The following is a 55293-nucleotide window of genomic DNA, read 5'->3' as shown; positions in this document are numbered from 1 at the left end:
GTCAGCTCGGCCAGGACGGCGGCAAGCTCCACCCGCCCGTCCCGCCCGGCGGGCACCAGGTGGACCTCGACCCCCGCCGCCTCGAGGGCCTCGCGCCGGTGGTCCGGCGCCCGCCCCGCCGCCCCGAACACCAGGGTGGGCGCGGGCGAGGCCACATGGAAGATCCGCCGATCGGGGGACAGGGCCAACGTGCTGTCCAGGACGACCCGAACCGGGTCGCGCCCGCCGCGGGCGAGGCGGCAGGTGAGCTGCGGGTCGTCGGCCGCCACGGTCCCCCGGCCCACCAGGATGGCGTCGGCCGCGTTCCGGAGGCCGTGGCCGTAGCGGCGGGCCCGTTCGTTGGTGATCCAGCGGGCATCACCCGTTCGGGTGGCGATCCGGCCGTCGAGGCTGCAGGCCGCCTTGGCCAGCACCCAGGGCAGCCCCGTGTGGAGCTGCTTGGCGAAGGGCGCCACCAGGCGGCGGCACTCCGCCTCGAGGCAGCCCACCCGGACCTCCACCCCCCGGGAGGCGAGAAAGGCCGCCCCGCCGCCCGGGACCCGGGGGTTCGGATCCCGCGTCCCGGCCACCACGCGGCGCACGCCGGCCGCGAGGACCGCCCGGGTGCAGGGCGGGGTCCGGCCCTCGTGGTGGCAGGGTTCGAGGGTCACGTAGAGTTCGGCCCCCCGGGCCCGCTCCCCCGCCGCCCGCAGGGCATGGACCTCGGCATGGGGGGTCCCCGCCCGGCGGTGCCAGCCCTCGCCGACGATCTCACCGCCCCGGACCACCACGGCCCCCACGGGCGGATTCGGCGCGGTCCGCCCGAGGCCCTTCCGGGCCAGCCGCAACGCCCGCCGCATGAAGCGGGCGTCGCGGTCCTCACTCCCCATGGGCCTCCCCCTCCACCGGCTCCCCCCGCTCCTCGTCCCGCCGGAGGAGTTCCTGCAGCTGGTCCATGAACTCCCCGAGGTCCTTGAATTGCTTGTAGACCGAGGCAAACCGGACGTAGGCCACGTCGTCCCACTCCCGGAGCCGGGCCATGATGCGTTCGCCCAGGAACCGGCTCGGGACCTCCCGGTCCCCCCGGTCCTGGATCTCCTTCTCCAGCTCGCTGACGAAGGCCTCCACCTGGTCCACGCTGATGGGCCGCTTCTCGCAGGCCTTGAGGATGCCCTCCACCATCTTCCGCCGGTCCAGTTCCTCCCGGCGCCCATCCTTCTTCACCACCATGGGACGGAACTCCTCCACCCGCTCGTAGGTGGTGAAACGCTCGCGGCAGGCGAGGCACTCCCGGCGGCGACGGATGGCCCGCCCGTCACGGCTCGTCCGGGAATCCACGACCCGGCTCTCCGGTGCATTACAGAAGGGACATCTCATGGGACACCCGCCAGGGGCCCGCGGCAGGAACGGCCGCCGCAGCGCGGAACTCTCTCCAACGCCGTCGTCATCTTGTTGCCGTCGGCCGGGGCGGGCGGCCCCCCGGCAGGGGCTCAGCCCGCCCCGGGACCGGCCCGGGTCACCGGGATGCCGGCCTCTTTCAACATATCACGGGAGAGGGCGTCCGCGTAGCCGTCGGCGTAGACCACGGCGCGGACCCCGGCGTTGATCAGCATCTTCGTGCAGATGAGGCAGGGGAGATTGGTGCAGTAGAGGGTGGCGCCGGCCACGGAGACCCCGTGGCAGGCGGCCTGGATGAGAACGTTCTGCTCGGCGTGGAGGCCGCGGCACAACTCGTGGCGCTCCCCGGAGGGGATCCCCATCTGTTCCCGGAGGCAGCCCACCTCGAGGCAGTGCCGGAGTCCGCTGGGGGCCCCGTTGTAGCCGGTGGCGAGGATCCGGTGGTCCTTGACCAGGAGCGCCCCCACCTTCCGCCGGAGACACGTGCTGCGCTGCGCCACGAGGTGGACGATGTCCATGAAGTAGGCGTCCCACGAGGGCCGCGCGTTCGCTTCCGGGTGGCCGCCCCGCTTCCGGCTCACGCGGCCTCCGAGGCCTCGTAGGCCGCCAGCCGGTCGCGGTAGAGGGGGAAGCGCCCGCAGAGGGCCTGGACCCGCGGCCGTATCTCGTCCGCCAGGGCCGCCTCCGGTCGGGTGAGGAGATCCACGATGTAGCCGCCGATCTCCTCCATCTCCGCCTCCTTCATGCCCCGGGTGGTCACCGCCGGGGTCCCGATGCGGATGCCGCTGGTGACCCTGGGCGGCTGGGGGTCGAAGGGGATGGCGTTCTTGTTCACCGTGATGCCGGCGCGCTCCAGGACGGCCTCGGCCTCGCGGCCGGTGAGGCCGCGGTTGCCGAGGTCCACCAGGAGGAGATGGTTGTCGGTGCCGCCGGAGACCAGGCGGAAGCCGCCCGCCTGGAGGACCTCCGCCAGCTTGGCGGCGTTGCGGACCACCTGCTGCTGGTAGGCCTTGAAGCCGGGAGCCAAGGCCTCCTTGAAGGCCACCGCCTTGGCGGCGATCACCTGCATGAGGGGCCCGCCCTGGATCCCGGGGAAGATCTGGCTGTCCACCAGCCGGCCGTGGGCCTCGGAGGTGAGGATGAACCCGCCCCGGGGCCCGCGGAGGGTCTTGTGGGTGGTGGAGGTCACGAAGTGGGCGAAGGGCACCGGGGAGGGGTGGATCCCCGCCGCCACCAGGCCGGCGATGTGGGCCATGTCCACCATGAGGTAGGCCCCCACCTCGTCGGCGATGGCCCGGAAGGCCGCGAAGTCGATGACGCGCGGGTAGGCGCTGGCCCCGGCCACGATCATCCGGGGCCGGTGTCGGCGGGCCAGCTCCGCCACCTGGTCGTAGTCGATGGTCTCGGTCTCGCGGCTCACCCCGTAGAAGACGGGATTGAAGAGCCGGCCGGAGAAGCTCACCGGGGCCCCGTGGGTGAGGTGTCCCCCGTGGGCGAGGTCCATGGAGAGGATGGTGTCGCCGGGCCGGAGGACGGCGAAGTAGACGGCCATGTTGGCCTGGCTGCCCGAGTGGGGCTGGACGTTGGCGTACTCGGAGCCGAAGAGCGTGTTCAGCCGCTCCACGGCGAGCCGCTCCACCACGTCCATGTTCTGGCAGCCCCCGTAGTAACGGCCGCCGGGGTACCCCTCGGCGTACTTGTTCATGAAGACGCTGCCCTCGGCCTCCATGACCGCCTCGCTGGCGAAGTTCTCCGAGGCGATCATCTCGAGCTGCCCGGTCTGGCGGAGGATCTCGGCCTTGAGAGCCCGGAAGACCTCCAGGTCGGTCTGGTAGAGGTGGTCCATGTTCGATACCCGCGTGGGGCCGCACGAACGGCGGCGGATTCGCGCCCCTCGGGCGGGGCACGCCACCCTTTTTATCCCATATGGGAAATAATGCAAACCGCCCGGGAGAGGGGACGGCGGGCCGCGGCTAGCCGGCCTCGATGAGCGCCACGCGGCGGGCGTGGCGCCCCCCGCTGAAGGGCGTCTCCAGCCAGAGGCGGACCATCTCCTCGGCCAGCCCCAGGCCGATGACCCGCTGGCCCAGGCAGAGGACGTTGGCGTCGTTGTGCTCCCGGCTCATCCGCGCGGTGAAGAGTTCGTGGCAGAGGGCGGCCCGGACCCCGGGAACGCGGTTGGCCGTCATGGACATCCCGATGCCGGTGCCGCAGATGAGGATCCCGCGCTCGCACTCGCCGCCGGCCACGAGGCGGGCCACCTCGCGGCCCTGGAGGGGATAGTCGGTGGAATCGCAGGAATGGCACCCGACGTCCACCACCTCGTGGCCCAGATCGGCCACCACGGCCTTCAGCCGTTCCTTGTAGTCGAAGCCGCCGTGGTCGGAGCCGATGGCAACCTTCATGGTGCGCCCCTCCGGCCGCTAGGCCTCCCGGTACCGGCGGAAGACCAGCACGGCGTTGGTCCCCCCGAACCCGAAGGAATTGGACATGGCCACCTCGACGTCGGCCTTCCGGGCCGTGTTGGGGACGTAGTCCAGGTCGCACTCGGGGTCCGGGGTCTCGTAGTTGATGGTGGGCGGGATGACGCCGGTCTCGATGGCCTTCACGGTGAAGACCGCCTCCACGCCGCCGGCGCCCCCGAGCAGGTGCCCCGTCATGGACTTGGTGGAACTGACGGGGACCTTGTCGGCATATTCCCCGAAGACGGTCTTGATGGCCCGGGTCTCGCAGAGGTCGTTGAGGGCGGTGCTCGTCCCGTGGGCGTTGATGTAGTCCACGTCCTCGGGGGCGAGGCCGGCATCGTCCAGGGCCATCTGCATGCACCTGGCCCCGCCCTCCCCGTCGTCGGGCGGGGCGGTCATGTGGTAGGCGTCCCCCGTGAGCCCGTAGCCCGCCACCTCGGCGTAGATCCGGGCCCCCCGCTCCAGGGCGTGGCCGAGTTCCTCGAGGACGAGGATGCCGGCCCCCTCCCCGATGACGAACCCGTCGCGGTCCTTCTCGAAGGGGCGCGAGGCCCTCTCGGGTTCATCGTTTCTGAGGGAAAGCGCCTTCAGGGAGGCAAAGCCCGAAAGCGCCAGCGGGACGATCACCGACTCGGTGCCCCCGGAGATCATCACGTCGGCCGCCCCGCACTGGATGGCGCGGCAGGCGTCGCCGATGGCGTGGGTCCCCGCCGCGCAGGCGGTGCAGACCACGGTGTTGGGCCCCTTGGCCCCGAAGAGGATGGAGATCTGACCGGAGGCCATGTTGGGGATGGCCATGGGGATGAAGAAGGGGCTGACCCGGGACGGGCCCTTCTGGACGAGGACGTCCCGGTAGTGCTCGATGGTGCCGAGCCCCCCGAGCCCGCAGCCGGTGATGACCCCGACCCGCGGCGCCTCCTCGGCCGTGATGCGGAGGCCGGCGTCCTCGAGGGCCATGGCCGCGGCGGCCACCCCGTAACGGACGAAGAGGTCCACCCGCTTGGCCAGCTTCTCCGGCATGAAGTCGGTGGGGTCGAACCCCTTCACCTCGCCGGCGATCCGGCAGGCGTAGCCTTCCGTGTCGAAGCGCGTGACGGGCCCGATCCCGGACCGGCCGGCGGTGACGGCGGCCCAGCTTTCCTCGACGCCGATGCCCACCGGGCAGAGCACCCCCAGCCCGGTGACCACCACCCGCCTCCGAGGCGGTCGTTCCAACGTCATCGGTCCTCCGTCGTCAGGATCCCTGTCGCTCGTTGATGAAGTTGATGGCGTCCTGGACGGTCTGCATCTTCTCGGCGTCCTCGTCGGCGATCTCGACGCCGAACTCCTCCTCCATGGCCATCACCAACTCCACCAGGTCGAGGGAATCCGCCCCGAGGTCGTCCACGAAGGACGCCGAGGGGACCACCTTCTCCTTGTCCACGCTCAGCTGGCTGGCAATGATCTCGATCATCTTCTCCTGCGTGCTCATCTTGGAATCCTCCCGTTGCTTCGCCGAGCGGCCCCGGCGGGGCCCGCCGCGGCCTCTGCGTGTATTGGTACGGCCCCTTGACCGGCCGTCAGGGCATCCACAGCCCGCCGTTCACGTGCAGCACGTGCCCGGTGATGTAACCCGCTTCCTCTCCCGCCAGGAAGGCCACCGCCGCCGCCACGTCCTCCGGCCGGCCCATGCGGCCGAGGGGGATCTGGGTGAGGATCCGGTCCCTGGCCTTCTCCGGCAGGGCGGCGGTCATGTCCGTCTCGATGAACCCCGGGGCCACCACGTTGGCCGTGACCCCCCGGGAGGCCACCTCCCGGGCGAAGGACTTGGTGAAGCCCTCGAGCCCGGCCTTGGCCGCGGCGTAGTTGGTCTGGCCGGGGTTGCCCATGGCGCCCACCACCGAACCGATATTGACCACCCGCCCCCAGCGCTGCTTCAGCATGGCCATGGCGGCCGCCCGGCAACAGTTGAAGACCCCCTTCAGGTTGACCGCCAGCACCCGGTCCCAGTCCGCCTCCTTCATGCGGGCGAGGAGGGAATCGCGGGTGATGCCGGCGTTGTTCACCAGGACGTGGACCCCCCCGTGGCGCTCCACCACCTCGGCGAAGAAGGCGTCCACCGCGGAGGTGTCGGCCACGTCGAACTGCGCCGTCCACGCCGTGCCGCCGGCGGCGGCCACCGCCTCGCGGACCTCCTCGGCGGCCCGGGCGTTGCCGGCGTAGTTCACGTACACGGCCGCCCCCTCGGCGGCCAGCCGGAGGGCGACGGCCCGCCCGATGCCCCTGGAGGCGCCGGTGACCACCGCGACCTTGCCATCGAGTCCTTGGCCCATTCTTCGGTCGGCTCCTTCCGTTCCTTGAAACGGCCTCAGGCCGAATCCTTGCGCCCGCGCAGCCGCTCGACGAGCACGGGCAGGATCTCGTGCACGTCCCCCACGATGCCGTAGGTGGCGAGATCGAAGATGGGGGCCTTGGGATCCTTGTTGACGGCCACCACGATCTCGGCGCCCTGCATGCCCACCACGTGGGGCATGGCCCCGGAGACCCCGAACCCCATGTAGAGGCGCGGGGCCACCGTCTCGCCGGTCTGCCCGATCATGCACCGGTGGGGGAGCCAGCCGGCGTCGGTGACCGCCCGGGTGGCGGCGAGCTCCCCGCCCACGAGCTCACAGAGCCGACGAAGGAGCTCGAGCCCCTCGCCCGGGCCGACCCCCCGCCCCGCCGTGACGACGATCTCCGCCTCGCGGAGGCCGCCGGACGCCTCCGTCTCGACGTGCTCCAGGACCTCGATCCCCCGCCGGAGCTGGGCCTCGTCCACCGCCACCGGGACCACCTCGGCCCGCCGGCCGGGCTCCGGCTTCGCCGCCCGGAAGACGTTGGGCCGGACCGTGGCCATCTGCGGCCGGCGGTCGGGGCAGACGATGGTGGCCATGAGGTTGCCGCCCCAGGCGGGCCGGGTCTGGCGGAGTATCCGGTCCGCGGGGTCGACGTCGAGGTCCACGCAGTCGGCGGTGAGCCCGGTCTCGAGGAGGGTGGCGACCCGGGGGATGAACCCGCGCCCCGTGGCGGTGGCGCCCGCCAGGATGACCTCGGGCCGCTCGCGGGCGGCGAGATCGGCCAGGATCCGGGCGTAGGGCTCGTCGGCGAAATCGGCGAGTTCCGGGTGGTCGGCCACGTAGACACGGTCGGCCCCGTGGGCGCCGAGCCCCTCGGCAAGCGCCCCCACCCCGTGCCCGATGAGGACCACGGAGAGGTCTGTCCCCAGCTTGTCGGCGAGCAGCCGCCCCTTGGACATGAGCTCCAGGGTCACCGGCGCCACGCCGCCCGGGGCCGTCTCGCCGACCACCCAGATTCCCTGCCACTGTTCCATCAACCCGTCCTCACCCGATGAGACCCCGCGGGCACGTGGCCGCGCAGGCGCCGCAAAGGTAGCACACTTCCCGCCGGATTGTCACCACTCCACCCCGGATCTCGATGGCCCCGGCGCCGCAGACCTCGGCGCACTCGCCGCAGCCATCGCACCGGGCGGCGTCCACCCGGGGAGCCCTCACCGCGCCAGGACCCCGGCCGCCCGGAGGCGCTCCAAGAGGGCCTCCACCTGGGCCTCCGGCGACCCCTCGAGCATCTCCCGCCGGGCGTCGAAGGAGGGGACGAAGGTCTCCACCACGCGGGTGGGCGACCCCGCCATCCCCAACCGGCCCGGATCGGCGCCGAGGTCGGCGCCTGTCCAGACGGGGATCTCCGCCTTCTTGGCCGCCATCTTGCCCTTGAGCGAGGGCACCCTCGGCGAGTTGAGCTCGGCGGCCACCGTGAGCACGCACGGCAGCCGGACCTGCACCACGTCGTAGCCCCCCTCGCGGGGGCGATGCACCCGCAGGGCCGCGCCCCCGTCCACCGGCTCCACCCGGGTGACACCGGCCACGCAGGGGACGTCCATCCGAGCGGCCAGGCCCGGCCCCACCTGGGCCGTGTCCCCGTCGCTGGTCTGGCGCCCGCAGAGGACCACGTCCACCGGCCCCAGGCGGCCGACGGCGAGGTGAAGGGCGTAGGTGGTGGCCAGGGTGTCCGCCCCGGCGAAGGCCCGGTCGGAGAGGAGGACCCCCCGGTCGGCGCCGCGGGAGATGGCCTCCCGGAGGGCCTCCTCCGCCTGGGGTGGGCCCATGGATACGGCGATCACCTCCCCCCCCACGGCCTCGCGGAGCTGGACCCCGGCCTCCAGGGCGTGAAGGTCCAGGGGGTTGATCACCGCCGCCGTGCCCTCCCGGATCAGGGTGCCCTTTTCGGGGTCGAAGCGGACGGTCTTCTCGTCGGGGACCTGTTTGATGCAGACGACGATCTTCATGGGTGGAGGCCCTTTCTCTGCGGCCGGGCGCCGGTCCGCCGCCGGCCTCAGACCGCCTTGTATTCCTTGTTGAGGGCCTGGGCGATGACGTTGCGCTGGATCTGGTTGGTCCCCTCGTAGATCTGGAGGACCTTGGCGTCCCGCATCATCTTCTCCACCGGGTAGTCCTTCATGTACCCGTAGCCGCCGAGCACCTGGACCGCGTCGGTGGTGACGCGCATGGCCATGTCGGTGGGAAAGACCTTGGCCATGGCCGAGAGCTTGGCGAAGTCCTTGGCGCCGGCGTCGATGGTGCGGGCCACGGCGTAGACCAGGGCCCGGGCGGCCTCGATCTCGGTGGCCATGTCGGCCAGCATGTGCTGGACGGCCTGGAACGACATGATGGGTTGGCCGAACTGGATGCGGGTCTGGGCGTGGCGCACGGCGGCGTCGAGCGCCGCCTGGGCCAGCCCCACGGCGATGGCGCCGATGCCCGGGCGGGCGAGATCCAGCGTCCGCAGCGCCACGATGTAGCCTTGCCCGCGGCGCCCGACGAGCCGGTCCTTGGGGATGCGGCAGTCGGTGAGGACGAGGGAACGGGTGGAGGAGGCGCGAAGCCCCATCTTGTGTTCCTTCTCGCCCACGGCGAACCCGGGGTCGCCCTTCTCCACGATGAAGGCCGAGGCCCCCCGGGCCCCCTTCTGGGGATCGGTCATGGCGATGACCGTGTAGATCTCCGCCTCGCCGGCGTTGGTGATCCACTGCTTGGTCCCGTTGAGGACCCAGTGGTCGCCGCGGTCCTCGGCGGTGGTCTGGATGCCGGCCGCGTCGCTGCCGGCCGTGGTCTCGGTGAGCCCGAAGGCCGCCAGGCGCTTGCCGCCGGCGATGTCCGGGAGATACCGCCGTTTCTGCTCCTCGGTCCCGAAGAGGATGACCGGCGTGATGCCCAGGAAGCTGGCCGCGTAGGTGGTGGTCACCGCGATGCACCCCCAGGCCAGCTGTTCCACGGCCAGGCACTGCTCGAAGCACCCGCCCCCGAGCCCGCCGTAGGCCTCGGGGATGCAGATGCCGAAGAGATCCGCCTGGGCGAGATCCTTCATGAGGTCCCAGGGAAAGGCCTCTTTCTCGTCGAGTTCCGCGCGGACCGGCACGATCTTCTCCTCGGCGATCTGCCGGGCCAGGTCCACGATCATCTGCTGCTCTTCCGTGAGAAAATAGTTGACCCGCGCCATCCGGTGTCCTTTCGTCACCACTTCAGGGCGGCCGCGCCCCAGGTGAACCCGCCGCCGAAGGCCAGTATGAGGACCCTCGTCCCGGGCGCCAATCGGCCCGCCCGGTTCGCCTCGTCCAGTGCGATGGGAATACTCGCCGCGGAGGTATTACCATACTTGTCAATGTTGATAAAGACCTGGTCCCTCGAGAGCCCGAGCCGATCCCGCAGGAAATCGAGGATCCGGACGTTGGCCTGGTGGGCGACGAGGAGGTCCACGTCGTCCCCTCTCCAGCCGTTGGCCTCGAGGGCCTCCCAGGCCACGCCCTCCAGGGAGCGCACGGCGTGCTTGAAGACCTCGCTTCCCTGCATCTCGATGTATTGCCAGCCCTTTTCGAGGAGCTCGGGCGTCACGGGATGGGCGGTTCCAAGGCCCCGGATGGTGAGGAGGTCGCCGAGGGACCCGTCGGCGTGGAGGTGGGTGGAGAGGATGCCCCGGTCCTCCCGGGTTCCCGTGAGCACGGCGGCGCCGGCACCGTCGCCGAAGAGGACGCAGGTGTTCCGGTCTTGCCAGTTGGTCCGCCGGGACAGCACTTCGCTGCCGATCACCAGGACCTTCAGGCGCCGGTTGTCGCGGATGAACTTGTCCGCCACGCTGAGGCCGTAGAGGAAGCCGGAACAGGCGGCCCCGAGGTCGAAGGCCCCGGCGTTCTTGGCGCCGAGGGCGTGCTGGACCAGGCAGGCCGTGGTGGGCATCGGGGTGTCCGGGGTCATGGTGCCCACGATGACGAGGTCGAGTTCCCGGGGGTGGACCCCCGCCATGTCCAGCGCCCGGCGGGCGGCCTCGGTGGCGAGGCGGGAGTTGGGCTCGTCGTCCCCGGCGATGCGGCGCTGACGGATCCCCGTCCGGGTGGTGATCCACTCGTCGGAGGTGTCCACCATCTTTTCGAGATCGAAGTTGGTGAGGACCTTCCGGGGCAGGCAGGCGCCCGTCCCGAGGATGATGGATCGTGTCGGCATGGTGGATGTAACCCGCGTCGCCTCGCCCCCGGACCGGGCCTAGGGCGCCGCCCGGAGGCCCTCCCCGCCGGCATCCAGGGAGGCGGCCAGCTTCTGGGCCAGACGGACCTCTACCAGATTGTGGGCCGCCCGGACGGCGTTCTTGATGGCCTTGGCCCCGGAACGGCCGTGGCAGATGAGCCCCACGCCGTTGATGCCGAGCAGCGGCGCCCCCCCGTACTCGGCGTAATCCACCCGGCGGCGGAAACGGCGGAAGGCGGACCGGGCCATCAGGTACCCCAGGCGGCCGAGGACGCTGCTCCCGATCTCGGTCCGGAGCATCTGAAGGATGGACTCGGCCAGTCCCTCGCTGAGCTTGAGGCAGATGTTGCCGACGAAGCCGTCGCAGACCACCACGTCCACGTCACCGCCGAAGACGTCGCGCCCCTCCACGTTGCCGACGAAATTCAAGGAACTCGCGGCAAGGAGGTCGTAGGCTTTCTTGACCTGCTGGTTGCCCTTGGTGTCCTCCTCCCCGATGCTCAGGAGGCCCACCCGCGGATCGGGCTTCTTCAGGATCTCGCGGGAGAAGACCGCGCCCATCACCCCGAACTGGAAGAGGTGCGGGGGCTTGCAGTCCACGTTGGCCCCGACGTCGATCAGGACGGAGGGAGTCTTCAGTGTGGGGATGAGGGTCGCGATGGCCGGGCGCACCCCGCTGATCCGCCCGAGGGCCACCATGGCGGTGGCCAGGGTCGCCCCGCTGTTGCCGGCGCTCACCACGGCATCGGCCTCGCCGGCGCGGACCAGGTCGAAGGCGACCCGGATGGACGAATCCTTCTTGCGCCGCAGAGAATCGGCGGGGGACTCGTCCATCCCCACCACCTGGGTGGCATTGTGGATCCGGACCGGCAGCCCCCCGGCGCCGTGGCGCCGGACCTCGGCCGCCAGCACGTCCTCCGCGCCCACCAGGACCACGGGGATGCCGAATTCCCGGGCCGCCGCGACGGCGCCCTCGACGAGGACGGAGGGTCCCCGGTCCCCCCCCATGGCGTCGACGGCAACCGCCACGTCAGGAAACGGACTCCTGCTCGGTGAAGATCTTGCCCCGGTACGCACCGCAATGCGGGCACACCCGGTGCGGGGGCCTCGGCTCGGTGCACTGGGGACACGGGGAGAGGCTACGGACGCGCAGCCTGTCGTGGGAACGGCGGTTGCCCCGCCGCGACCGGGATATCTTCCGCTTGGGTACGGCCATGATCTTCCTCCATGGGTTCCGGCGCCGGCGGCGGCTCCATTCCGCCCGGCGCGGCTAGTTCCCTTCTTCGGACTCGGAGCGCAACCCCTTGAGCACCGCGAAGGGGGATTCCGGCTCGCGCGGGGCACACCGGCACGGCTCCCGGTTGAGGTCGGCGCCGCAACCGGCGCACAGCCCCCGGCAGTCCTCCCGGCAGAGCCGCCGCATGGGCAACTGGAGCAGGACCTGCTCCCGGAAGAGCCCGGCCGCGTCCACGCTTACCCCGTCGAACTCGGAAAATTCCATGTCGTCGCTCACCAGCTCCACGTCCCGGGCCCGCCCGCCGGCGACCGGCCCGCCCGCCGGGGCGAGCAGGCAGGAAAAGGCCGCCTCCACCTGGAAGGGATAAGGCGCCAGGCACCGGCCGCAGACCAGCTCGAGCACCGCCCGAACCCGGCCCGTCACCGCCACGTCCCCGTCCACGAGGTCGAGGTCCATCTCGCCGGCGATGGGCCCGCGTACCGCGACCCGCTCCTCCCCGTGGAGAAGGCCCGGCATGTCGTCCCAGGCGAGATGGAGACCCTCTTCCGGGATGTCGTCCACCGCCACCAGGGCGTGAAATCTGGGAACGTCGGCCATGGAGGCTCTCCCGGGCAAGGCCCTGCCTGTCCGTGCCGCGAACCGACCCGGCACAAGGGGACGTACTATATAGAAGAAGCGCCCCTTGTCAAGCCGATCGGGGCCCCGTCAGCCGGGCCACCAACACGCCCACCTCGTAGAGCAGGTAGAGCGGCACCCCCATGAGCGCCATGTTGAAGACGTCCGGGGTGGGGGTGAGGACGGCCGCGAGGACGGCGATGGCCAGGACGGCGAAACGCCGGTAGCGCCGGAAGGTCTCCACCCCGCAGATCCGCAGCCGGCACAGCAGCGTCATCACCAGCGGCAGCTCGAAGACGATCCCGAAGGCGAGGAGGAAGAGCCCCACGAAGTTGACGAACTTCCCCACGGAGATCACCGGCCGGAGGTGGGGCGACTGGTAGCCGAGGAGGAAATCGACGCCGAAGGGCAGGGTCACGAAGAAGCAGAAGGCCGCCCCGCCGTAGAAAAGCACCAGGGCCGCCGGGAGGAAGAAGAAGGCGAAGCGGCGCGAGAGCCCGAAGACCGCCCGCAGGGCCCCGGCGAGGCGCCAGAGGAACCAGGGAGCCAGCAACGCCAGGGCCGTGACCAGCGACAGCTTGAGGAGGGCCACCACCGGCTCCAGCACCCCGAAGAAGGCGAGCCGCTGGTCGAGGTGCCCCTGGAGAAACCGCAGGAGCTCCGGCGAGTAGAAGTAGACGGCGGCCGTGGCCAGCCCCGTGGCCACGGCCCCCTCCAGGAGGAACCGGCGCAGATGCACGAGCAGCAGCCAGACCCGCTGGAGCAGGGTGGCCTCGCCCGCCGCCGTCACCGCCGGCCCCCTTCGACCCGGCCGCCGCGGCGCGCCGGGCGGCGGCTAGCAGTTGTCGCGCACGTACTGCACGGCATTTCGGAAGATGGCCAGCCCCGCCCCCTCCTCGGGGAGGTCCTCGCGGGTCCACCTCGGGTGGTTCGTCCGGTGGTGGAAGGCCTCCGGGTGCGGCATGAGCCCGAAGAGACGGCCGGTGGGATCGCAGATCCCGGCCACGGACCGGAGGGAGCCGTTGGGATTGGCGGGATAGTCCATGGTGGGGACCCCGGTGCCGGGGTCCGCGTAGCGAAGCACCACGAGGCCCTCGGCCTCGAGCCGGCGGAGGGTCTCGTCGTCCGCGGCCACGAACTTCCCCTCCCCGTGGCGGACGGGAAGCTCCAGGAGATCGAGCCCGCGGGTGAAGACGCAGGCAGAGGCCGGTTCGACGCGGCAGGTGACCCACCGGTCCTCGAAGCGCCCGGAGTCGTTGTAGGTGAGGCTGACACGGCGCTCCTCGTACCGCCCGCCGAAGCCCGGCAGGAGCCCCGTCTTCACCATGAGCTGGAAGCCGTTGCAGACGCCCAGGACCAGCCCGCCCTGCTTCACGAAGCGCAGCACCTGGTCCATGAGCCGCTCGCCGCTGCCGGCCACCCGGGCGTAACGCAACCGGTGGGCCCCCGCCTGGGCGGCCCCGAGGTTGTCCCCGTCGAGGAACCCGCCGGGGAGGTTGAGGAAGTGGTAGTCGTCCAGGCGGACGCTCCCGTCGAGGAGGTCGCTCAGGTGGACGACGTCCACCCGGTCGGCCCCCGCCGCCCGGCAGGCGTGGGCCATCTCCCGCTCGCAGTTGGTGCCGTAGCCCGTGAGGACGATGGCTCGGACCTGTTTGGCCATGGTGATCCTTCCCCTGTGTCGTCTGGAACCGGCCTCCTCAATACACCGAATGCCGGGAGGGCGCAATCGGCCGGGACGGCCGGCGCCGGCCGACCGCCCTCACTCCGCGAGGCGGTCGTAGCGCAGCTGGGTGATCTGCTCCGAGACCAGACCGAGGAGGAAGACCATCACCGAGGTGCTGAGCAGGAGGGCCGACATGTTGGTGAAGTGGTGCGTCGTCCAGAAGGTGTAGAGGTAATAGCCCAGGCCGGTGCAGAAGAAGAAGGCGCTCACCGGGAGGAAGACCCGGAGCGGGGAGAAGAGGGTCGCGATCCGAAGGATGATGAGCAGGAATCGGGCCCCGTCCCGCACCACGCTGATCTTGCTCTTGCCCCGGCGCCGGGCCGCCTCGATGGGGACGTAGCCCACGGTGCGGCCGCTCCGCAGGTAGGCCAGGGTGCTGGTGGTGGGATAGGAGAAGGTGTTGGGAAAGAGCGGGAGGTAGGGGAGCACCGTCCGCCGGTGGAAGACCCGGAAACCGGAGGTGAGGTCCCGCACGGGGAACCGGGCCACGTAGGAGGCGAGCCGGTTGTAGACCCAGTTGGCCAGGCGTCGGCCGAGGGAGGCCTGGCTTCGGGCGCTCCGGGCCCCCACCACCAGGTCGTAGCGGTCCGCTTCGGCCAGCAGCCGCGAGATGTCCGCCGGGTCGTGCTGCCCGTCCCCGTCCATGAGCACCACGTAGTCGCCGGAGGCCATGCGGATGCCCGTCTTGACGGCGGCCCCGTTGCCGATGTTGTACGGGTGCCGCCAGACGAGCGCCCCGGCCCCCCGGGCCGCCTCTCCCGTGCCGTCGGTGCTCCCGTCGTCCACCACGATCACCTCGAAGTCCGGGTGGAGCTCGAGGATCCGCCGGACCACGTCCGCCACCGCCTCCGCCTCGTTGAAGGCCGGGATGATGACCGAGATCTTCACGTCCGCCTCTCCCGCCGGGCTCAGCGGCCGGCGGGCGCCGCCTTCCCGGCTTCGGGCCGGTACACCTCCCCGATCACCTCCCAGAGCTGGTGGGAAGGCGCATTGAGGATGACCGGCCGGAAGTACCGGCTCTGGTACGTGTGCCGGACGAAGAGCCGGTTGAAGACCGAGACCGAGATGGGGAGATCCATCACCGCCCCGAACCCTCCCGGCAGGAAGGCCTCCAGGCTGAAGCCCTTCGGGTGATCCTTGTACCGGAGGCCCCGGGCCTGCCGGGTGTCGCAGACCACCGCCTGGCTGAGCCGGACCCGCCATCCCCCGGACCAGGCGGCCTCGCCCTTGCGGAGGTCGGCCCGAAGGCCCCCGCCGCCGGTCAGGACGTCCCCGTCCAGCCGGATCCCGTAGAACTCCCGGAACTTGGGATGGTAGCCGTCCCGGCGCGCCGGGTCCCACGACCCGAGCCAATACCACCAGTAATAGGTCTTCATGAGGCGCCAGTCCAGGAAGAGGTAGACCGGCGGCGCCTCTGCGGGAAAGAAGAAGGCGAGCCAGTCCGGAACGCCCTGGAGGCCTTGCACCGGTCGGAGCGCGGCGTCGGCCAGGATCTTCCCCGCCTCCTCCGGGCCGGCGGCGAGCACCCGCTTCAAGAGGGGGAAGCCCTTGGCCGGGCCGCCGGCGGCCTCGTAGAAGCGCTGGATACCCCGGAGGCCCCGAGCGGCGTAAAAACGCATGAAGTTGGCCGACAGCCGCGGGTCGTCCGTCGCCATGGGAAGCCCGTTGTAGACGCTCCGCTCGCCGCTGTGGACCATGCCGTCGTTCATGGTCCCGCGCCGCGACCAGTAGATCATGGGATAGCCGTGATCCCACCAGGCCCAGATGAGCGCGCGCGGCGGGGTCTTCTCCCCGGCGGCCTCCATGCCGGCGATGAGGTGCGGGGGCTCCTTGGGCCAGAAGTCCTTCTCCCAGCCCTTCATGAAGGCGGGATAGGAGAGGAAGAGGACCAGCACGGGCGCCGCCAGGGCCGTGAGCGGCCACCGGCGCCGGAGCCACCAGATGGCGTAGACCAGGTAGCCGAGGCCGAGGGCGTTGACCGGGGCGAGGAAGATCAGGAACCGCTTGGCGAAGAGGAAGGAGAGCCCCCCCAGCAGCACCGGCACGGAGAGGAAGAGGCTCTCCTCCGGCCGCCGCCAGAAGAGCCACCCGAGCCCCGCGAGGGAGAGGAGGAAGGCCGGCAGCGACCCGGTGGTCTTGAAGACCACCTCCATGAAGGTGGGCCGGGCCTGCTCCGAGATGGTGACGCCGATGTTGGGGAAGGCCCCGCCGGTGTCCTTGGCGATGTAGTGGTACTGGGCGGAGACGGCGTGATAGATGCGCGCCGGGAGATCGATACCGAAGACGGCGAGGGCCAGGGCCGCCAGGGCCGCCAGGCACCCCGCGAAGACCAGCCCCTCGCGGCGCTCGGGCCGGTAGAAGAAGGCGAGGGCCGTGACCAGGGGGACGAGGCAGATGGCGGCCACCACCTGGGGCGTCCCGTCCCACCACCAGAGGAAGGCGGCGAAGACCGCGAGCCCCCCCGCGAAGTACCCGTAGCGGCGGCGTCCCCGCTCCACCCCGAACCGGAGGAAGAAATAGACCACTGCCGTGGCCCAGGTGACGTTCAGACAGTCGGTGTCGAACCAGCCGAGGCTGCTCCGGTAGACGTAGTAGTTGGAGAGGAGGCCCACCAGGGCGGCCGTCCAGCCCATCACCGGGCCGCCGTAGTACCGGCCGAGCCCGTAGAGGGGGAAGGCCAGGAAGAGCCCCAAGACCGCCGGGAGCACCGCCCCCGTCCAGTTGAGGGAGGCCCCGGTGAGCTTCACCACCCCGGCGGCCACCACCGGGAGCATGGGCGGCGGCATGGGCCTGGGCACGAGGTCCGGCACCGCCCGCTTCTCGTTCATGGGGGCGTAGGTCCCCTCGAGGAGATCCCGGGTGAGGCTGAGGTAGTAGTAGCCGTCGAAGGTGGTGAGCAGCGCCTCCCCCTTGTAGAGGGCCCTCTCGGGCTGGGCCTGCCAGTCCCAGTAGTCCTCGATGCGGACGGCGAAGCCCACCGCCAGGGCGAAGACCAGGGCCAAGGCCTCGCACCAGCGCCGGTGCCGGCCGGCCAGGCCGACGAGGGCCTCCGCCAGGCGCGCCAGCCCCAATCCACCGGCGCCGCCTCCCCCGCCCACCGGGGCCGCCGGGGTCGCCTCCGCTCTCACCCGCCGCTTCGCCTTTCGTGCCGTCATGCCGCCTCCCGCCGGTCGCGTGACCGGAACCGTTCTCCACTCCCTACCACGGAACCCCCGGGGGGGACAATCCCGGCCGGGGTCCGCCGCGGCATCTCCTGCCGCCCCTGGGCAATCCTTGCCTCGCGTCCGTCCCCGGAAGGCCGCGGGGTCCAGATGCCGCGGCGGCCGTCCCGGCCCAGCCCGTCGGGGTTTTCGGGCCGGCGGCCGCCCCATGGTCCCCTTATCGGCACGACCCTTGCTGAACTGTCGGGCGAGGCCGCAGCCGGCGGCCCACCGACGTCACAAGGAGGCACCTCAATGGCGACGGCCATGCCCGTCAGTCCCCAGCCCGAGCTCCCCCCTGCGGGGGCCTGCCCGGCCGCACCCGCCGGCAACGGGTCCCGCGCCGGAACGGGCCCCGAAGCGGGGAAGGCGCCCGCCGCCGCGCCCGGAAACGGGGACTTCCGGGCGGCCCTGGACGGGGCAACCGGCGCCGGGGCGGCGCCAAAGGTCGGCCCTGGCGGGCGGGTACGCCAGGCCGTGCCCCTCGACACCCCGCCGGGGGACGCCCCGGCGGCCGCGGCCGTCCCGGCCGGCGTGCCCGCCATGATCGTCGTGTCCCTCCCCGCCGATCCGCCGCCCGTCATCCCGGAGACCCCGGCGGACGGCGGCGGGCCCGTGCCGGCGCCGGCCCCGCCCCTTCCGGGCGCCGGGGCGGCCGCGGCCGCCCTCCAGTCCGCCCCGCCCGCCGGGGAACCGGCGCAGGAGGACGCGGCGCCCGGGCCCGCCCGGGCGGACACCGGCGTCCCGGTCCGGGCCGCAGGCCCGGCCCCGACGGCGGCGCCGGCACAGCCGGTAGCGCCGGACGGCGCACCGCCTTCGACCGCCGCCCCGGAGCCCCCGCCCGCGGCGCCGGACGGCGACCCGGAAAAGGCGCCCGCGGCCGGAGACCGCCCCGGAGACGGCGGGAAAAAGACGTTGCACGCCCACGGCGGGCCCGTCACCGCCGAATCCGCGGCGACGAAGCGGCAGCCGGGCCCGGAGGAACGGCCGGCCGCCGCCGGGCCCCGCCCCGCGGCCTCCGGGCAGCACCGGCCGCCCGCCCCTGCCGAGACTCCGGCCCCGGGCCGGACCGCCGCGCGGAACGCGGACGGCGGCTCCGCGACCACCCCGAACTGGTGGACGGCGGAGACCGCCGAGGGCCAGGCGCGCCCCGGGGCCGTGGCGTCCACCCCGGCCCCGGAGACCCGCCAGGCCCCCGTCCACCGCCCCGCCACGGACGGGCCGGCGGCGGCCGGGACCGACCTCCAGGCCGTCCCCCATGCCCGGCACGGCGGGGAACCCCGGCCGGACGGCGGCGCCCTGCTCGCCGACGGGGGAACGCGCAGCGACCAGGTCCAGGGCGGCCGGGCGAATGGGGCAACGGCCCGGCCCGCCGCCTTCGCCGCCGTCCTCCAGCAGATCGGCGACGGCGTCACCCGGGCCATCCGCCTCAACCAGCACCGGGCTGTCCTCCACCTCGACCCCCCGGAGCTGGGAAGGGTCCGGGTGGAGATCGTGGTCCGGCACAACCACGAGGTCCAGGCCACCTTCCTCGCCGAGCACCCGGAGGTCCGGCACCTGGTGGAGCACAACCTGGCCCACCTCCGGACGCAGCTGGCCCAAGGCGGTTTCGACCTCGCCCAGTGCCACGTGGGCGTGGACAGCGGGGACGGCCGCTTCGCCTTCCGCGGGGGGCGAAGCGGCGCCGCCCCCCGCCCCTCGGCCGGAACGACCCGGGCGGCCGGGGAGGAGCCCGCCCCCGTGGCCCCGCCCTCGTGGCGGCCCGGCGGCACGCGGCTGAACCTGGTGGTCTGACACCGACGCGAACGGCACAGGAGGCATCCGAGCCATGGTGACCCCGACGACCGGCACCCCCACCTCCGCCACGGAAGCGACCAACCTCTACGCAGCCCCGGAGGAGCGGTCGACCCTCGACCGGGAGGACTTCATGAAGCTCTTTCTCGCCCAGCTCCAGTACCAGGACCCCATGAACCCACTGGACAGCGCCGAGATGTCCTCCCAGATGGCCCAGTTCAACATGGTGGATCTCCTCTACGACAACAACGCGGCCATGGAGAACCTCGTCAAGTCCGACGAGATGCGGACCCGCCTCGGCGCGGTGAACTACCTCGGCCTCGACGTCCGTTACGCCGGCGACCGGCTCCCCGTGGGCCCGGACGGCCCCAAGGCCTTCGACATCGAGCTGGCCGACCCGGCCGCCGCCTGCACCGCCGTCATCCGCGACGGCGAGGGCCGGGTGGTCCGGACCCTGGACCTCGGGGCGCTGGCCCCGGGGAAACACCCCCTGGCCTGGGACGGCGCCGACGCCTCTGGGGCCCGTGTCCCGGAGGGCGACTACCGGGTGAGCGTCCAGGCCCTGGACGAAAACGGCAACGAGCTCTCCGTGGCCACTTGGACCACGGGGACCGTGGACAAGGTCAATTATCCCGAATCCGGCCTCCCCCGGCTCACCCTCGCCGGCGGCGAGGAGATCGGCCTCGACGAAATCTGGATGGTGGGCGGCTAGCCCCCGGACTCGAACGGCAAGGAGGACAACATGGGACTCTCCAGCTCACTCTACTCCGGCGTCAGCGGTCTCGTGACCCTCGGGACCAGCATGCAGGTCATCGGCGACAACATCGCCAACGTCAACACCATGGGCTTCAAGGGTTCCCGGGCCACCTTCCAGGACATCCTGGCCCAGTCCATCAACACCGCCCGGGGCGGCTCCCAGGTGGGGCGCGGCACGCAGCTGGCCGACGTCTCCTCCGTGTTCGAGCAAGGCTCCTTCGAGAGCACCACATCCCCCACCGACCTCGCCATCGGGGGCCAGGGCTTCTTCATCCTCTCGAACCCCAAGGTGGAAAACAGCCTCTACTACACCCGGGCGGGGCAGTTCCACGTCGACCAGTACGGGTACCTCGTCAACCCGGCCGGCCTCCGGGTGCAGGGCTGGGACATGGAGACCCAGCCGGACGGAAGCGCCGAGATCGTGGGGGCCATCAAGGACATCCAGATCTCCAACTCCTCGCCCCCCGTGGCCACGGACCAGGCCACGCTGAACGTGAACCTCGACAGCCGCCTCACCGCCCCGGTGAGCACGGCGACCCTCTACCAGGACTGGAATTCCACCGCCGGCAGCCTCCAGCCCGACGTCCACTTCGAGTACCAGACCACCTTCAACATCTTCGACAGCCTCGGCACCACCCACGCCCTCACGGTCTACTTCGACCGGACCAGCGTCGCCGCCGACCGGGAGTGGGAGTTCCTGGTCACCATCGACCCCACCGACGACCGGAGCGGGGGCGTCGTCCCGGCCAACGCCGGCATGCTCATGCGGGGGGTGATCCAGTTCTCCCCCCAGGGGCAGATCGAGAACATCTACGGCTACGACGCCGCCGACAACCCGGACCCGGCCCAGCCGGTCCAGGTCTACAACACCGCCACCGACACCTGGCAGGCCGCCACCTACGGCAACCACAACTACCCCCAGGCGGTGGTCTTCTTCCAGCCGCCGGGCGCCGGCTGGAGCACCGCCGACCCCTCGGCCCAGCTCGTGGAGATCAACCTCGGCGCCCACGTCCTCGACCCCACCGTCTCGCCGCCCACCTGGGCCACCGAGGCGCTCACCACCACCCAGTACGCGAACCGCTCCTCCACCCTCTTCTACGACCAGAACGGCTTCGCCCCCGGGTTCCTGGAGTCGGTGAGCGTGGACAACGAGGGCGTGATCTCCGGCCGCTACTCCAACGGCCGCATCATCGCCCTGGCGCAGACGGCGCTGGCCCGCTTCAACAGCCCGACGGATCTGGCCAAGAACGGCGCCAACCTCTTCACCCAGACCACGGCCTCCGGCTCCCCCATCACGGGACAGCCCCTCACCAACGGCCTGGGCTCCATCGCCTCCAACGCCCTGGAGCAGTCCACCGTGGACATCGGGACCGAGTTCGTCCGGCTCATCACCACCCAGCGAGCCTTCCAGGCCAACTCCCGCATCATCACCACCACCGACGACATGTTGAACGAGCTCATCAACATGAAGCGGTAACCGGGCCCGGGACGACACCGGGGGCCGGGGCGCCGAGGGCGTCCCGGCCCTTCTTCCTTGCAAAACTGGCCGCTTCCCGCTAAAAAGTCCCTGTCTTTCCAGACGCCGTGCGGTGGAGATCCGCCGCCTCTTCCTTTCCCCGCCGCCGGGCGCCCGCGCCGCCGGCGGCCCGGCACAAGGAGTCTCAGGTCATGCCAAAGGCGCTTCGCTGGAAGGTCCTGCTCATGGCCGCCCTCGTGGCGGTTTCCGCGGTCCTCGTCCTCCCCTCCTTCACCTCCGGCCTCCCTGACTGGTTCACCCGCCACGTCTACAACCAGCGGCTCAAGCTGGGCCTCGACCTCCAGGGCGGCATGCACCTCATCCTCAAGGTGGACGTGGACCAGGCCGTGATCAACGCCACCGAGAACAAGGTCCGCGACCTCCTCGACGCCCTGAAGAGCAGGGGCATCACGGCCCGCCGCCTCCGGAACGCCGAGCCCGGGCACATCGTGATCTCGCTGCCCAACAAGCGGGCCCTCGAGACGGCCAAGCACCTCGTCCAGGAGGAGTTCGACCTCGAGGCCCAGGAAGTGCCCACCGAGGGGGCCTTCCCCCGGCTCCGCCTCACGCTGGCCCCCAAGGCCGAGAAGTTCCTCCGGGACCACGCCGTGGAACAATCTCTGGAGATCATCCGCAACCGCATCGACCAGTTCGGGGTGACCGAACCCGTCATCGTCCGCCAGGGACAGGACGAGATCGTCGTCCAGCTGCCCGGCGTGAAGGACCCGAAGCGGGCCCTCAAGCTCATCGGCCAGACGGCGCAGCTCAAGTTCAAGCTGGTGGACGAGGCGGCGGGAGTGGACCTCGACCGCCTCATCTCCGACGCCATCGCCGACGGCCGCCTCCCGGCGGACTACGACGTCAAGACGCTCAACGCCGCCCTCCGGGGTTTCATCCCCGAGGGCGACGCCGTCTACCTCCAGAAGATCGTGGACCGCCGGACCGGGCGGGTCCGGAAGGTGCCCATCCTCTTGAAGGACCGGACGCTCATGACGGGCGACCTCGTCAAGGACGCCTACGTCCGGGTGGACACCTACCGCGGCCCCTACGTGGCCATGGAGTTCACCGACCAGGGCGCGCGGCGCTTCGAGCGGATCACCGCCGAGAACGTCAAGCGCCGGCTCGCCATCGTCCTGGACGACGTGGTGCGCTCGGCCCCGGTGATCCAGGAGCGGATCGCCGGCGGCCACGCCCAGATCACCGGCACCTTCTCCTACGAGGAGGCCTCGGACCTCGCCATCGTGCTCCGGGCCGGCGCCCTGCCCGCCCCGGTGAAGATCATCCAGAACGTCACCGTGGGACCCTCCCTCGGCCGCGACTCCGTCCGCCGCGGCCTCTTCTCCGGCCTCGTGGGGGCGGCCCTCGTCGTGGTCTTCATGGTCTTCTACTACCGGTTCTCCGGCCTGGTGGCCGACGTCGCCATGGCCCTCAACATCCTGTTCCTCTTCGCGGTGCTCGCCCTCTTTCAGGCCACGCTGACCCTGCCCGGCATCGCGGGCATCATTCTCACCGTGGGCATGGGGGTGGACTCCAACGTCCTCATCTTCGAGCGCATGCGGGAGGAAAAGGCCCTCGGCAAGCCCCTCAAGGCCTTCATCGACGGCGGCTACGACAAGGCCTTCTGGACCATCGTGGACGCCCACGTCACCACCCTCATCACGGCCCTGGCCCTCTTTCTCTTCGGGACGGGACCCATCAAGGGCTTCGCGGTCACCCTCTCCGCCGGTATCCTCATCAACCTCTTCACCGCCATCTTCGGCACCCGGATCGTCTACGACTGGATGCTGGCCAAGCGCGCTCTGAAGGACCTCTCCTTCCTCCAGGTCATCCGCAAGACCCGGATCGACTTCATCGGCCGGCGGCGGATCGCATACGTGATCTCGGGCCTCCTGGTGGCCCTGGGCCTCGTGGCCTTCGTGCAGATCTGGCGCGGCGCCGCCAACCTGGGGGTCGACTTCGCCGGGGGGACCATGATCCAGTACCGGGCCGAGAAACCCTTTGCCCTCGCCGACGTCCGCCGCGCCCTTGCGGCCACCGGTCTCGAGGGCATCACCCTCCAGGACGTCCAGAAGGAACACGTCCTCATCGTGCGGCTCAAGAAGGCCATGGCCACGGTGGGCGACACCGAGAGCCGGCTCACCGGGGCCCTCCGGAAGGGACTCCCGGACGCGGGCTTCGTGATGGAGAGCAAGACCGAGATCGGCTCCGCGGTCAGCCGGGATCTCCGGCACAAGGCCCTCATCGCCATCGCCATCTCCCTGGCGGGCATCATCGGCTACCTCGCCTTCCGGTTCAACGTGAGCTTCGGGGTCGCGGCGGCGGCGGCCACCTTCCACGACGTCCTGGCCGTCCTGGGGATCTTCTACCTCACCGGCCGGGAGATCACCCTCATCCTGGTGACGGCGCTGCTCACCCTGGCCGGCTACTCCCTCACCGACACGGTGGTGATCTTCGACCGGATCCGCGAGAACCTCCGGCGCCACGGCCGGGGGGCCTTCGCCGAGATCATCAACCTGAGCGTGAACGAGATGCTGGGCCGGACCATCATCACCTCGCTGACGACCCTCATGGTCATCCTGTGCCTCGTGCTCTTCGGCGGGGTGGTGATCTTCGACTTCGCCCTGGCGCTCCTCCTCGGCGTCATCGTGGGGACCTATTCTTCGGTCTTCGTGGCGAGCCCCATCGTCCACGCCTGGCACAAGGGCAAGGCCCCGCGGACGTGACCGGAAGGGAGACCCATGGGGCGGCCCCGCCGGCAAGCGCCGGGGCCGCCCCCGAACCGCCATGGACCGCCTCGTCATAGAGGGAGGCCGCCCGCTCAAGGGCCGCATCCGCATCAGCGGCGCGAAGAACGCCGCCCTTCCGGCAATGGCCGCCGCCCTGCTGGCCGGGGGGGAGTTCCGCCTCCGAAACGTCCCCGACCTCCGCGATATCCGGACCTTCTCGCGTCTTTTGGAAAACCTCGGCGTCCGCTGCCGGCGGGAGGCCGCCCCGCCCGGGGCCGGGGACGAGTTCGAGGTCCCCGACCTGGTGCTCGACGCCACCACGCTCACCGGCCACGAGGCCCCCTACGAGCTCGTCAAGACCATGCGGGCCTCGGTCCTGGTCCTCGGGCCGCTCCTGGCACGGGACGGCAAGGCCCGCGTCTCGCTCCCCGGCGGCTGCGCCATCGGCGCCCGTCCCATCGACTTCCACCTCCGGGGCCTCGAACTCATGGGGGCGAAGCTCCAGCTCCGGGCCGGCTACGTGGAGGCCCGGGCCAGCCGCCTCAACGGCGCCCAGATCTACCTCGACACCCCCTCGGTCACCGGCACGGAAAACCTCATGATGGCGGCGGCCACCGCCCGCGGCACCACCGTCATCAAGAACGCCGCCCGGGAACCCGAGGTGGTCTCCCTGGGCGAGATGCTCCAGGCCATGGGGGCCCGCATCCACGGCCTCGGCACCGAGACGGTGGTCATCGAGGGCGTCTCCGCCCTCTCCCCCGTCACGTGGACCATCATCCCGGACCGGATCGAGGCCGGAACCTACATCATGGCCGTGGGAACGGCGGGCGGCGAGGTGGAGATCGAAAACGCCCGTCCCGACCACCTCCCGGCGGCCCTTGCCAAGCTCAGGGCCACGGGGTTACAAATCGAGGTCGACGGCCGTTGCATCCGTGTCCGCCGGAGCGGGCGCCTGAGGGGCGTGGACATGAAGACCCTGCCCTACCCGGGCTTCCCCACCGACCTCCAGGCCCAGCTCATGGCCGTGGTGAGCCTCGCCGACGGGATGAGCGTCTTGACCGAGACCATCTTCGAGAACCGGTTCATGCACGTGGCCGAGCTCAACCGCCTGGGGGCGGACATCCGGATCGAGGGGCGAAGCGCCATCGTTCGGGGCGTCAAGGAACTCCTCGGCGCTCCGGTCATGGCAACGGACCTCCGGGCCAGCGCCTCCCTGGTGCTTGCCGGGCTGGCCGCCCGGGGGCGGACCACGGTCTCGCGGATCTACCACCTCGACCGCGGCTATTGGCGCATGGAGGAAAAGCTCGCCGCCGTGGGGGCCCGGATCTGGCGGGAGAAGGAATGAGAACGCCCCCGGACCCAGGGGCGCCGCACACGCAGAGATGAACCCGACCGAACCACCCGCCATGTCTCCGACGACGCCCCTCGCCGACGCCCACGGCCGCCGCATCACCTACCTCCGGCTCTCCATCACCGACCGGTGCAACCTCCGCTGCCGCTACTGCAACGTTCGGGGCACCTTCAAGTGGCTCCCCCACGAGGCCATCCTCCGCCGGGAGGAGATCCTCCGGATGTGCCGGGTGCTCGGCCGCCTCGGGATCCGCAAGGTGCGGCTCACGGGCGGGGAACCCCTCGTCCGGAGCGACGTGGTGGAACTGGTCCAGGGCCTGCGGTCCATCCCGGACATCGAGCGCGTCAGCCTCACCACCAACGCCGTCCTCCTCGAGGACAAGGCCGCACCCCTCTACGAGGCCGGCCTCCGGCACATCAACATCAGCCTCGACACCCTGAGGCCCGAGCGCTTCCAGGCGCTTACGGGCCGCGACGCCCACCGCCGGGTCGTCCGGGGCATCCGGGCGGCCGTCCGGGCCGGCTACCACCCGGTCAAGGTGAACGCCGTGGTCATCCGGGGCACCAACGACGACGAGATCCGCGACCTGGCCGCCCTCAGCCTGGAACTCCCGGTCCAGGTCCGCTTCATCGAGTTCATGCCCGTGGGCCAGGACACGGGCTGGAGCCCGGACCAGCTCCTTTCCGGGGAAGAGATCCGGCGCGAGGTGGAACGGCTCACCGGGCCCCTCGCCCCGGTCCCCCGGGGGCGGGACGCGGGCCCGGCGGCGGTGTTCCGCGCCCCCGGGGCCCCCGGGGAGATCGGCTTCATCAGCGCCATGAGCCGTCACTTCTGCGCCGACTGCAACCGCGTCCGGATCACCGCCGACGGCCGCCTCCGGCTCTGTCTCTTCTCCGACGAGGAGATCGACGTCCGGGAGGCCCTCCGCGGGATGGACTCCGACGCGGCGCTGGCCGATTTCTTCCGCGAGGCCGTCCTCCGCAAGCCCTCCGGCTACGCCGAACAGGCCGATCCCGGGCAGGCCCCCTCCTGCCGCCGGGCCATGTCGGCCATCGGCGGCTGAGAGGTCTCTCCCCCGCCGCCCAAAAGCGGTTGCGGACCCGGCCTTTTCCCGTTAGTAAGGGTCCGGGCCCCGGCTTTTGAGTCCACGGGCCATTGGGCCGATCCAGGAGAGGGAAGCTTCCCCGAAGGAGTCCCGGCCATGCTGATACTCGAAGACCTGTTCTACACCGAGGGACACATGTGGACCCGGCCTGAGGACGACGGCACGGCCGTGGTCGGTCTCACCGAGTTCGGCCAGCAACGGCTCGGGGAGATCGAGGCCTTCGAGCTGGCGGAGGGCACCGACGAGCTGATCCGGGACGAGGTCTTCGCCACCATCGAGGGCGAAAGCGGCCTCGAAGACCTCGTGGCGCCGCTCTCCGGCCGCCTCCTGGCGGTCAACGAAGCGGTGCTGAACCACCCCTCCCTGGTCAACACCGACCCCTACGAGGACGGGTGGCTGGTCCGGCTGGAACCGTCCAACCCCGAGGAGCTGGACGATCTCCTCTCCCCCGAGGAATACGCCGAGTACCTGGAGGAGGTCCGGATGGCCGAGGAAGAAGACGACGAGGTGGAAGACGAGGAGGAGTTCGACGAGTGAAGGCCAGGATCGCCTACGTCTTCCCCGGCCAGGGTTCCCAGGTGGTGGGCATGGGGCGGGCCTTCGCCGAGGCATTGGACGAGGCCCGGCGGATCTTCGAGACCGGAGAGGCGGTGACCGGACTGCCCCTGGCCCGGCTGTGTTTCGAGGGCCCCATGGAGGAACTCACCCGGACCGCTCACCTCCAGCCGGCCCTCACCGCCGTGGAGATGGCCGCCGCCGCCGCCGCCCGGGCCTCGGGCCTCGTCCCCGCCGCGGCCGCCGGGCACAGCCTCGGGGAGTACCCCGCCCTGTGGGCCGCCGGGGTGCTCTCCACCGAGGACACGTTCCGGCTCGTCCACCACCGGGGCCGGCTCATGGAAGAGGCCGGCACCCGGCACCCGGGCGCCATGGCGGCGGTGCTCGGCATGGACCGGAGTGCCCTCGAGGCCCTCATGGCCCCCATCGCCCGGGAAGGGGCCCTCACCCTGGCCAATCACAACTCGCCCGAGCAGATCGTGGCCACCGGCGAGGCCCCCCTGGTGAAGCAGCTCTGCGAGGCGGTCAAGGCCGCCGGGGCGCGGGCCATCCCCCTCAAGGTCTCCGGCGCCTTTCACAGCCCCCTCATGGCGGAGGCCGCCGGGGCCTTTGCGGCCCTCCTGGACCAGGTGGAATTCCGGGCCCCGGAGGTCCCCGTCTACCTCAACGTCACCGCCGAACCGGAGCAAGACCCGGAGGCCATCCGCCGCCACGCCAAGGCCCAGATGGTCTCCCCGGTCCGCTGGTACGAGACCGTGGTCCGAATGCGGGCCGACGGCATCGACACGTTCCTCGAGGTGGGGCCGAAGCAGGTCCTGTCGAATCTCGTCCGGAAGTCCCTCCCCGGCGAAGCCGTCCGGGTGCTCCAGGCGGAAGACCCCGACGGCCTCGCCGAGATCCGCCGCGCCCTGGGCCAGGGAGAAGGAGGCCCGGCATGATCCCCTACCGGCACATGGCCGAGGCGGCCGCCGCCCTGGCATGCCGGGGCTGCGGCCAGCCGCTGGAACTCTGTATCCGCTGAAGGTCGGTGGTCCTGCGGTGCAGGGCCTGCGGCCGAAGCTTCTCCCTCGCCGAGTACGCCGACGAGCTGGACGAAGCCATCGAGCGGCGCCTGGCCGGCGTCCGGTGCGACCGCCTCTAGCGTGCGGGGGCCGACACGCCCCCGCGGCGGCGCGAAGGGGGCCTTCGGCCCCGATGCGGACGTTCGAGGGCAAATCCGCGTCAGCGGCCGGGCGGGCGGTAGATGGGTGCCCGGCGGCGGGTCCCCGGAGCGGTGGGTGGAGGCGGCACTCTGCCTTTTTTGACGGTGCCCCCCGGCGACGGCGGCGCGGGCCTCGGCGTGGCGATCCCCACCGGCCGCCGGGCGCCGCCTTCGCCCCGGCCCCGGGCGAAGACCCGGAGGACCATCCGCCCCTCGGGGCCCACGAGCTCCACGGTCTTCGCCGTGATGGCCGTCACCCGGTAGCCCTCCAGCACGTCCCCCACGGCCACCACCCGGACCTTGGCGAGGTCCCCGCCCTGGGTGTCGCGGAGGAAGGCCTGGCGCCGGGCGCCCGCGATCACCGTCCCCTCCACGCGGTAGCGAGAGGCGAGCTCCGTGCCCGACAACTCCGCGGCCCCCGGTGCCAGCGCCCCCTTTCCCCGTTCCGGGTCGAAGGGATCGCGGGTCACGATCACCGCGTAGGGCCCTAGCGGCGGCGGGGCGGCCGCGGCCCCGGCTGCCGCCGCCAGGACCACCGCCGCGAAGAAGGCGGCCAAGAGGGTCCCCCGGTTCACTTCCGTTCCCCGCCCTCGCCCTTACCCGGCCGGGGCGCGTCGTCCAGGGGCAGCAGGGACGGCCGGCCGTCCTTCCGCTGAAGGAGCCGTTTCAAGGACCGGACGCGGCGGGCGAACTCCCGCGTGAGACTGTCGGCCTCCTCGCGGCTGCGGATCACGTGGGGCGTGATGGCGATGAGGAGCTCCGTCTTCTCGGTGACGTAGCCCTTTCGCCCGAAGAGGTAGCCCAGCAAGGGGATGTCCTTCAGGATGGGGATGCCCACGGTGGTCCGGGTCTTCTGGGTCTGCATGAGGCCGCCGATGACGATGGGCTGGCCGTCGTGGGCGACGAGGTAGGTGCTGGCCTTGCGAGTGCGGAACTGGGGCGAGTTGATGCCGCCCGTGGTGACGTCCGTGACGGAGCTCACCTCCTGGGTCACCTCCATGCGGACCAGGCCGTTCTCGTTGATGGAGGGCTTCACCTTGAGGATGATCCCGGCGTTCCGGTACTGGACGGACTGGGTCACGGTGCCGCCGTCGGTGGTGGTGGTGGAGGTGAGCACCGGCACCTCGTCCCCCACCTCGATGGAGGATTCCTGGTTGTCCACGGCGAGGATGTTCGGCGCGGAGAGGATGTTCACGTCGGTCTTCTCGGCCAGTAGGGTCAGGAGGGCCCTCAGCCCCCCCACCGAGTCGTAGAGGCTGTAGGCGAACCCGGAGACCCCCGTCCCCAGGGCGGTGTTCCGGGCGAGGTTCACGTTGGTGGGGTTGCCGGTGGTGAGGGCGATGTTGGCCGGGTACCGGGTGCCGTCGATCCGGATGCCCTTGTCCTTGATGAACCACTCCACCCCGTACTCGATGTCGTCGCTGAGGGAGACGTCCACGATGAGGACATCGATGAGCACCTGGCGCGGCAGGACGTCGATCTTCCGGAGGACGTCCTCGAGGAGGGCGTAGTCGCGGGGGCGGGCGCGAATGAGGAGGGCGTTGTTCACCTCGTCGGGGATGATGTCCACGTCGCCGGAGAGCTCCCCGGTGGTCCCGGGGGCCTCCGGCTTCGGCTGCCCGGCCTTCGTCCCCTTGACCAGGGTCTTCTTCCGCGGCTCCCGGGAGGCCTCCTCCGTGCCGTAGAGCTGCTTCAGGAGGTCGCCGATCTCCTTGGCCTTCCCGTTCTGGACGAAGTAGACGTAGACCCGGGTCCCCTTGGCGCCCTGCCCCTGGTCGAGCTCCCGGATCCAGCGGCCCACGGCCCCGAGGACGCTCTGCCACCTCGTGAGCACGAGGATGGCGTTGATGCTCTTCATGGGCAGCACCTGGACCCCGGCCTGGTCCACCCCGGGCCGAAGGACCACGCCGTTGGCCTTGAAGATCTGCTCGAGGTCGTGGGCGAGATCCTCCACGTCGGCATGCTCGGGGATGAAGAGTCGCCAGTAGACGCCCTGGAAGAGGTCCTCGTCCATGAGTTCGAGGATCTGGGCGACCTTTCCGGCGTTTTCCCGGGTGTCGGCCACGATGAGGGCGTTCACCGACGGAACGGCGGCGACGACGGCCCCGGCGGAGACGAAGTTCTTGAGGTTGGCCGCCGCCTGGCCCGCCGAGAGATAGCGGAGCCGGAAGACCCGGATCACGTTCCCCGGTCGGGCGCCCGCCGCGCCCAGGGCCACCGCGGACCCGGCCCGGGCGGCGTCCGCCTTGCGGACCACCTTGTAGAGGCCCTTTGCCCCCGGCGCCAAGGCGAGCCCGTGCATCTGGAGGATGGAGTCCAGGACGTCCAGGAGTTCGGAACGGGTGAAATCCCCCTTTATCGAGACCGACAGCGTCCCCTTGATGGCGGGGTCCACCACATAGTTGAGGCCGAGGACGCCGCCGAGGAGGTGGTCGAGGACCGGGGCCAGGTCCATGTTGTCGAGGGCGATGTCCACCGGGCGCCGCTCCCCGGGCGCGGCCCCCTCGAAGGGCGAGGCGGGCCGCTCGGGCTCCGGCGCGGCGGCCGCCGCTCCGGTGGCGGGGCGGGCGCCCTCCGCCGCCGGTGCAGCGGCCGGGGCCGCGAGGGCCAGAAGAAGGCCCGCGGCCGCGAGGATCTTTCCGAGTCTCGTCATCGCCGTCCCCTCGTCTCGTTTCGCGCCCAGTCGTCCCGTCCGGTCCCGCGGGCCTACAGGCACAGGGCCGCCACTTCCAGGGTCACCCGGAGGTGGGGGCTGCGCCCCTGGACCTTCGCAACGTTCAAGGTCTCGAGCCGCACCAGGCGGCCGTCGTCCTCGAGCCGCTTCAAGAACCGGACCAGGCCGTAGGTCTGGGTCTTGAAGGTGAAGGTGGTCACCGCCAGGCGCTCGTCCCGCCACTTCCGGACGGGACCCGTCCGGTAGGTCACCACCTCGAGCCCCATCTCGGAGGCCATCTTGAGGAGGAGGTTTTGCAAATTGGAGGCCACCACCTGGGGATCGCCCCCGGCCACCGCCCCCCGCCGAAGGCCCTCCACCCGCCGCCGGAGCACCTCCACCCGGGCGGCGTCCTTGCGGTAGAGCCGCTCTTCCCGCTGGAGCCGGGCGATCTTCGTCTCGGCCGCCAGGTCGGCCGTCTCCAGCTCGCCCATCTTTCCCCACAGCGGATCCCAGACCAGGGCATACCACAGGATCAGCCCGATCACCACGGCCCCGTACCGGATCACCCGGCTGGAGCCGGCCGAACGCGTCGCCTCAGCCGCCATCCCGCCCCCCCGGGGCCGCCAGGACCAGTTCCACCGAGAACCGCTCCCGCTGCCGCCGATCCTTCGTCACCGGGGAGACGAGCCGGACCTCGGAGAAGCGGCCCGCCGCCCGCCACAATCCCATGACGTCCACCGCGGAGCCGCCCTCCGCGGTCAACCGGATCCGGTCCTCCTTCATGTGGAGGCTCTTGATCCAGGTCTCCGGGGGCGTGGCCTCGGCGAGCACCTTCAGCGTCTCCAGGGCGGGGATCCCGCCGGCGCGGAAGGCGGCCAGCGCCTCGGCGGTGGCCCGGAGCGACTCCGCCTCCTGGTGCGTCTTCCGCAGCGGGGCGATCCGGGCCTCCGCGGCGGCCACCTCGGCCTCCTTGGCCGCCACCCGGGCGGCCAGGCGTTCCACCTGGAGGCCGAGGCCGAGGGTGGCCAGGCCCAGCGCCAGGGCGCCGCCCACCGCGGCCGCCTGCCGGGGGCGAAGCCGGAGCCGGAGGCGCAGGGGCGGCCGGCGCGGCCCGCCGTGGAGGGAGATCGCCGGGAAGGGATCGCGGGCCAGGGCCGCCGCCCCGAGGGCCCAGGACGGGGAGGCCCCTTCCCCGCCGAGGGCCGTCCAGGCGACCGACGGCACGTGGCGCGCCCCGGGCGGGGCCTCGCCCGAGACCTCGCCCGCCCCGGGGCCGAGAAAGACCGGAACCGTGGCGGCCTGGAAGGCCGTCGGCAACAAGGGCCGGACCTCCGCGAGCCCCGGCCAGGGCGAGGCCCCCTCCGGCACGTCTAGGGGGTGGGAGCCCTCCCACCCCTCGCGCCCGTGAAGCGAGAGGATCCAGGCCGCGCCCTCCCGGTGGAGCCCCAGGCACGGGAAGGCAACCCCTTCGGCCCGCCGGAGCACGGCATCCACCCCGAGGGTCGCCGGGGCGAGGGCGTGGAGGGAGCGGGCGTGCCCGGTCTGCCCGAGGACCCGGAGGACCGGGTCCACCAGGTGGCGGGGGGCGTAGGCCAGAAGCACCCGCGTCGCCCCCTCCCCGGGCAGCACCACCTCGTCGTGCACCAGGGCCTCCGGCTCGAGGTGGGCATGGAGCCCGATCCCCAGCCGCACGGCCGAGAGGGCCTCGCCGGGCTCGAGGTCCGGGAACCGGATCTCCCGGAGGAAGAGGGCGGGCCGGGGCAGCGTCACGACGATCCGGCGGCGCCGGGCCGGCGCCAGGCCCTCGAGCAGCCGCCGGAGCTGCTCCAGGGCGGGCCGGCCGTCCTCCGGCCGGGCGGCCGGCCCCAGGGCCGGCCGCCAGCTCCGGCCCCGCCCCCGGAGCCGCACGACCTCGAGCTCTCGCCCCAGGTGGATGCCGAGGATCTCGCGCTCGCCTCTCATGCCTCATCCGCCTCCCGGCCAGCCACCCTCCGTCCACTGGAGGGTCTCCGCACCGCCCCCGGCCCTCGGCCGGAAGTAGATCTCGACCCGGCGGCCGCCCCACGCCACCTGGAGCCGGAGTACCCCGGCCCCGGTGATCTCCCCCGCCATGGTCCCGGGCACCAGCTCCCGGAGCGGCGCCGGCGCGAACCGCGTATCCACCCGGTCCGTGCCATTATATACGGTAAAGACCCGGCGCAACCCAATGGCGGGTGGCGCCTCTCCGGCACGCCCCGCAAGCGACGTCCCCTCGAAGGCGGTCCGCGTCACGCCGTGGACCAGGAGCAACTCCTCCACGAGATGGAAGGGGCCGTCCGCCGGCCGGATGGGCGGCACCCGCGCCTCGTAGTTCGGCGCCTCGGCCCCGTCGAGGCGCGGGAGATCGTCCGCGTCGCGCCAGTCGAGGATCCCGTCGGCGACCGCCGCCGCCCGCTCGCGCCCCTCCATGCCGAAGAGCCCTTCCACAACGGCCCGGATGAGGGCCTCCGGGGCTTGGTTGAGGTCCACCTTGCCCCGCTCGTCCTCGAGGGTGAATGTCACCTCCCGGCCCCCGAGGACCACCGCGCGGGGGAGCCCGTCGGCGGGCATCGCCGCCTCGCCGCCCGCGCGCCGCGCGGCGAGCACCAGATTCAGGATGGAATGGGCCGCCGCCCGGGCCCGGAGCCCATCCCAGGCCGCCTGGCCGAGGTTCCGCCGGATCCGGGTCTCCAGGGCGAAGAGGCCGCCCAGGGTGGTGAGAAGGGCCAACACCCAGAGGACCAGGATCAGCGCCGTCCCGCCGTCCCGCCTCATGGGGTATCCCCCGCCGCCGGGACGATGGGCCAAAGGATGGTCCACGCGCCCGGGTCGTCGGATGCCGCCTCTCCCCAGCCCAGGCCCACGGCGGCGGGGAGCCGGCGGCGCCGGTCCCAATCCCGGGACCAGGCCCAGGGGTCGAACCGCGAGCCGCCCCCCGGCTCGAGGTACCGGAACCGGAACCCCGCCACCCCGGCGACCCGCCCCACGATCCACCCCTCGCGGGCCAGGTCTGCGGGATCGGCGGCGTCGGCGTCCGCCGGGAGCTCCGCCTGGAGGTCCTCGGCACGGGTCACCGGGTGCAGCCCCACCACCAGGACCTTGCGTTCCGGCACGTAGCGGTAGACGGCCCTGGCGAGCCCCCCACCCCCGGGCCCGGCCGGGACGGCCGTGGTCACGAAGGCGCATTCGTCCCCGCGCCCGCGGAAATCCCGGAAGGCGGCCAGCGCCGGCACCCCGGGGCGGACCGCCCCCCGGAGCTGACGCCCGAAGAGGTTCTCCACCGCCTGGCGGGCCCGGGCCGCCTCGCCGCCCGCCCGGACCCGGGACCAGGCCGAGACCCCCGTCCGGACGGCCATGGCGAGCACCGAGACGAGGAGGGCCAGGAGCGTCACGGCGATCACCACCTCGAGCAGGGTGAACCCCGCCCCGGCGGGCCGGGGGCCCCCGCTCACGGCGACGCCTCCGGGGCCGGCGCCAGGGCCTCCAGGACGAAGGGCGGCGCCCCGCCGGGGGGATACAAGGTGAGGGTGAGTCGCTCGAGGCCCGCCACCTCCGTGGCCTCCTCCGGGGCCGCTGCCCCTTCCGCCCCCGCCGGCCGGACCGCCACCTCCGCCGCCCGCCGATCGAGGCCGTAGCGCCAGCCGGGCCACCCGGGCACCTCGGCGGGGCCCGCATCGAGCCCCTCCGCCCCCTCCAGGGCGGCCTGGAAGAGGCCCTCGGCCAGCTCCGCCGCCACCCGGGCCCGGTCCCCGCGAAGCGCCTGCCGGTGCCCCATGGCGAATCCGGAGAGGAGCACACCCAGGGCGATCCCCGTGACCGCCGTGGCCACCAGGACCTCGAGCAGGGTGAACCCCGCCCCGGCCGGTGCGGGACGACCGCTCACGGCCCCTCCTCCGCCGCCCGGAGGGTGACGAGCCCCAGGAGCGGGTCCACCGCCACCCGGTCCACCTTCCCCCCGGCCCAGCGGAGATCCAGCCGCCCCCCGCTGCTGCTCCCGTCCGGGTAGAAGAGGATCCCGTAGACCCCGCCTCCGGCCTCCACCACGCCATCTCCCTCCACCTGGACCTCGGCCGGGAAGGGCCGGCGGCGGCCGGCCCCGTAGGTCCGGCCCTCTCCGTCGATGACGAAGAAGACCGGCCGGCCCGAGAGGAGGCCCCGGGTGCGGGCATCCCGGAGGGCGCCGGTGAAGTCCTCGAGGAGGCGCCGGCGCTCCGACTGGAAGGCGCCCCCACCCACGGCGACGAAGACCAGCCCGGCGGAGACCCCTATCAGCACCATCACCAGGAGGATCTCCAGGAGGGTGAAGCCCCCGGAGCGGTCAGAAGGCCACATCGTTGATCCCGAAGACGGCCAGCAGCATGGCCACCACCACCGCGCCCACCAGGAGGCCGATGAGGACGATGGCCGCCGGCCCGGCCACGGCCATGGTCACACGGATCTCCTGCTGGGCCTTCTCGTCCATGTCGTCGGCGATCCTGAGGAGCATGGCCCCGAGTTCCCCCGTCTCTTCCCCGATGGCCGCAAGGTGCACCATGACAGGGGGAAAGACCCCGGTGGCCCGCATCACCTGGCTCGGGCTCTTGCCCTGGCGGACCCCCTTGTAGAGGGCGGCCGCCGCCTCTCGGAAGACGGGGTTGGCGAGGACCTCGCCGGCCAGGGAGATACCCTTCAGGATGGGGACGCCGCTGTCGAGGAGCGTCCCCAGGGTCCGGGCGAACCGGCCGAACTCGATCCGCTGGACCACCCCCGCGGCCACCGGAACCCGGAGCACCGCCCGGCCGGCCCAGGCCCGCCCCTCCGGCGTCCGGAACCAGGCCCACGCCCCGGCGCCGGCCGCCGCCGCGCCCAGGACGATCAGCCAGCCCCAGGCCCGAAGGAAGCGGCTCACCCCGAAGACCACGGCCGTGGCGGTCGGCACGGGCTGGCCGAGGTCGCTGAAGATATCTGCGAAGCGGGGCACGATCACCACCACGAGGACGACCACGGAGATCAGGCCCACGGCGAGCAGGATGGCGGGGTAGATGGAGGAGACCAGGACGAACTGGCGCACCTGCCGGGACCGGGCCAGGAATCCGTGCAGGCGGGAAAGCACCTCAGGGAGCACCCCGCCCGTCTCGCCCACCCGGACCATGCTCACGTAGAGAGGGGAGAAGGTCTCGGGGTGCGCGGCCAAGGCCTCGGAGAACCCCCGCCCGGCCTGGACCCGCTCCCGGACGTCCCGCAGGAGGTTCGCCGTGGCCGGCCGCTCGGCGGCCTCGGCCAGGATGCCCAGGGCCCGCTCCAGGGGAACGCCGGCCGCGAGGAGATCCGCCAGCTCCTTGGTCATGCGGAAGAGTTCCTCGGCGGAGAGAGCGGGCCGGGCCGGGCGCCGGACCCCGAGGACGGCGGGCAGGCGCCGGAGCCGGATGGGCTGGAGGCCCCGCTCCGCCAGTTCCGCCGCCGCGGCGCCCCGATCGGCGGCCACGGCGGTCCCCTGGACGCGGCGGCCCTGCCCGTCGATGGCCTCGTAGGAGAAGGTCGGCACGGCGGAACGCTCACTCCCGCCCGCGGAGGGATGGCGTGTGCTTCATGGCGGCACCTCGGCGGCGGCCCCCCTCGTCACTGGGTGACCCGCATCACCTCTTCGGGGGTGGTCTCCCCGGCCAGGACCTTGCGGAGGCCGTCCTGGCGGAGGGAACGCATCCCCTCGGCCCGGGCCGCCTCGGCGATCCGCCCGCTGTCGGCCTCCTGGAGGATGAGTCGGCGGACGCCGTCGCCCACCTCGAGCCACTCGAAGATGCCCATCCGCCCCCGGTAACCCGTCTGGGCGCACTCCGGGCACCCGCGCCCCCGGACGACCTCCCCCGGGATCTCCGCCCCGGCGGCACCCACGGCCTCGGCCATCTCCGCGCGCAGTTCCGGCGCCAGCGGCTCCCGTGCCCCGCACCGGGGGCAGACGCGACGGACGAGCCGCTGGGCCAGGACGCCGAGCAGGGACGACGACAGGAGGTAGGGCTCCACTCCCATCTCCTGGAGGCGGGTCACGGCGCTGGCCGCGTCGTTGGTGTGCAGGGTGGAGAAGACGAGGTGGCCGGTGAGGGCCGACTGGACGGCGATCTCCGCGGTCTCTGCGTCGCGGATCTCCCCCACGAGGATCACGTCCGGGTCCTGGCGGAGGATGGTCCGGAGCGCCGAGGCGAAGGTGAGCCCGATCCGGGGCCGGACCTGGATCTGGTTGACGCCGTCGAGTTGGTATTCCACCGGGTCCTCCACGGTGACGATCTTCTTCTCCGGCTGGTTGATCCGGTGGATCACCGCGTAGAGGGTGGTGGTCTTGCCGCTGCCGGTGGGGCCGGTGACCAGCACCAGGCCGTGGGGCCGGAGGATGGCCCGCTCGAAGGAAGCCCGGACGTCCCCCGGGAGCCCGAGGGTCTCGAGGTCCAAGCGCACTTCCTCGCGGTTGAGGAGCCGGAGCACGATGCTCTCGCCGAAGAGGGTCGGGAGCGTGGAGACCCGGATGTCCACCTCCCGCCGGCCCTCGCGCACCTTGATGCGCCCGTCCTGCGGCAGGCGCATCTCCGCGATGTTCATCTTGGCCATGAGCTTGAGGCGCGAGGTGATGGCGGGCTGGAGCTTCTTGGCCACGGTCTCCACGTCGTTCAAGACCCCGTCGATCCGGAACCGGACCTTCATGTGGTCCCGGTAGGGCTCGAAGTGGATGTCCGAGGCCGCGGCCTCGAGGGCCTGGCCGATGAAGTGATTCACCAGGCGGATCACCGGGGCCTCGGTGGCCAGGTCCCGGAGCTGTTCCGGGTCGTCCCAGAGCGCGTCGTCGGTGGCGGCCTCGTCCTCGGCCCCGCCCCCCTCGAGGTCCACCTCGGCCTCGTACCAGCGATAGACCGCGGCCAGGACGTCGTCGGGCTCGGCGCGGAGAGGGCGAACCCGCCGCCCGTAGACGGCGGCCAGGATCTCCCGGAGGTAGAGGTCCCCGGGCCGGGCCATGGCCACGCGGACCTCGGCCTCGCTCACCTCGAGGGGCACCACCTGCCACCGGCGCATGAGACGCGGCGGCAGGCCGTTGACCAGGGGCGGCTTTTCGGGGAAGTCGGCCGCCGTCACCCGCGGAAAGAGATCGGCGGCCGCGGCCTCGCCCGGGCCCGGCCCGGCGGGAGGCGGCGGGGCCCCGGCCCCGGCCCGGGGCCGGGGGGCCGCCGCCTTCTTGAACGCGCCGAGAAACGGCCTCATTCCCAGCTCACGATGTCGGCGTCTTCCCCCTCGCCCCCGGGCGCCCCGTCGCGGCCGAGGCTGAGGAGATCGTAGTCGCCGTGCTCCCCCGGGCTCTGGTAGACGTAGGGGTGCCCCCAGGGGTCGGCGGGGACCGCCTTGGGGAGGTAGGGACCGGCCCAGGCCTTGAGCCCGCCGGGGTTGGTGCGCAGGGCCTCGAGCCCCTCCTCGGTGGTGGGATAGCGCCCGACGTCGAGCCGGAAGGAATCGAGGGCGGCGCCGAAGAGCTCCACCTGGGCCCGGGCCGTCTTGACCCGGCTCTGGCCGATCCGCTTGAAGAACTTCGGGGCCACCAGCGAGGCGAGGAGCCCGATGATGATCACCACCACGATCACCTCGAGGAAGGTGAACCCCGCCCGCGCCCGGAAAGAGGGATGCCGCGCGCGCCGGCGCATGCCGCCTCCAAGGCCCGCCCGGCGCCGGGCACGGCCGGTCTCCGGCGGCGCCGGAGGGATCTCGGCACGCACTTTCGGGGTGGTCCGGGCGTTGGTATGGAGGGTCGCAGCCATGTCACTCATCCTCCTGGATCCGTGGCGGCCCTGAGATGCATTGGGCCAAGTCGCCTGGGACTTGAGATCATGGGCGGGTTCGCCCCGCCGCCCTTCGGGGCGCCCCCTGACGGGCCATCTGCGGCGCCGGCAACTCGTCGATAGGCTCAAGTTGTTTGGGACGGCCTCACAAAAATCCTCTCAGTGGATGGGCCAGCAGAAACCGCCACATGCAAGGCGCGAGAATGTCGAGGAATGAGGCGCAGTTAGGCGCGCCGCGATGATGAGAACATCCGAAGCGGCACCATGGCGCGCGACCTTTTTGTGAAGTCATCAATCTTTGAAAATTCAATACGTTAGACTACGCCCCGCCGGGCCGGCTGTCAAGCGCGGACGCCGCGCCGGCCGGGTTCACCGCCGGACCACGAAGGCGGCCTCGTAGCCCATCCGGGCCAGCTGTGACTCGAACTGCTTCGCCCCCTCCAGGGTGGTGGCCGCCAAGACCTGGACCCGGTAGAAGGTAGCCCCGTCCCGCCGGAGGGCCACCACCTCGACCCCCCGGAAGGTGGCGGCCAGCTCCGCCTGGAGTTTCCGGGCCTTTGCCCGGTCCTGGAAGGTGGCGACCTGGACGTAGAAGACCCGGCCCGGGCCGGCGGCCGGGGAGGGAGTGGAAACCGGCGGCGCCTTCGGCCCGCCCCCGGCCGTGGTCACCCCTCCCCGGCCGGGGGCGGGCCCGGCGGGCGCCAGGGCCTCGATGCGCACCCGGGCGGTGCCGGGGCCGATCATGCCGAGCTTCCGGGCGGCCGCGTAGCTCAGGTCGATGATGCGGCCGCGGACGAAGGGCCCCCGGTCGTTGATCCGGACCACCACCGAGCGCCCGTTGTCGAGGTTCACCACCCGGACCCGGGTACCCATGGGAAGTGTCCGGTGGGCGGCGGTAAGGGCGTGCATGTCGTAGGTCTCACCGTTGGCGGTCCGGCGGCCGTGGAAGTCCGGCCCGTACCACGAGGCCACCCCCTCGGCGCGGTAGCCCCGGGCCGAGGCCAGGGGCCGGTAGACCTTGCCGAAGGCGCGGTAGGGGCGCTGGGTCCCGGTGTCGCCACCCGGCAAGACCTCCACGGCCGCCCCGGCGCCCGGCCGGGTGTAGCCGCATCCGGCCGGGCCGGCGGCGAGCACGGTCGCCGCAAAGAAAAAAACCACCTGCCGGGCCATACGGATAAGCGACGACATGCCTCAGGATAGCATCCGGGCTGTGGGATTTGAACCGGGCGCCCACCGGGGACCCTGAAAATTGGGGCACCTGCCCCGGCGATTCCCCGGTGACCGCTCCAGCCTGTGGCCATCAGGGCAACCGGCCCGCCGGGCGGCGACGCCGGAAAAGAACGAACCACGAAGACCTCGAGGAACGAAACACCACGTCCAGAACGCCGGGGGGCGGGCGGCGCCTCCCAGGCAGCCGGCACGTCGCGACGTCATCGCAGCGAAGCACGGACCACGCCCACAACCGTTATGCCGCCACCCCATGATGGCGTCGCAAAAAGCCGCGGGCTTCGGATGCTGTCTCATTGCGGCGTACCGTAGCGTACGCCTCCTTCCTCGACATCCTCGCGCCTTGCATCCGGCGATCTTTGCCCAGCCAGCCGCTCAGGAGACCTTTCGCGAGGCCATCACACCATGAAACTCTTGTAGATGCGGTCGTAGCCGCTGACCACGCCGCAGAGGATCCAGCGGACCGGAGCGAATCGTGTCCGGCAGGCACACCGGATGACCGGCGAGAAGAGGTGCAACGGGGAGAGGTAATGGGCCAGGATGTCGCGTGCGCCGTGGTGACAGTAGGATCGTTTCATGTCAGCCTCCCTGCCGTGACACTCGGTCTGCATCCTTGCAAGATCCGTTCTCGATGACGCCGCAAGGGCCGTGGGCGGCGGCACCCCACTCTAGACTCGTTATGACTTCATTCTTCTTATCGGCAACCGGCCCGGAATTCCTGAGCCCGGCCGGGGAGGCCGCCGCCTTGTTCCGTCCCCGGCCCTTTGCTATAGTGCCGGGCATCCGGGCCCGCAGCGGTCCCCGAGCCGCCGCGCCGCCGGCCCGGCACCCGGCCGCGGCCGGGTTCCAGAGACTCCGGCAGTCCGGGCAACCGCCCCGCCGCCACCGGGAAGACGCCATGATCGAACGCTACAGCCGCCCCCGCATGGCGGCCATCTGGACCGAGGAGAACAAGTACCGCACCTGGCTCGAGGTGGAGACTCTGGCCGCCGAGGGGTGGGCGGAGATCGGCGTGGTGCCCCCCGAGGCCGCCCGCGACATCCGGGAGAAGGGCCGCTTCGACGTGGCCCGGATCGCCGAGATCGAGGAAGAGACCCGCCACGACGTCATCGCCTTCCTCACCAACGTGGCGGAGCATGTCGGCCCCTCCGCCCGTTACCTCCACTGGGGGCTCACCTCCTCCGACATGCTCGACACCGCCATGGCGGTGCGCCTGTGTCAATCCATGGACATCCTCCTTGAGGACATGGACGCCCTCCTCGAGGTCCTCCGCCGGCGGGCCTTGGAACACAAGGACACGGTCATGATCGGCCGGTCCCACGGGATCCACGCCGAGCCCGTCACCTTCGGGCTCAAGCTGGCCATCTGGTACGACGAGATGCGGCGGAACCGGCGCCGGCTGGAGGCCGCCCGCGAAACCGTGGCCTACGGGAAGATCTCCGGCGCCGTGGGCACCTTCGCCCACGTGGACCCCAGGGTCGAGGCCTACGTCTGCCGGCGCCTGGGCCTCAAGCCCGCCCCGGCCTCCAACCAGGTGATCCAGCGCGACCGCTACGCCGAGATGTTCTGCGCCCTCGCCCTCCTGGCAAGCTCCGTGGAGAAGATCGCCGTGGAGATCCGCCACCTCCAGCGCACCGAGGTGCTGGAGGCGGAGGAACCCTTCCGAAAGGGACAGAAGGGCTCCTCGGCCATGCCCCACAAGCGCAATCCCATCCTCTCCGAGAATCTCACGGGGCTCGCCCGGGTGGTCCGGTCCTTCGTGGTGCCGGCCCTCGAGAACGTGGCCCTCTGGCACGAGCGGGACATCAGCCACTCTTCCGTGGAACGTTTCAGCTGCCCGGACGCCCTGGTGACCGCCGACTTCATGCTCGCGCGGCTGACGGGCCTCCTCGACCGCCTGGTGGTCTATCCCGAGCGGATGCACCGGAACCTGCACCTCCTGAAGGGGCTCATCTTCTCGCAGCAGGTCCTGCTCGCCCTCACGCAGAAGGGGGTCAGCCGCGAGGAGGCCTACCGGATCGTCCAGGGCCGGGCCATGGAGGTCTGGGAGGGCAAGGGCGAATTCAAAGAGCTGCTCCTCGCCGACCCGGATCTCGCCGCCCACCTCTCGCCCGCCGAGATCGAGGCCATCTTCGACCTCGGCTATCACCTGAAACACGTGGACACCATCTTCGGCCGGGTCTTCGCCGACACCTGAGCCATGCCCGACGCCGCCGACCCCAGGGAACGCCTCCGCCGCCTCCTCCGCCGCCTCTCCTACCGGGAGGGCACCTTCCGCCTCACCTCGGGGCGGACGAGCCCCTACTACATCGACGGCAAGCAGACCACCCTCTCGGCCGAGGGGGCCTATCTCTGCGGGCGGCTCCTCTTCGAGCGCCTGGCCGGCGGCGGGGCCGAGGTGGCCGCCGTGGGCGGCGTCACCCTGGGGGCCGACCCCCTGGTGACGGCGGTGGCGGTGGTGAGCCACCTCGAGGGCCGCCCCCTGCCGGCCTTCATCATCCGCAAGCGTCCCAAGGGACACGGCACGGGTTCCTGGATCGAGGGGAAGGGCAACATCCCCGAGGGCAGCCCGGTGGCGCTCCTGGAAGACGTGGTCACCACCGGGGGGACCCTCCTCGAGGCCGTCCGACGCACCGAGGCCGAAGGCTACCGGGTGGCCCGGGTGCTCACCGTGGTGGACAGGGGCGAGGGCGGCGCCGAGGCCCTGGCGGCGGCCGGCCACCGGCTGGAGGCCCTCTTCACCCTGGAGGACCTCAGGCGGGCCTGAGGGGGGCCGCGCCTCCGGGCGGCCCCGGAACGACGAAAATTTCGGCGGGTCGCCGTCCGCGGCGACCCCCGCGATCCCATCATCGACAGCGAGGTCACGAGATGAAAGCCAAGGTCGAAGCCGCACTCTCCAAGGTCCGCCCCATGCTCCAGCGGGACGGGGGCGACGTGGAACTGCTCGGCGTGGACGAGGCCACCGGCGTGGTCACCGTCCGCCTCACCGGGGCCTGCAAGGGCTGCGCCATGAGTCAGATGACCCTCAAGGCCGGGATCGAGCGGATGCTCAAGAGCGAGGTCCCCGAGGTCACCTCGGTGGAGGCCGGCTGAGACCGTCCCCCTCGGCGCCGCGCCCCTCAGTGGTGGTAAGGGGTCCCGGCCCGGATGGTGCAGGCGCGGTAGAGCTGTTCCACGCAGACGAGCCGCGCCATCTCGTGGGTGAGGGTAAGCGGCGAGAGCGAAAGCACCGTCTCCGCCCGGTCGAGGACCGCGGCGTCGAGCCCGTAGGCGCCCCCCGCCGCCACGGCGAGGTCCCGGACTCCCCGGTCCTCCAGGGCGCCCAGGAAGGCGGCCAACCCGGGAGAGTCGAAGGCCCGCCCCCGCTCGTCCAGGGCCACGAGATGCGCCCCCGGGGGCACCGCGGCCAGCAGCCGGTGGCCTTCCGCCCGCACCGCCGCGGCACGGCCGCCCCGGCCGCCGGGCCGGGCGTCCTTTACTTCGCGCACGGAAACGGTCATATAATGGCCGAGGCGGGAGAGGTAGGCGTCGAGCCCCGCCTTGAGCCAGGTCTCCCGGGTCTTTCCGACCCACAGGAGCGACAGTCGCAACATGGCCTACACCCCCCACCAGCAGGACCTTCTCCGGCGGCTGCCGAAGATGGACGACCTGCTCGAACGCCTCCCCGCCGAGGTCCCCCACCCGCTCAAGGTGCTCGTCTGCCGGGAGGCCATCGAGGCGGCCCGGGCCCGGATCCAGGCCTCGCCGGAGCCCGACCCGGCGGTCGCCGACGCGGCGGCCATCCTCGAGGCGGCCCGCCGGCGCCTGGCCCGGCGCCTCCGCTCCAGCCTGCGACCCGTGGTGAACGCCACCGGGGTGGTGATCCACACCAACCTCGGCCGCTCCCTGCTGGCGCCGGAGGTCCTGCCGGGGCTCGAGGCCGTGGCCGCCCGCTACTCGAACCTGGAATATAACCTGGAGTCGGGCCGGCGCGGAAGCCGCTACAGCCACGTCGAGGAGATCCTCCTGGAGCTCACCGGGGCCGAGGCGGCCCTGGTGGTGAACAACAACGCCGCGGCCGTGCTCATCACCCTCGAGACCCTGGCCAAGGGCCGGGAGGTCATCGTCTCGCGGGGCGAGCTGGTGGAGATCGGCGGCTCCTTCCGCATCCCCGACGTCATGGCCCGCAGCGGGGCCATCCTCCGGGAGGTGGGGGCCACCAACCGGACCCACCTCCGGGACTACGAGGGTGCCATCGGCGAGGCCACGGCGCTGCTGCTCAAGGTCCACCAGAGCAACTTCCAGGTGGTGGGCTTCACCGCCTCGGTGCCCGTGGCCGACCTCAAGGTCCTGGCAAACCGCCACGGCCTCCCGGTGGTGGAAGACCTCGGCAGCGGCACCCTCGTGGACTTCGCCCCCTACGGCCTGGTCCACGAGCCCACGGTCCAGGAGTCCCTGGCCGCCGGCGCCGACCTCGTCACCTTCAGCGGCGACAAGCTCCTCGGGGGCCCCCAGGCCGGGATCATCCTGGGCCGACGCGACCTGGTGGACCGAATCCGCGCCAACCCCCTGAACCGCGCCCTGCGCATCGACAAGCTCACCCTGGCGGCCCTCGAGGGCACGCTCCGCCTCTACCGGGACCCGGCCGAGGCCGCCCGGCGCCTCCCCACCCTGCGGATGCTCACCGCCCCGGCCGCCGGGCTCAAGACCCGGGCCCGGCGCCTGGCCCGGCGCCTGCGCGCCCTGGAACTCCCCGGCCTCGAGGTGCGGGTGGTGGAGACCGTGGCCCGGGTGGGCGGCGGGGCCCTGCCGCTCCAGGTACTGCCCTCCGCCGCCGCGGCCCTCGTCCCGGCGGAGGCGGGGATCTCGATCGCCCGCCTGGAGGCGGCGCTCCGCCGGCACGACCCCCCGGTGGTGGCGCGGATCGAGGACGACCGCCTCCTCTTCGACGTCCGCACCTTGCTGCCCGGGGACGAGGCGCGGATCGCCGAGGCCCTCGCGGCGGCCGTCGCCGGGGGGCGGCCGTCGCCATGAGGGAGCAGGCGCCCCTTTGGGGCGGCACGCCATCGACGGCTGGGGCCAGGGAGGCGGGCCGCCTCGCGCCCCTGGTCCTCGAGTGGCTGGCCGGGCACCTGGCCTTCGCCGGCGGGGCCTTCCACGCCGGGGATCCCGCCGGGGCCGTCCTCGACGCCCTCCGGCTCTCCGACCGGCAGCGGGCCCGGGCCGCCGAGGCCCTGGCCCGGGGGGAGGCCTTCTGGGACCGCGTCGGCCTCCGCGTCCTCGTGCCTCTCGGGGACCCGCCCCCGTACGGGGCCCTGGTGCTCGAGGGCGTCAGCCGGGCCGTGGGCCCGGACGAGGCGGAAAGGTGGCTGCCCCTCCTCCGGGAGGCGGTGCAGGAGAAATTCGCCACCCTCCTCCGCGAGACGCGCCGGGCCGCGGACGGGCGGATGCCCCGCTACGCGGCCCTGGCCCTGGCCGACGACGGCCGGCGGCGGCCGCCGGGGGCGCTCCTCTCCCTCTCCCTCGCCGGCGGCCCCGGGACGGAGGCGGGAGGGCCAGGCCGCCGGGCCGCCGTCCTCCTCGCCGGCCTCTGGCCCGAGACGACCCCGGAATGGCTGGGCGCCACCCCGCGGGGGGATCTCTTCCTGCTCCCGGGGGTCGATCCGGAGCGCCTCCGCGAGGGCCTCCGCCGGCTGGCCGCCCCGGGAAGACGGCGGGGGCTGCGGGTCCAGGCCGCCCTGGCGGCCCCCCTCGCCGCCGGAGCCCCGCCCGAGGCGCAACTTCGCCGGCTCGACCGGGTCCGGCGGGCGGCGGAGGCCCTGGAGACCGCCGTCCTGGGGCTTTCCGACCTCGAGGCCTGGCAGCGGCGCCTCGGGCTTTCCGACGCGGCGGCCGCCGTGGCGGCGGTCCAGGGGCGGCTCCGGGCGCGCCGGGCCCGCGGGGTGGCCTATCTCCGCCGCCCCGGGGGGGAAGGGCCGCCCGCCGTCGAGCTGGCGGACCGGGTCGGCGCCGAGGCGGTGCCGGCCGGGCCGGCGGCGGCCTTCCTCCTCCTGGCGCCCGGGGCCCGGGGGGCCCTCCGGGAAGCGGGCGCCCGCATCCGGGAGGCCGCCCGGGGCCTCTGGGGCGAGGCCCCGCCGGTGGGCCTTTCCGGGGCCGAGATCCCCACCCTCCGGCCCGGCCGGCTGGCGGCCGCGGCCCTCTGGGCCTATGCCCATGCCCTGCTGCTCCCCGCCCCCGAGGCCGTGGTCTTCGATGCCGTGACCCGGAACGTCCAGGGCGACGAGTTGCTGGCCTGGGGCGACCCTGCCGGGGCCTGCCGCGCCTACCGGGCGGGGCTCCGGCTCGACCCGGAAAGCGCCAACCTCCACAACAGCCTCGGGGTCTGCCTGGGGGAGATGGGCCGCCACGCCGAGGCGGAGGGGGCCTTCCGCCGGGCCGCGGAGCTGGCCCCGGACGACTTCATGGCCCACTACAATCTGGGCGGCGCCCTCCTCCGGCGCGGCCGGGCCCGGGAGGCCGCCGACCGTCTCGAGCTGGCATGGCGGATCCGGGAAGGCGACCTCCTGGTGGGCACCCGGCTGGCCGAGGCGCGACTGGCCGCCGGCCGGCCCGAGGCGGCCCTGGAACTGGCCGCGCCCCTGGCCCGGAGCCGCCGGGACGACGCCCCGCTGCCCCTGCTCCGGGTCCTCGGGCGCGCCCTCTTCCGGCTCGGCCGGTGGCCCGAGGCCCGGGAGGCCTGGACCCGCGCCCTGGCACGGCACCCGGAGGACGCCGAGACCCTGGTGGATCTCGCCGCGGGGTACCTGGAACCCGGGGGCGACCCGGAGACCGCCCGCCGCCTGGCACGGCAGGCCGAGGACCGGGGCGGGCTCCCCCCGGAGACCGCCCGCCGCCTGGCACGGCTCCTCCGCCGCTTGCCGCCGCCCGGAACGCCTTGACAAAGAAAAACCGGGCATGTTAACAGGTCAAACTTGATCCTTCCGGTTCATCATCCCTCCGGCGCTCGGCGTTCGAGGGATTCCGGCGCGGCCCGGGGCCGGGGCCCCTTCCGCGCGCACCGCACATCACTTCAGGAACAGGCAGGAGAAACCGCGATGAAAGAAGTCAGGATCCACGGCCGGGGCGGACAGGGCGGCGTCACGTCCGCCGAGCTGGTCGCCATCGCCGCCATCAACGAGGGGGGCTACGCCCAGGCATTCCCGAGCTTCGGGCCGGAGCGGCGGGGGGCGCCCGTCGCCGCCTTCATCCGCGTCAGCGAGGCCCCCATCCGCACCCGGGAGAAGGTCTACCACCCCGACATCGTCCTCGTCCTCGACGGGGCCCTCCCGTCCCTGGTGAACGTCACCGCCGGGCTCAAGGACGACGGGATCGTGGTGCTCAACTCCCACAAGGCGGAGGCGGAGGTCCGAAAGGAGTTCGGCATCAAGGGCCGGCTCGCCCTGGTGGACGCCAACCGGATCGCCATGGACGTCCTGGGACTGCCCATCACCAACACCACCATGCTCGGGGCCCTGCTGAAGGCCACGGGCCTCGTGGGGATGTCCGCCCTGGAGGAGGCCCTGGAGCACCGCTTCGGGCGCCTGGCCGAGAAGAACAAGGCGGCCCTCCACCGGGCCTACGAAGAGACCGTGGTGTGCTGAAGCCGCCACGGGCGGCGGCGCCCGGCCGCCCGCAACACGCACGACAAGGAGTCACGACATGGCAAAGACCGACGCCATCATAGGTTGGAAGACCATCACCTTCGGGTGCCACGTCCTGGAGCCCGGCAGCACCGCCAAGTTCCGGACCGGCGACTGGCGTTCGCAACGGCCCGTCACCGACCGCGAAAAGTGCATCAAGTGCGGCATGTGCTGGATCTTCTGCCCCGACATGGCCTACAGCCAGACGGAAGACGGCTACTACGTGGCGGACATGGAATACTGCAAGGGGTGCGGCATCTGCGCCCATGAATGCCCCAAGGACGCCATCACCATGGTCCCGGAGGAGTAAGCATCATGGCTAAACGCGTTGGAATCGAAGTCTCGATAGCGGTGGCCGAGGCCGTCAAGCTGGCCGACGTGGACCTCGTGGCCGCCTATCCCATCACGCCCCAGACCCACATCGTCGAGCATTTGTCCGAGGACGTGGCCAACGGCAAGCTCGACGCCGAGTTCGTCCCGGTGGAGTCCGAACACTCGGCCATGAGCTGCTGCTGCGGCTCCTCCGCCGCCGGGGCCCGGACCTTCACGGCCTCGAGCTCCCAGGGGCTCTCCCTCATGAGCGAGATCCTCTACATCCCCTCCACCATGCGCCTTCCCATCGTCATGGTGGTGGCGAACCGGGCGCTCTCGGCCCCCATCAGCATCTGGAACGACCACCAGGACATCATGGTGCAGCGGGACATCGGCTGGATCCAGACCTTCGCCGAAAACGGCCAGGAGGCCTTCGACCTCACCCTGCACGCTTTCCGGGTGGCCGAGGACCGCCGGGTCTCCCTCCCCATGATCGTGAACATCGACGGCTTCACCCTGAGCCACGTCATCGAGCCCATCGAGATCCTCGACCAGGAAGAGGTGAACCGATACCTGCCCCCCTTCAAGCCGAGGTACCGGCTCGACCCGAAAAAGCCCATCACCATGGGCCCCGTGGGGATCCCCGAAGTCTACACCGAGGCCAAGGTGGCCCACGACCAGGCCCTCAAGGCCTCGAAGAAGGTGATCCTCAAGGCCTGGGACGAGTTCGCCGAGCTCTTCGGCCGCCGTTACCAGCCGGTGGAGACCTACCGGAGCGAGGACGCCGAGACCCTCCTCGTGACCATGGGCAGCATCTCCGAGACGGCCATGACCGCCGTGGACGCCATGCGCGAGAAGGGACAGAAGGTGGGCCTCGTCCGCATCCGCCTCTGGCGGCCCTTCCCGGCCCAGGAGTTCCGCAAGGCCGCGGGGAAGGCCAAGGTGCTCGCCGTCATCGACCGGTGCCTCCCGCCCGGCGCCCCCTGCGGGCCCGTGGGCGAGGATCTCCGCGCCGTCTTCTACAAGGTGCCCGGGGCGCCGAAGATCTTCAGCTTCGTCGCCGGGCTCGGCGGGCGCGACGTCACCGTCGAGACCTTCGAGGAAATCGTCGAAAAGGCCCAGGCCAAGGCCCGGAAGCGGCCCAGGGAACTCTACGAAGTGATCGGAGTGCGCGAAAAATGATACCCGAACTCGAGAAATTCAAAGGCTTCACCGTCAAGAACCTCCCCAAGGACGAGCCCCTGGCCCCGGGCCACCGAGCCTGCCAGGGCTGCGGCGAGGTCCTCGCCCTCCGGATGGTCATGAAGGCCCTGGGGCGGAACGTCATCGTCTGCAGCGCCACGGGCTGCATGGAGATCATCACATCCCCCTACCCGCAGACGGCCTGGCGGGTGCCCTGGCTCCACATCGCCTTCGAGAACGCGGCGGCGGTGGCCTCCGGTGTCGAGGCGGCCCGGAAGGCCATGGCGAGGAAGGGCAAGATCCCCAAGCGGCACGTGGATATCATGGCCCTCGGGGGCGACGGCGCCACCGGCGACATCGGCCTCCAGGCCCTCTCCGGCGCCATGGAACGCGGCCACGACTTCCTCTACGTCTGCGTGGACAACGAGGCCTACATGAACACGGGTGTCCAGCGCTCGGGCTGCACCCCCTACGGGGCCATGACCACCACCAGCCCGCCGGGCACGGAGAGCTTCGGCCAGTACACCTGGAAGAAGAACATCCCGGCCATCGCCGCGGCGCACGGGATCCCCTACGTGGCCACGGCCTCCCCGGCCTACTTCCTCGACCTCATGAACAAGGTCAAGAAGGCGGCCCTGGTGAAGGGCCCGGCCTACGTCCACATCTTCTCCCCCTGCCCCACCGGGTGGGGCTCCGCCGGCGAACGCTCGGTGGAATTCGCCAAGCTCGCCGTGGACACGCGGATCTTCCCCCTCTACGAGGTGATCGAGGGAAAGTACATCCTGAGCCGCAAGATCTCGAAGCCCAAGCCCGTCACCGAGTACTTCAAGGGGCAGCGCCGGTTCCGGCACCTCAAGGACGACCAGATCGCCTACATCCAGCGCCGGGTGGACGCCGAGTACGAGCGCATCGCCCGCCTGGCCGAGGTCTCCTGACGGCGGCCGCCGAAGGAACCCGTTCAGACAAGGGGCGTCCCGATGGGGACGCCCCTTTTTGTGGGGGTGCCGCGCCCCGGGCACCGGCCGTGCCGCGGCCTTGCCTTGCCCGCTCGCCCGCCGGATCCGCGCCCTCCCCTCCCAAAAAAACCTTTAAGGGAGACGGGGGGGGCCGCCGATAAGCCCACTAGACGAGAGTTGCCAGTCGGCTCCCCTACCTGTACTCGAGGAGGTCTTGGAAAATGCGTACCCGTCACCTTGCCAACCGCCAGGGCTTCACCCTGATCGAACTCGCCGTGGTGCTCGTCATCATCGGCCTCATCCTGGGCGCCGTCATGAAGGGCCGCGACCTCATCCAGTCCGCCCAGGTGAAGAACTTCTACTCCGGCTTCCTCGGGAAGTGGTACAGCATCGGGGTAAGCTACTACGACCGGACCGGGAAGCGCCTGAGCGGTGCCGTGGACACCACCATGATCAGCACCCTCAAAAAGGTCGGTATCAACCCCAAGACCCTCATCAAGAGCCCGGACCCCACGAAGCGGGAGATCGCCGGTGAATACGCGGCGGGCAACGTGACGTTGACCTTCAGCAAGAACAGCGACGGGCTCCCCACGCTCGTGGCCGCCTCGATCCCCACCGACGTGGCCGTGGCCCTCGACAAGATCATCGACGGCTCGGCCAACGGCACCCAGGGGACCTTCATCCGGGGGGATTCCGCCGCCGACTGGCCGGACGCCAACGGCACCACCACGGTGACGGGCAACTGGACCCTCGACATCTAGCCGGCCCCAGGCGCCGCCATCCGAAACGCCGGGCGACCTGCCCGGCGTTTTTTCATGCCCGCCGCCGGCGGCGGCCCACCAGCCAGACGAGCCCCACGCTCAGCTCGTAGAGGAGCCAGAGGGGGCCGGCCAGGACGCACTGGTTCACCACGTCGGGGGTGGGGGTGAGCACCGCGGCCGCCACGAAGATGAGGAGCACGGCATACTTGCGCCCCCGGTGGAGCATCCGGGCGTCCACCACCCCGGCCAGCGCCAGGAGCACCATCACCAGCGGAAGCTCGAAGGCCGCGCCGAAGGCGAGGAGCAGCCGCACCACCAGCGAGAAGTATTCCCCCAGGGACGGCAGGAGCTCGAGCCCGTCCGAGGCATACCCCGCCAGGAAGCGGAAGGCCGCCGGGAAGGCGGCGAAGTAGCCGAAGGCCCCGCCGCCCACGAAGAAGAGGGTCCCGAAGACCACGAAGGGCAGGGCCAGCCGCCGCTCGTGGGCGTAGAGGCCCGGGGCCACGAAGGCCCAGGCCTGGTAGAGCACGAAGGGGCTGGCGAGGAAGACACCCACGGTGAAGGCGAGCTTGAGGTAGGTGAAGAAGGCCTCGGGGTACGAGGTGAAGATGAGGGCGCTCCCCGCGGGGAGGACGTCGAGGAGCGGCCGTGAGAAGACCGTGAAGAGGGGGTCGATCACGGCATAGGCCGCCCCGGTGCCCACGGCCACGGCGAGGAGGGACCGGACGAGCCGCTGGCGGAGCTCGGCCAGGTGCTCCACCAGGCTGAGTTCCGCCTGGGCGGCCGCCCCGGCGCCGCCCCCCGCCGGCGCCTCAGCCGCCATGGCCGCCGAGGTCCAGGTAGCCCGGCTGCCGGCCGAGGACCTCGGCCCCCCCGGCGGTGACGAGCACCATGTTCTCGAGGCGGACCCCGCCCCGCCCGGGGAGATAGATCCCCGGCTCCACCGTGACCACCATGCCGGCCTGGAGCCGGCGGCGGTTGCGGGGGGAGAGGCCCGGGGCCTCGTGGACCGCCAGGCCCACCCCGTGCCCCAGGGCGTGGACGAAGCGCTCCCCGTAGCCCGCCTCGCGGATCACCCGGCGGGCGGCGGCGTCGGCCTCCCGGGCGGGGAGACCGGCCCGGATGACACCCTGCGCCGCCAGCTGCGCCCGCCGCACCACACCGTAGATCCGGGCGAACTCCGGGTCGGGCCGCCCGAGGAAGACCGTGCGGGTCATGTCGGAGCAGTAGCCGCCGAGCCGCGCCCCCATGTCGATCACCACGGGCTCCCCCTCCCGGAGGGGCCGGTCGCCGGGTTCGGCGTGGGGCAGGGCCCCGTTGGGGCCGGAGGCCACGATGGGCGGGAAGGACGGACCCTCGGCCCGCCGGTGGAGCCCCTCCAGGATGCGCCAGGCCACCTCCCGTTCCGTGACGCCCGGCCGAATCCCGGCGGCCACCTCCTCGAAGACCGCCTCGGCCGCCTCCAGCGCGCGGCGGACGGCGGCGGCCTCCACCGGGTCCTTCACCGCGCGGAACCGGGGCAGCACGTCGGCCAGGGCCACGAGCTCGGCCCCCGGCAGGGCGCGCCGGACCGCCTCGTGCCCGGCCACGGTGAGAAAATCCGGCTCGAAGGCGAGCCGCCGGACCCCGCCGCGCCCCAGGTAGCGCCCCAGGGCCCGGGCAAGACCCCGCCGGGCCACCACCACGTGCCACCCCGGGGCCTCCGAGCGGGCCTGGACCTCGTAGCGGCCGTCGGTGAAGAGGAGCTGTTCCCCGGGGAGGACGAGGAGCCAGCCGGCGGATTCGTCCAGGGCGGGGTCCCCGGCCCGGAACCCGCTGAGATAGCGCCGGTTCTCGGGCGAGGTGACGAGAAAGCCGTCGAGCCCCCGGGCCCGGATCACGGACCTGAACCGGGAAAGGCGCCGCTGCCGGGCCGCCCGCTCCGATGTGAGATCTTCCATCATGATGGCCCCGCAAAAAGTCCTCTGAGTGGATGGCTCAGCAAGAATCGCCTGCCGCAAGGCGCGAGGATGCCACATAATGAGGCGCACTTGGCTCCGCCGCAATGACGCGGGCATCCAAAACAAAGGAAGCCCGCGACTTTTTGTGACGGCATGATCATGGCGCACTCGCGCGCGGCCGGAGCGGGGCACGACCGCGCGGCCCTCCCCGGCGGCGGGCCGAGGGCCCTCGGGCCTCCCGGTTGGACACCCCCCCGGCGGGCCGCTATACTGCCCGCGCCGCCCCAAGTTAACCTGGAAGGGCCCGGCCCCTCAACCCGCCCATGCCGAAACCCGCCCGACGCCATCGCCAAAGGCGCCCACCCCGGCGCCCGGCTCATCCCGACGGCATCCCGCACCTCGTCTGCGCCGACACCCGGGGGCGGATCTTCGACTACCCCGGGCTTCGCATGGCGGGCCGGAGCGGCCGCCTCTTCCATCCCGTGCCCCCGGAGGACCTGATCCCGCTCCCGGAGGGGAGCGAGCTCTTCGTGCTGCCGGAGCGCCGCCCCGTGGGCTGGGACCCGGACCGGGACGAGATGGTGGCCCTGGACGAAGACCCCTTCCGCCCCGGCGCCCCGGTCCAGGCCGTGGCGGCCTTCATGGCCCCGGCCCACACCCAGACCGCCCTGGCCGCCTTCCAGCGGACCCGGCCGGATCTCGCCCCCCTCCCCCTCTTCGCCTACACGGCGGTGGGGTGGTGGAAGGGCCGGTTCTGGGCGGCCGGATTCCGGAGCGACCCCGACCCCCGCCAGGACCCCGCCCGGTTCGACCCGGAACGGATCCGGCGCCGGGCCGCCGCCGCCATGAAGGCGGCGCCCGGAAACCGCCTGGTGCAACACCTGGGGAAATGCGCCCTCACCTACGCCTGCCCCGCCGCCCGGAACTACTTTCTCGGCCGGTGGGAGGCCCCGCTGCCCGCCTCACCCGCCTGCAACGCGCGGTGCCTGGGCTGCCTCTCCCTCCAGGGACCCGGGGGCCCGCAGCGGCCCCAGGAACGCATCCGCTTCACCCCGACGGCGGACGAGATCGCCGGGGTGGCCGTCCCCCACCTCGAGCGGGCACCGCGCCCCGTGGTGAGCTTCGGCCAGGGCTGCGAGGGGGAGCCGCTCCTCCAGGCCGCGCTCCTCGAGGAGGCCATCCGGGCCATCCGGGCCCGGACCCGCCGCGGCACCGTGAACCTCAACTCCAACGCGAGCCGTCCCGGCGCCGTGGAGCGGCTCGCCGCCGCCGGGCTCGACAGCCTCCGCATCAGCCTGAACAGCGCCCGGCCCGACCGCTACGCCGCCTACTACCGGCCGGTGGGCTATGTCTTCGACGACGTGGTGGAGACCTGGCGGCGGGCGAAGCGGGCCGGGCTCTTCGTGAGCCTGAACTACTTCGTCTTTCCCGGGCTGAGCGACCAGGAGGCGGAGGCGGCGGCCCTGGAAGACCTGGTCGGGGAACTGGGGTTGGATCTCATCCAACTCCGGAACCACAACATCGACCCCGACTGGTTCCTGGAACAGGTCCCCGACCGGGCGGACGAGCCGCGGATCGGGGTCCGGGCCCTCGTCCGGCGGCTTGCCGCCCGCTTCCCGGCCCTTCGGATCGGCTACTTCAACCCCTGCCTCGACGCCCTCCCGGCGCCCGGCCTCAGGCCACCTGCATGAACTCCTCGGCCCACTTGATGGCCTCGAGGTAGGTCTCCGTCACCTCCGCCGGGTCGAGCCCCATCCCCTCGGCCAACCGCTCCACCGAGGGCCAGAGCCCCCGCTCGTAGGCGATGATGAGGCGGAGGTAGTCGGCCAGCGGGCCCCGAGCCCGGAGCAGGGCCTCCACGATGTCGGGGTCGAGGGGGAGCCCCTCGAGGAGTTCCGCAAGGGGCCGGCCCATGAGGGTGTCGAGCACCGAGAGGACGCCGAGCAGGAAGACGCTGGGGGCCTTGTCGGCCTGGCGCCGCCGCCGGGCGAGGAGCTCCCCGCACCGGGCCCGGATGCAGGCGAGGGTCACGTTCTCCCGTGGCTTGTCGTCGCCCATGCGGGCCATGACGAAGAGGGAGAGCCACTGGCGGACGTTGCGCTCCCCCAGGAGCACGATGGCCTGCCGAATGGAGGAGATCTTCGACTGGAGGGCGAAGGCGGCGGAGTTGATGTAGCGGAGGAGCTTCAGGGTGAGCGTGGCGTCGGCGGCCACGATCTTCTCCACCTCCGCGAAGTCGAGGCGGGGGTGCTGGAGGGCCTGGAGGATCTGGAGGTAGGACCAGTGGCTGGCCGGGACCTCCGTCCGCTGGAGGATGACCGGGCGTCGGAAGAAGAAGCCCTGAAAGTAGTGGAACCCCATGGCCCGGGCCTGGTCGAACTCCTGGCGGGTCTCGATCTTCTCGGCCAGGAGCGCCAGGTTCCGCCCCGAGAGCCGGGCCACCAGCTCCCGGACCCTCTCGGGGGGCGTGGCCCGCCAGTCCACCTTGATCACCGAGGCCAGGGGCACCAGCTCGGCGGTGGCGTCGGTGAGGACGAAGTCGTCCAGGGCGAGGCGGTAGCCCCGTCTCAGGAGATCCCGGCAGGCGGCGATCAGGGCCCGGTCCACCTCCATGTCCT

The 55293-nt window shown here is 72.0% G+C and carries 56 protein-coding genes and 1 pseudogene (2 of these 57 only partly in view); 20 read left to right on the top strand and 37 right to left on the bottom strand.

Annotation, left to right across the window (positions count from 1 at the left end; all coding sequences use genetic code 11):
- From ribD to HCU62_RS11775, 20 genes and pseudogenes are all read right to left on the bottom strand, one after another.
- Positions 1–869, bottom strand: the 5' portion of a protein-coding gene (ribD, locus tag HCU62_RS01030) for a bifunctional diaminohydroxyphosphoribosylaminopyrimidine deaminase/5-amino-6-(5-phosphoribosylamino)uracil reductase RibD (protein ID WP_169755352.1). It extends 268 nt beyond the left edge of the window; only the first 869 of its 1137 coding nucleotides appear in the window; its start codon is at positions 867–869; the stop codon falls past the left edge of the window.
- Entirely contained in the window at positions 859–1356 is a 498-nt protein-coding gene (gene nrdR / locus HCU62_RS01025; protein WP_163298337.1) for a transcriptional regulator NrdR, read from the bottom strand. The genes ribD and nrdR overlap by 11 nt, the downstream gene beginning before the upstream one ends.
- Positions 1357–1469: 113 nt before the next feature.
- A complete protein-coding gene (locus HCU62_RS01020) occupies positions 1470–1958 on the bottom strand; it encodes a deoxycytidylate deaminase (protein WP_309474783.1) in 489 nt (162 codons plus the stop codon).
- A complete protein-coding gene (locus HCU62_RS01015) occupies positions 1955–3223 on the bottom strand; it encodes a serine hydroxymethyltransferase (protein WP_163298336.1) in 1269 nt (422 codons plus the stop codon). Before HCU62_RS01015 ends, HCU62_RS01020 begins: the two co-directional genes overlap by 4 nt.
- A gap of 127 nt (positions 3224–3350) precedes the next feature.
- A complete protein-coding gene (gene rpiB, locus HCU62_RS01010) occupies positions 3351–3782 on the bottom strand; it encodes a ribose 5-phosphate isomerase B (RefSeq protein ID WP_163298335.1) in 432 nt (143 codons plus the stop codon).
- An 18-nt stretch (positions 3783–3800) separates the two neighbouring features.
- Positions 3801–5063 (bottom strand): beta-ketoacyl-ACP synthase II, encoded by a 1263-nt coding sequence (gene fabF / locus HCU62_RS01005; protein WP_163298334.1) that lies wholly within the window; start codon positions 5061–5063, stop codon positions 3801–3803.
- Between the two features lie 13 nt (positions 5064–5076).
- Positions 5077–5322: pseudogene (acpP, locus tag HCU62_RS01000) on the bottom strand (acyl carrier protein); the annotation flags it as partial.
- Positions 5323–5401: 79 nt separating this feature from the next.
- On the bottom strand, positions 5402–6154 hold the full coding sequence (gene fabG / locus HCU62_RS00995; RefSeq protein ID WP_163298332.1) for a 3-oxoacyl-[acyl-carrier-protein] reductase: 753 nt from the start codon (positions 6152–6154) through the stop codon (positions 5402–5404).
- 35 nt (positions 6155–6189) lie between these two features.
- A complete protein-coding gene (locus HCU62_RS00990; RefSeq protein ID WP_163298331.1) occupies positions 6190–7191 on the bottom strand; it encodes an electron transfer flavoprotein subunit alpha/FixB family protein in 1002 nt (333 codons plus the stop codon).
- A 10-nt stretch (positions 7192–7201) separates the two neighbouring features.
- Entirely contained in the window at positions 7202–7372 is a 171-nt protein-coding gene (locus HCU62_RS00985; protein ID WP_163298330.1) for a 4Fe-4S binding protein, read from the bottom strand.
- Positions 7369–8163, bottom strand: a complete 795-nt coding sequence (locus HCU62_RS00980; RefSeq protein ID WP_163298329.1) for an electron transfer flavoprotein subunit beta/FixA family protein — start codon at positions 8161–8163, stop codon at positions 7369–7371. Before HCU62_RS00980 ends, HCU62_RS00985 begins: the two co-directional genes overlap by 4 nt.
- 47 nt (positions 8164–8210) lie before the next feature.
- Positions 8211–9374, bottom strand: a complete 1164-nt coding sequence (locus HCU62_RS00975) for an acyl-CoA dehydrogenase family protein (RefSeq protein WP_163298328.1) — start codon at positions 9372–9374, stop codon at positions 8211–8213.
- A gap of 14 nt (positions 9375–9388) precedes the next feature.
- Entirely contained in the window at positions 9389–10372 is a 984-nt protein-coding gene (locus HCU62_RS00970; protein ID WP_163298327.1) for a beta-ketoacyl-ACP synthase III, read from the bottom strand.
- 39 nt (positions 10373–10411) lie between these two features.
- Positions 10412–11422, bottom strand: coding sequence for a phosphate acyltransferase PlsX (gene plsX, locus HCU62_RS00965; protein ID WP_163298326.1), 1011 nt, complete (start codon positions 11420–11422; stop codon positions 10412–10414).
- A 1-nt stretch (position 11423) separates the two neighbouring features.
- Positions 11424–11609 carry a 50S ribosomal protein L32 gene (gene rpmF / locus HCU62_RS00960; protein WP_163298325.1) on the bottom strand — a complete coding sequence of 62 codons (186 nt, stop codon included), beginning with the start codon at positions 11607–11609 and terminating at the stop codon, positions 11424–11426.
- 54 nt (positions 11610–11663) lie between these two features.
- Positions 11664–12227 carry a YceD family protein gene (locus tag HCU62_RS00955; RefSeq protein ID WP_163298324.1) on the bottom strand — a complete coding sequence of 188 codons (564 nt, stop codon included), beginning with the start codon at positions 12225–12227 and terminating at the stop codon, positions 11664–11666.
- An 88-nt stretch (positions 12228–12315) separates the two neighbouring features.
- On the bottom strand, positions 12316–13035 hold the full coding sequence (gene tatC / locus HCU62_RS00950; protein WP_163298323.1) for a twin-arginine translocase subunit TatC: 720 nt from the start codon (positions 13033–13035) through the stop codon (positions 12316–12318).
- Positions 13036–13080: 45 nt separating this feature from the next.
- A complete protein-coding gene (locus tag HCU62_RS00945; RefSeq protein WP_163298322.1) occupies positions 13081–13905 on the bottom strand; it encodes a phosphoribosylformylglycinamidine synthase subunit PurQ in 825 nt (274 codons plus the stop codon).
- A gap of 99 nt (positions 13906–14004) precedes the next feature.
- Complete coding sequence (locus HCU62_RS00940; protein ID WP_309474782.1) at positions 14005–14856, bottom strand: glycosyltransferase family 2 protein; 852 nt, start codon at positions 14854–14856, stop codon at positions 14005–14007.
- 20 nt (positions 14857–14876) lie between these two features.
- Positions 14877–17123 carry an STT3 domain-containing protein gene (locus HCU62_RS11775; RefSeq protein WP_163298320.1) on the bottom strand — a complete coding sequence of 749 codons (2247 nt, stop codon included), beginning with the start codon at positions 17121–17123 and terminating at the stop codon, positions 14877–14879.
- A gap of 522 nt (positions 17124–17645) precedes the next feature.
- On the opposite strand from HCU62_RS11775, the gene HCU62_RS12430 reads away from it, so the two are divergent.
- From HCU62_RS12430 to HCU62_RS12425, 9 genes are all read left to right on the top strand, one after another.
- A complete protein-coding gene (locus HCU62_RS12430; protein WP_169755351.1) occupies positions 17646–18962 on the top strand; it encodes a flagellar hook-length control protein FliK in 1317 nt (438 codons plus the stop codon).
- Positions 18963–18996: 34 nt separating this feature from the next.
- Positions 18997–19674 (top strand): flagellar hook assembly protein FlgD, encoded by a 678-nt coding sequence (locus HCU62_RS00930; protein WP_163298717.1) that lies wholly within the window; start codon positions 18997–18999, stop codon positions 19672–19674.
- A 30-nt stretch (positions 19675–19704) separates the two neighbouring features.
- Positions 19705–21195 (top strand): flagellar hook protein FlgE, encoded by a 1491-nt coding sequence (locus HCU62_RS00925; RefSeq protein WP_163298716.1) that lies wholly within the window; start codon positions 19705–19707, stop codon positions 21193–21195.
- Positions 21196–21386: 191 nt separating this feature from the next.
- Positions 21387–23957, top strand: coding sequence for a protein translocase subunit SecD (gene secD, locus HCU62_RS00920; protein WP_163298715.1), 2571 nt, complete (start codon positions 21387–21389; stop codon positions 23955–23957).
- A 61-nt stretch (positions 23958–24018) separates the two neighbouring features.
- The gene (gene murA / locus HCU62_RS00915; RefSeq protein WP_163298714.1) at positions 24019–25305 is read left to right on the top strand and encodes a UDP-N-acetylglucosamine 1-carboxyvinyltransferase; all 1287 of its coding nucleotides are present in this window, start codon (positions 24019–24021) and stop codon (positions 25303–25305) included.
- 37 nt (positions 25306–25342) lie between these two features.
- A complete protein-coding gene (gene moaA / locus HCU62_RS00910) occupies positions 25343–26374 on the top strand; it encodes a GTP 3',8-cyclase MoaA (protein WP_246325164.1) in 1032 nt (343 codons plus the stop codon).
- 138 nt (positions 26375–26512) lie between these two features.
- Entirely contained in the window at positions 26513–26953 is a 441-nt protein-coding gene (locus HCU62_RS00905; protein ID WP_163298712.1) for a glycine cleavage system protein H, read from the top strand.
- Positions 26950–27909 carry an ACP S-malonyltransferase gene (fabD, locus tag HCU62_RS00900; protein WP_309474801.1) on the top strand — a complete coding sequence of 320 codons (960 nt, stop codon included), beginning with the start codon at positions 26950–26952 and terminating at the stop codon, positions 27907–27909. Before HCU62_RS00905 ends, fabD begins: the two co-directional genes overlap by 4 nt.
- Before the next feature lie 89 nt (positions 27910–27998).
- On the top strand, positions 27999–28112 hold the full coding sequence (locus HCU62_RS12425; RefSeq protein ID WP_309474800.1) for a dual CXXC motif small (seleno)protein: 114 nt from the start codon (positions 27999–28001) through the stop codon (positions 28110–28112).
- An 80-nt stretch (positions 28113–28192) separates the two neighbouring features.
- On the opposite strand, the gene HCU62_RS00895 is transcribed toward HCU62_RS12425, so the two are convergent.
- The 13 genes from HCU62_RS00895 to HCU62_RS00835 all read right to left on the bottom strand — a co-directional run bounded on the left by HCU62_RS00895 (position 28193) and on the right by HCU62_RS00835 (position 40444).
- A complete protein-coding gene (locus tag HCU62_RS00895) occupies positions 28193–28747 on the bottom strand; it encodes a hypothetical protein (protein WP_163298711.1) in 555 nt (184 codons plus the stop codon).
- Complete coding sequence (gene gspD / locus HCU62_RS00890) at positions 28744–30825, bottom strand: type II secretion system secretin GspD (RefSeq protein WP_163298710.1); 2082 nt, start codon at positions 30823–30825, stop codon at positions 28744–28746. Before gspD ends, HCU62_RS00895 begins: the two co-directional genes overlap by 4 nt.
- A 53-nt stretch (positions 30826–30878) precedes the next feature.
- Entirely contained in the window at positions 30879–31433 is a 555-nt protein-coding gene (locus HCU62_RS00885) for a GspMb/PilO family protein (protein ID WP_169755350.1), read from the bottom strand.
- The gene (locus tag HCU62_RS00880) at positions 31423–32790 is read right to left on the bottom strand and encodes a PilN domain-containing protein (protein WP_163299871.1); all 1368 of its coding nucleotides are present in this window, start codon (positions 32788–32790) and stop codon (positions 31423–31425) included. Before HCU62_RS00880 ends, HCU62_RS00885 begins: the two co-directional genes overlap by 11 nt.
- A 3-nt stretch (positions 32791–32793) precedes the next feature.
- Positions 32794–33621 carry a type II secretion system minor pseudopilin gene (locus HCU62_RS00875; protein WP_163299873.1) on the bottom strand — a complete coding sequence of 276 codons (828 nt, stop codon included), beginning with the start codon at positions 33619–33621 and terminating at the stop codon, positions 32794–32796.
- Positions 33618–34298 carry a PulJ/GspJ family protein gene (locus tag HCU62_RS00870; RefSeq protein WP_169755349.1) on the bottom strand — a complete coding sequence of 227 codons (681 nt, stop codon included), beginning with the start codon at positions 34296–34298 and terminating at the stop codon, positions 33618–33620. The genes HCU62_RS00875 and HCU62_RS00870 overlap by 4 nt, the downstream gene beginning before the upstream one ends.
- Positions 34295–34729 (bottom strand): prepilin-type N-terminal cleavage/methylation domain-containing protein, encoded by a 435-nt coding sequence (locus HCU62_RS00865; RefSeq protein WP_169755348.1) that lies wholly within the window; start codon positions 34727–34729, stop codon positions 34295–34297. Before HCU62_RS00865 ends, HCU62_RS00870 begins: the two co-directional genes overlap by 4 nt.
- Positions 34726–35178, bottom strand: coding sequence for a prepilin-type N-terminal cleavage/methylation domain-containing protein (locus HCU62_RS00860; RefSeq protein ID WP_169755347.1), 453 nt, complete (start codon positions 35176–35178; stop codon positions 34726–34728). Before HCU62_RS00860 ends, HCU62_RS00865 begins: the two co-directional genes overlap by 4 nt.
- On the bottom strand, positions 35165–36370 hold the full coding sequence (locus HCU62_RS00855) for a type II secretion system F family protein (protein ID WP_163298238.1): 1206 nt from the start codon (positions 36368–36370) through the stop codon (positions 35165–35167). Before HCU62_RS00855 ends, HCU62_RS00860 begins: the two co-directional genes overlap by 14 nt.
- Positions 36371–36444: 74 nt before the next feature.
- Entirely contained in the window at positions 36445–38070 is a 1626-nt protein-coding gene (locus tag HCU62_RS00850) for a GspE/PulE family protein (protein WP_163298239.1), read from the bottom strand.
- Positions 38067–38504 (bottom strand): type II secretion system major pseudopilin GspG, encoded by a 438-nt coding sequence (gene gspG / locus HCU62_RS00845; RefSeq protein ID WP_163298252.1) that lies wholly within the window; start codon positions 38502–38504, stop codon positions 38067–38069. The genes HCU62_RS00850 and gspG overlap by 4 nt, the downstream gene beginning before the upstream one ends.
- Positions 38505–39008: 504 nt before the next feature.
- On the bottom strand, positions 39009–39773 hold the full coding sequence (locus HCU62_RS00840; protein WP_309474776.1) for a septal ring lytic transglycosylase RlpA family protein: 765 nt from the start codon (positions 39771–39773) through the stop codon (positions 39009–39011).
- Between the two features lie 491 nt (positions 39774–40264).
- Positions 40265–40444: a hypothetical protein gene (locus HCU62_RS00835; RefSeq protein WP_163298240.1), complete on the bottom strand. Its 180-nt coding sequence runs from the start codon at positions 40442–40444 to the stop codon at positions 40265–40267.
- Positions 40445–40764: 320 nt separating this feature from the next.
- Between HCU62_RS00835 and purB the strand changes: the two genes are divergently transcribed.
- The 3 genes from purB to HCU62_RS00820 all read left to right on the top strand — a co-directional run bounded on the left by purB (position 40765) and on the right by HCU62_RS00820 (position 42959).
- Positions 40765–42063, top strand: a complete 1299-nt coding sequence (gene purB, locus HCU62_RS00830) for an adenylosuccinate lyase (protein WP_163298241.1) — start codon at positions 40765–40767, stop codon at positions 42061–42063.
- Positions 42064–42066: 3 nt separating this feature from the next.
- Complete coding sequence (gene pyrE, locus HCU62_RS00825) at positions 42067–42633, top strand: orotate phosphoribosyltransferase (RefSeq protein WP_163298242.1); 567 nt, start codon at positions 42067–42069, stop codon at positions 42631–42633.
- Positions 42634–42734: 101 nt separating this feature from the next.
- Positions 42735–42959: a NifU family protein gene (locus HCU62_RS00820; RefSeq protein WP_163298243.1), complete on the top strand. Its 225-nt coding sequence runs from the start codon at positions 42735–42737 to the stop codon at positions 42957–42959.
- Positions 42960–42985: 26 nt separating this feature from the next.
- Here the strand turns inward: HCU62_RS00820 and HCU62_RS00815 are convergent, their stop codons facing one another.
- Positions 42986–43459 carry a 23S rRNA (pseudouridine(1915)-N(3))-methyltransferase RlmH gene (locus tag HCU62_RS00815; protein ID WP_246325163.1) on the bottom strand — a complete coding sequence of 158 codons (474 nt, stop codon included), beginning with the start codon at positions 43457–43459 and terminating at the stop codon, positions 42986–42988.
- Here HCU62_RS00815 and selA point away from each other — a divergent pair.
- The 7 genes from selA to HCU62_RS00780 all read left to right on the top strand — a co-directional run bounded on the left by selA (position 43458) and on the right by HCU62_RS00780 (position 50735).
- Positions 43458–44879: an L-seryl-tRNA(Sec) selenium transferase gene (gene selA, locus HCU62_RS00810; protein WP_163298244.1), complete on the top strand. Its 1422-nt coding sequence runs from the start codon at positions 43458–43460 to the stop codon at positions 44877–44879. The genes HCU62_RS00815 and selA overlap by 2 nt on opposite strands.
- Entirely contained in the window at positions 44876–46783 is a 1908-nt protein-coding gene (locus tag HCU62_RS12420) for a tetratricopeptide repeat protein (RefSeq protein ID WP_163298245.1), read from the top strand. Before selA ends, HCU62_RS12420 begins: the two co-directional genes overlap by 4 nt.
- A gap of 156 nt (positions 46784–46939) precedes the next feature.
- Positions 46940–47485: a 2-oxoacid:acceptor oxidoreductase family protein gene (locus tag HCU62_RS00800; protein ID WP_163298246.1), complete on the top strand. Its 546-nt coding sequence runs from the start codon at positions 46940–46942 to the stop codon at positions 47483–47485.
- Between the two features lie 58 nt (positions 47486–47543).
- Positions 47544–47834 (top strand): 4Fe-4S binding protein, encoded by a 291-nt coding sequence (locus HCU62_RS00795; RefSeq protein ID WP_163298247.1) that lies wholly within the window; start codon positions 47544–47546, stop codon positions 47832–47834.
- Between the two features lie 5 nt (positions 47835–47839).
- On the top strand, positions 47840–49018 hold the full coding sequence (locus tag HCU62_RS00790; protein ID WP_163298248.1) for a transketolase C-terminal domain-containing protein: 1179 nt from the start codon (positions 47840–47842) through the stop codon (positions 49016–49018).
- Positions 49015–49953 carry a pyruvate synthase subunit PorB gene (porB, locus tag HCU62_RS00785; protein WP_163298249.1) on the top strand — a complete coding sequence of 313 codons (939 nt, stop codon included), beginning with the start codon at positions 49015–49017 and terminating at the stop codon, positions 49951–49953. The genes HCU62_RS00790 and porB overlap by 4 nt, the downstream gene beginning before the upstream one ends.
- A 242-nt stretch (positions 49954–50195) precedes the next feature.
- Positions 50196–50735, top strand: a complete 540-nt coding sequence (locus HCU62_RS00780) for a type II secretion system protein (RefSeq protein ID WP_163298250.1) — start codon at positions 50196–50198, stop codon at positions 50733–50735.
- Positions 50736–50787: 52 nt separating this feature from the next.
- On the opposite strand, the gene tatC (HCU62_RS00775) is transcribed toward HCU62_RS00780, so the two are convergent.
- Positions 50788–51558, bottom strand: a complete 771-nt coding sequence (tatC, locus tag HCU62_RS00775; protein ID WP_163298251.1) for a twin-arginine translocase subunit TatC — start codon at positions 51556–51558, stop codon at positions 50788–50790.
- Positions 51548–52678: a M24 family metallopeptidase gene (locus HCU62_RS00770; RefSeq protein WP_246325162.1), complete on the bottom strand. Its 1131-nt coding sequence runs from the start codon at positions 52676–52678 to the stop codon at positions 51548–51550. The genes tatC (HCU62_RS00775) and HCU62_RS00770 overlap by 11 nt, the downstream gene beginning before the upstream one ends.
- 320 nt (positions 52679–52998) lie before the next feature.
- On the opposite strand from HCU62_RS00770, the gene HCU62_RS00765 reads away from it, so the two are divergent.
- Entirely contained in the window at positions 52999–54366 is a 1368-nt protein-coding gene (locus HCU62_RS00765) for a radical SAM family protein (RefSeq protein WP_169755346.1), read from the top strand.
- On the opposite strand, the gene HCU62_RS00760 is transcribed toward HCU62_RS00765, so the two are convergent.
- A protein-coding gene (locus HCU62_RS00760; protein WP_163297988.1) for an EAL and HDOD domain-containing protein crosses the window boundary here: on the bottom strand, positions 54350–55293 show its 3' portion. Its footprint extends 271 nt past the window's final position; only the last 944 of its 1215 coding nucleotides appear in the window; its start codon lies beyond the right edge, outside the window — the gene reads right to left on this strand; it ends in the stop codon at positions 54350–54352. The genes HCU62_RS00765 and HCU62_RS00760 overlap by 17 nt on opposite strands.

Origin of the sequence: Dissulfurirhabdus thermomarina (assembly GCF_012979235.1) — a bacterium.
GTDB lineage: Bacteria > Desulfobacterota > Dissulfuribacteria > Dissulfuribacterales > Dissulfurirhabdaceae > Dissulfurirhabdus > Dissulfurirhabdus thermomarina.
This window is presented reverse-complemented; position numbering and strand designations above follow the sequence as displayed.

What these genes read in the sequence shown, in the direction of transcription:
- HCU62_RS00925 (WP_163298716.1), top strand. Translation starts at nt 19,705, where the DNA reads ATGGGACTCTCCAGCTCACTCTACTCCGGCGTCAGCGGTCTCGTGACC.
- HCU62_RS11775 (WP_163298320.1), bottom strand. Translation starts at nt 17,123, where the DNA reads ATGACGGCACGAAAGGCGAAGCGGCGGGTGAGAGCGGAGGCGACCCCG.
- rpiB (WP_163298335.1), bottom strand. Translation starts at nt 3,782, where the DNA reads ATGAAGGTTGCCATCGGCTCCGACCACGGCGGCTTCGACTACAAGGAA.
- HCU62_RS00955 (WP_163298324.1), bottom strand. Translation starts at nt 12,227, where the DNA reads ATGGCCGACGTTCCCAGATTTCACGCCCTGGTGGCGGTGGACGACATC.
- purB (WP_163298241.1), top strand. Translation starts at nt 40,765, where the DNA reads ATGATCGAACGCTACAGCCGCCCCCGCATGGCGGCCATCTGGACCGAG.
- selA (WP_163298244.1), top strand. Translation starts at nt 43,458, where the DNA reads ATGGCCTACACCCCCCACCAGCAGGACCTTCTCCGGCGGCTGCCGAAG.
- HCU62_RS00860 (WP_169755347.1), bottom strand. Translation starts at nt 35,178, where the DNA reads ATGTGGCCTTCTGACCGCTCCGGGGGCTTCACCCTCCTGGAGATCCTC.
- HCU62_RS01015 (WP_163298336.1), bottom strand. Translation starts at nt 3,223, where the DNA reads ATGGACCACCTCTACCAGACCGACCTGGAGGTCTTCCGGGCTCTCAAG.
- moaA (WP_246325164.1), top strand. Translation starts at nt 25,343, where the DNA reads ATGAACCCGACCGAACCACCCGCCATGTCTCCGACGACGCCCCTCGCC.
- gspD (WP_163298710.1), bottom strand. Translation starts at nt 30,825, where the DNA reads ATGACGAGACTCGGAAAGATCCTCGCGGCCGCGGGCCTTCTTCTGGCC.
- HCU62_RS12420 (WP_163298245.1), top strand. Translation starts at nt 44,876, where the DNA reads ATGAGGGAGCAGGCGCCCCTTTGGGGCGGCACGCCATCGACGGCTGGG.
- HCU62_RS00790 (WP_163298248.1), top strand. Translation starts at nt 47,840, where the DNA reads ATGGCTAAACGCGTTGGAATCGAAGTCTCGATAGCGGTGGCCGAGGCC.
- rpmF (WP_163298325.1), bottom strand. Translation starts at nt 11,609, where the DNA reads ATGGCCGTACCCAAGCGGAAGATATCCCGGTCGCGGCGGGGCAACCGC.
- fabG (WP_163298332.1), bottom strand. Translation starts at nt 6,154, where the DNA reads ATGGGCCAAGGACTCGATGGCAAGGTCGCGGTGGTCACCGGCGCCTCC.
- HCU62_RS00820 (WP_163298243.1), top strand. Translation starts at nt 42,735, where the DNA reads ATGAAAGCCAAGGTCGAAGCCGCACTCTCCAAGGTCCGCCCCATGCTC.
- HCU62_RS00930 (WP_163298717.1), top strand. Translation starts at nt 18,997, where the DNA reads ATGGTGACCCCGACGACCGGCACCCCCACCTCCGCCACGGAAGCGACC.
- HCU62_RS00795 (WP_163298247.1), top strand. Translation starts at nt 47,544, where the DNA reads ATGGCAAAGACCGACGCCATCATAGGTTGGAAGACCATCACCTTCGGG.
- HCU62_RS00990 (WP_163298331.1), bottom strand. Translation starts at nt 7,191, where the DNA reads ATGGAACAGTGGCAGGGAATCTGGGTGGTCGGCGAGACGGCCCCGGGC.
- murA (WP_163298714.1), top strand. Translation starts at nt 24,019, where the DNA reads ATGGACCGCCTCGTCATAGAGGGAGGCCGCCCGCTCAAGGGCCGCATC.
- HCU62_RS00850 (WP_163298239.1), bottom strand. Translation starts at nt 38,070, where the DNA reads ATGAGGCCGTTTCTCGGCGCGTTCAAGAAGGCGGCGGCCCCCCGGCCC.
- fabF (WP_163298334.1), bottom strand. Translation starts at nt 5,063, where the DNA reads ATGACGTTGGAACGACCGCCTCGGAGGCGGGTGGTGGTCACCGGGCTG.
- HCU62_RS00815 (WP_246325163.1), bottom strand. Translation starts at nt 43,459, where the DNA reads ATGTTGCGACTGTCGCTCCTGTGGGTCGGAAAGACCCGGGAGACCTGG.
- HCU62_RS00835 (WP_163298240.1), bottom strand. Translation starts at nt 40,444, where the DNA reads ATGAAACGATCCTACTGTCACCACGGCGCACGCGACATCCTGGCCCAT.
- HCU62_RS00800 (WP_163298246.1), top strand. Translation starts at nt 46,940, where the DNA reads ATGAAAGAAGTCAGGATCCACGGCCGGGGCGGACAGGGCGGCGTCACG.
- pyrE (WP_163298242.1), top strand. Translation starts at nt 42,067, where the DNA reads ATGCCCGACGCCGCCGACCCCAGGGAACGCCTCCGCCGCCTCCTCCGC.
- HCU62_RS00980 (WP_163298329.1), bottom strand. Translation starts at nt 8,163, where the DNA reads ATGAAGATCGTCGTCTGCATCAAACAGGTCCCCGACGAGAAGACCGTC.
- secD (WP_163298715.1), top strand. Translation starts at nt 21,387, where the DNA reads ATGCCAAAGGCGCTTCGCTGGAAGGTCCTGCTCATGGCCGCCCTCGTG.
- gspG (WP_163298252.1), bottom strand. Translation starts at nt 38,504, where the DNA reads ATGCGCCGGCGCGCGCGGCATCCCTCTTTCCGGGCGCGGGCGGGGTTC.
- porB (WP_163298249.1), top strand. Translation starts at nt 49,015, where the DNA reads ATGATACCCGAACTCGAGAAATTCAAAGGCTTCACCGTCAAGAACCTC.
- HCU62_RS00975 (WP_163298328.1), bottom strand. Translation starts at nt 9,374, where the DNA reads ATGGCGCGGGTCAACTATTTTCTCACGGAAGAGCAGCAGATGATCGTG.
- HCU62_RS00765 (WP_169755346.1), top strand. Translation starts at nt 52,999, where the DNA reads ATGCCGAAACCCGCCCGACGCCATCGCCAAAGGCGCCCACCCCGGCGC.
- HCU62_RS00945 (WP_163298322.1), bottom strand. Translation starts at nt 13,905, where the DNA reads ATGGCCAAACAGGTCCGAGCCATCGTCCTCACGGGCTACGGCACCAAC.
- nrdR (WP_163298337.1), bottom strand. Translation starts at nt 1,356, where the DNA reads ATGAGATGTCCCTTCTGTAATGCACCGGAGAGCCGGGTCGTGGATTCC.
- HCU62_RS00770 (WP_246325162.1), bottom strand. Translation starts at nt 52,678, where the DNA reads ATGATGGAAGATCTCACATCGGAGCGGGCGGCCCGGCAGCGGCGCCTT.
- HCU62_RS00780 (WP_163298250.1), top strand. Translation starts at nt 50,196, where the DNA reads ATGCGTACCCGTCACCTTGCCAACCGCCAGGGCTTCACCCTGATCGAA.
- HCU62_RS00885 (WP_169755350.1), bottom strand. Translation starts at nt 31,433, where the DNA reads ATGGCGGCTGAGGCGACGCGTTCGGCCGGCTCCAGCCGGGTGATCCGG.
- HCU62_RS00875 (WP_163299873.1), bottom strand. Translation starts at nt 33,621, where the DNA reads ATGAGGCGGGACGGCGGGACGGCGCTGATCCTGGTCCTCTGGGTGTTG.
- HCU62_RS00905 (WP_163298712.1), top strand. Translation starts at nt 26,513, where the DNA reads ATGCTGATACTCGAAGACCTGTTCTACACCGAGGGACACATGTGGACC.
- tatC (WP_163298251.1), bottom strand. Translation starts at nt 51,558, where the DNA reads ATGGCGGCTGAGGCGCCGGCGGGGGGCGGCGCCGGGGCGGCCGCCCAG.
- HCU62_RS00880 (WP_163299871.1), bottom strand. Translation starts at nt 32,790, where the DNA reads ATGAGAGGCGAGCGCGAGATCCTCGGCATCCACCTGGGGCGAGAGCTC.
- HCU62_RS00970 (WP_163298327.1), bottom strand. Translation starts at nt 10,372, where the DNA reads ATGCCGACACGATCCATCATCCTCGGGACGGGCGCCTGCCTGCCCCGG.